The sequence below is a fragment of the Rhodohalobacter mucosus genome, from assembly GCF_003150675.1.
Taxonomy (GTDB): domain Bacteria; phylum Bacteroidota; class Rhodothermia; order Balneolales; family Balneolaceae; genus Rhodohalobacter; species Rhodohalobacter mucosus.
Genome location: NZ_QGGB01000003.1, coordinates 1 through 57,671 on the forward strand (window position 1 = coordinate 1; position 57,671 = coordinate 57,671).

48 protein-coding genes and 1 tRNA gene (1 of these 49 running past the window's edge) are annotated in these 57,671 nt (G+C 48.0%); 30 read left to right on the top strand and 19 right to left on the bottom strand.

Annotated elements, in window-relative coordinates:
- The first annotated feature begins 148 nt into the window (after positions 1-148).
- The gene (locus tag DDZ15_RS03155) at positions 149-1,009 is read left to right on the top strand and encodes a hypothetical protein (protein ID WP_109644811.1); all 861 of its coding nucleotides are present in this window, start codon (positions 149-151) and stop codon (positions 1,007-1,009) included.
- 176 nt (positions 1,010-1,185) lie between these two features.
- Here the strand turns inward: DDZ15_RS03155 and DDZ15_RS03160 are convergent, their stop codons facing one another.
- Positions 1,186-1,692, bottom strand: a complete 507-nt coding sequence (locus tag DDZ15_RS03160; RefSeq protein ID WP_109644813.1) for a hypothetical protein — start codon at positions 1,690-1,692, stop codon at positions 1,186-1,188.
- A gap of 403 nt (positions 1,693-2,095) precedes the next feature.
- Between DDZ15_RS03160 and DDZ15_RS03170 the strand changes: the two genes are divergently transcribed.
- A complete protein-coding gene (locus DDZ15_RS03170) occupies positions 2,096-3,226 on the top strand; it encodes a TlpA family protein disulfide reductase (protein WP_146198501.1) in 1,131 nt (376 codons plus the stop codon).
- A 600-nt stretch (positions 3,227-3,826) separates the two neighbouring features.
- On the opposite strand, the gene DDZ15_RS03175 is transcribed toward DDZ15_RS03170, so the two are convergent.
- Positions 3,827-6,175 carry an amino acid permease gene (locus DDZ15_RS03175; protein ID WP_109644819.1) on the bottom strand — a complete coding sequence of 783 codons (2,349 nt, stop codon included), beginning with the start codon at positions 6,173-6,175 and terminating at the stop codon, positions 3,827-3,829.
- 251 nt (positions 6,176-6,426) lie between these two features.
- On the opposite strand from DDZ15_RS03175, the gene DDZ15_RS03180 reads away from it, so the two are divergent.
- The 6 genes from DDZ15_RS03180 (at position 6,427) to DDZ15_RS03205 (ending at position 14,042) form a co-directional block, all read left to right on the top strand.
- Positions 6,427-7,269: a maleylpyruvate isomerase N-terminal domain-containing protein gene (locus DDZ15_RS03180; protein WP_109644821.1), complete on the top strand. Its 843-nt coding sequence runs from the start codon at positions 6,427-6,429 to the stop codon at positions 7,267-7,269.
- Positions 7,270-7,400: 131 nt separating this feature from the next.
- The gene (locus DDZ15_RS03185; RefSeq protein ID WP_109644823.1) at positions 7,401-8,612 is read left to right on the top strand and encodes a serine hydrolase domain-containing protein; all 1,212 of its coding nucleotides are present in this window, start codon (positions 7,401-7,403) and stop codon (positions 8,610-8,612) included.
- A gap of 158 nt (positions 8,613-8,770) precedes the next feature.
- Positions 8,771-9,514 carry a DUF6090 family protein gene (locus tag DDZ15_RS03190; RefSeq protein ID WP_109644825.1) on the top strand — a complete coding sequence of 248 codons (744 nt, stop codon included), beginning with the start codon at positions 8,771-8,773 and terminating at the stop codon, positions 9,512-9,514.
- Between the two features lie 343 nt (positions 9,515-9,857).
- The gene (gene tnpA, locus DDZ15_RS03195) at positions 9,858-10,319 is read left to right on the top strand and encodes an IS200/IS605 family transposase (RefSeq protein WP_109644827.1); all 462 of its coding nucleotides are present in this window, start codon (positions 9,858-9,860) and stop codon (positions 10,317-10,319) included.
- Positions 10,320-10,704: 385 nt separating this feature from the next.
- Entirely contained in the window at positions 10,705-12,189 is a 1,485-nt protein-coding gene (locus DDZ15_RS03200) for a YfcC family protein (protein ID WP_109644829.1), read from the top strand.
- An 854-nt stretch (positions 12,190-13,043) separates the two neighbouring features.
- Complete coding sequence (locus DDZ15_RS03205; RefSeq protein WP_109644831.1) at positions 13,044-14,042, top strand: potassium channel beta subunit family protein; 999 nt, start codon at positions 13,044-13,046, stop codon at positions 14,040-14,042.
- 1,272 nt (positions 14,043-15,314) lie between these two features.
- On the opposite strand, the gene ppgK is transcribed toward DDZ15_RS03205, so the two are convergent.
- Complete coding sequence (gene ppgK, locus DDZ15_RS03210) at positions 15,315-16,058, bottom strand: polyphosphate--glucose phosphotransferase (RefSeq protein ID WP_109644833.1); 744 nt, start codon at positions 16,056-16,058, stop codon at positions 15,315-15,317.
- Between the two features lie 203 nt (positions 16,059-16,261).
- Here ppgK and DDZ15_RS03215 point away from each other — a divergent pair, with 203 nt between their 5' ends.
- The 5 genes from DDZ15_RS03215 (at position 16,262) to DDZ15_RS03235 (ending at position 20,353) form a co-directional block, all read left to right on the top strand.
- Complete coding sequence (locus tag DDZ15_RS03215) at positions 16,262-16,939, top strand: DUF6090 family protein (RefSeq protein ID WP_199222865.1); 678 nt, start codon at positions 16,262-16,264, stop codon at positions 16,937-16,939.
- Positions 16,940-17,097: 158 nt separating this feature from the next.
- On the top strand, positions 17,098-18,075 hold the full coding sequence (locus DDZ15_RS03220; protein ID WP_242978890.1) for a SusF/SusE family outer membrane protein: 978 nt from the start codon (positions 17,098-17,100) through the stop codon (positions 18,073-18,075).
- Positions 18,076-18,113: 38 nt separating this feature from the next.
- On the top strand, positions 18,114-18,827 hold the full coding sequence (locus DDZ15_RS03225; protein WP_146198502.1) for a DUF6090 family protein: 714 nt from the start codon (positions 18,114-18,116) through the stop codon (positions 18,825-18,827).
- 39 nt (positions 18,828-18,866) lie between these two features.
- Positions 18,867-19,568, top strand: a complete 702-nt coding sequence (locus DDZ15_RS03230) for a DUF6090 family protein (RefSeq protein WP_109644841.1) — start codon at positions 18,867-18,869, stop codon at positions 19,566-19,568.
- 41 nt (positions 19,569-19,609) lie between these two features.
- On the top strand, positions 19,610-20,353 hold the full coding sequence (locus DDZ15_RS03235; RefSeq protein WP_109644843.1) for a DUF6090 family protein: 744 nt from the start codon (positions 19,610-19,612) through the stop codon (positions 20,351-20,353).
- A 312-nt stretch (positions 20,354-20,665) separates the two neighbouring features.
- On the opposite strand, the gene DDZ15_RS03240 is transcribed toward DDZ15_RS03235, so the two are convergent.
- Positions 20,666-22,222, bottom strand: a complete 1,557-nt coding sequence (locus DDZ15_RS03240; protein ID WP_109644844.1) for a sugar porter family MFS transporter — start codon at positions 22,220-22,222, stop codon at positions 20,666-20,668.
- A gap of 174 nt (positions 22,223-22,396) precedes the next feature.
- Between DDZ15_RS03240 and DDZ15_RS03245 the strand changes: the two genes are divergently transcribed.
- On the top strand, positions 22,397-23,140 hold the full coding sequence (locus DDZ15_RS03245; protein ID WP_109644846.1) for a DUF6090 family protein: 744 nt from the start codon (positions 22,397-22,399) through the stop codon (positions 23,138-23,140).
- Positions 23,141-23,205: 65 nt separating this feature from the next.
- Here DDZ15_RS03245 and DDZ15_RS03250 read toward each other — a convergent pair whose 3' ends face one another.
- The gene (locus DDZ15_RS03250) at positions 23,206-23,721 is read right to left on the bottom strand and encodes a DUF427 domain-containing protein (protein WP_109644848.1); all 516 of its coding nucleotides are present in this window, start codon (positions 23,719-23,721) and stop codon (positions 23,206-23,208) included.
- 167 nt (positions 23,722-23,888) lie between these two features.
- Between DDZ15_RS03250 and DDZ15_RS03255 the strand changes: the two genes are divergently transcribed.
- The 6 genes from DDZ15_RS03255 (at position 23,889) to DDZ15_RS03280 (ending at position 31,398) form a co-directional block, all read left to right on the top strand.
- Positions 23,889-24,818 carry an ATP-grasp domain-containing protein gene (locus DDZ15_RS03255; protein ID WP_109644850.1) on the top strand — a complete coding sequence of 310 codons (930 nt, stop codon included), beginning with the start codon at positions 23,889-23,891 and terminating at the stop codon, positions 24,816-24,818.
- 1,064 nt (positions 24,819-25,882) lie between these two features.
- Entirely contained in the window at positions 25,883-26,590 is a 708-nt protein-coding gene (locus tag DDZ15_RS03260; protein ID WP_109644852.1) for a PIG-L deacetylase family protein, read from the top strand.
- A gap of 1,188 nt (positions 26,591-27,778) precedes the next feature.
- Positions 27,779-28,450 (top strand): DUF748 domain-containing protein, encoded by a 672-nt coding sequence (locus DDZ15_RS03265; RefSeq protein WP_109644854.1) that lies wholly within the window; start codon positions 27,779-27,781, stop codon positions 28,448-28,450.
- A gap of 63 nt (positions 28,451-28,513) precedes the next feature.
- Complete coding sequence (locus DDZ15_RS03270; protein ID WP_109644856.1) at positions 28,514-29,029, top strand: hypothetical protein; 516 nt, start codon at positions 28,514-28,516, stop codon at positions 29,027-29,029.
- A 190-nt stretch (positions 29,030-29,219) separates the two neighbouring features.
- Positions 29,220-30,668 carry a PAS domain-containing sensor histidine kinase gene (locus DDZ15_RS03275; RefSeq protein ID WP_109644858.1) on the top strand — a complete coding sequence of 483 codons (1,449 nt, stop codon included), beginning with the start codon at positions 29,220-29,222 and terminating at the stop codon, positions 30,666-30,668.
- 64 nt (positions 30,669-30,732) lie between these two features.
- A complete protein-coding gene (locus tag DDZ15_RS03280; protein WP_109644860.1) occupies positions 30,733-31,398 on the top strand; it encodes a response regulator in 666 nt (221 codons plus the stop codon).
- Positions 31,399-32,080: 682 nt separating this feature from the next.
- Here DDZ15_RS03280 and era read toward each other — a convergent pair.
- Together era and DDZ15_RS03295 are read right to left on the bottom strand one after the other, a co-directional pair.
- Entirely contained in the window at positions 32,081-32,965 is an 885-nt protein-coding gene (gene era, locus DDZ15_RS03285; RefSeq protein WP_109644862.1) for a GTPase Era, read from the bottom strand.
- Between the two features lie 250 nt (positions 32,966-33,215).
- Positions 33,216-33,941, bottom strand: coding sequence for a pyridoxine 5'-phosphate synthase (locus DDZ15_RS03295; RefSeq protein WP_109644866.1), 726 nt, complete (start codon positions 33,939-33,941; stop codon positions 33,216-33,218).
- 117 nt (positions 33,942-34,058) lie between these two features.
- Here DDZ15_RS03295 and DDZ15_RS03300 point away from each other — a divergent pair, with 117 nt between their 5' ends.
- The gene (locus DDZ15_RS03300; protein ID WP_109644868.1) at positions 34,059-34,580 is read left to right on the top strand and encodes a C40 family peptidase; all 522 of its coding nucleotides are present in this window, start codon (positions 34,059-34,061) and stop codon (positions 34,578-34,580) included.
- A gap of 29 nt (positions 34,581-34,609) precedes the next feature.
- Here the strand turns inward: DDZ15_RS03300 and DDZ15_RS03305 are convergent, their stop codons facing one another.
- Entirely contained in the window at positions 34,610-35,020 is a 411-nt protein-coding gene (locus DDZ15_RS03305) for a TonB-dependent receptor plug domain-containing protein (RefSeq protein ID WP_109644870.1), read from the bottom strand.
- A 476-nt stretch (positions 35,021-35,496) separates the two neighbouring features.
- On the opposite strand from DDZ15_RS03305, the gene DDZ15_RS03310 reads away from it, so the two are divergent.
- Entirely contained in the window at positions 35,497-36,075 is a 579-nt protein-coding gene (locus tag DDZ15_RS03310; RefSeq protein ID WP_109644872.1) for a hypothetical protein, read from the top strand.
- Between the two features lie 330 nt (positions 36,076-36,405).
- Here DDZ15_RS03310 and icd read toward each other — a convergent pair whose 3' ends face one another.
- Positions 36,406-37,653, bottom strand: a complete 1,248-nt coding sequence (gene icd / locus DDZ15_RS03315; RefSeq protein ID WP_109644874.1) for an NADP-dependent isocitrate dehydrogenase — start codon at positions 37,651-37,653, stop codon at positions 36,406-36,408.
- 371 nt (positions 37,654-38,024) lie between these two features.
- Between icd and DDZ15_RS03320 the strand changes: the two genes are divergently transcribed.
- From DDZ15_RS03320 to mutL, 3 genes are all read left to right on the top strand, one after another.
- Complete coding sequence (locus tag DDZ15_RS03320; protein ID WP_109644876.1) at positions 38,025-38,741, top strand: transposase; 717 nt, start codon at positions 38,025-38,027, stop codon at positions 38,739-38,741.
- A gap of 336 nt (positions 38,742-39,077) precedes the next feature.
- Positions 39,078-39,293, top strand: a complete 216-nt coding sequence (locus DDZ15_RS03325; RefSeq protein ID WP_109644878.1) for a hypothetical protein — start codon at positions 39,078-39,080, stop codon at positions 39,291-39,293.
- A 98-nt stretch (positions 39,294-39,391) separates the two neighbouring features.
- Positions 39,392-41,245 (top strand): DNA mismatch repair endonuclease MutL, encoded by a 1,854-nt coding sequence (mutL, locus tag DDZ15_RS03330; protein WP_242978861.1) that lies wholly within the window; start codon positions 39,392-39,394, stop codon positions 41,243-41,245.
- Between the two features lie 84 nt (positions 41,246-41,329).
- Here the strand turns inward: mutL and lexA are convergent, their stop codons facing one another.
- Positions 41,330-41,986, bottom strand: coding sequence for a transcriptional repressor LexA (lexA, locus tag DDZ15_RS03335; RefSeq protein ID WP_109644882.1), 657 nt, complete (start codon positions 41,984-41,986; stop codon positions 41,330-41,332).
- 154 nt (positions 41,987-42,140) lie between these two features.
- Here lexA and DDZ15_RS16795 point away from each other — a divergent pair, with 154 nt between their 5' ends.
- A complete protein-coding gene (locus DDZ15_RS16795) occupies positions 42,141-44,015 on the top strand; it encodes a peptidylprolyl isomerase (RefSeq protein ID WP_199222867.1) in 1,875 nt (624 codons plus the stop codon).
- 205 nt (positions 44,016-44,220) lie between these two features.
- On the opposite strand, the gene DDZ15_RS03345 is transcribed toward DDZ15_RS16795, so the two are convergent.
- From DDZ15_RS03345 to mreB, 5 genes are all read right to left on the bottom strand, one after another.
- Positions 44,221-45,180, bottom strand: coding sequence for a glycoside hydrolase family 130 protein (locus DDZ15_RS03345; RefSeq protein ID WP_109644884.1), 960 nt, complete (start codon positions 45,178-45,180; stop codon positions 44,221-44,223).
- Between the two features lie 230 nt (positions 45,181-45,410).
- Complete coding sequence (locus tag DDZ15_RS03355) at positions 45,411-46,577, bottom strand: 6-bladed beta-propeller (protein ID WP_158278613.1); 1,167 nt, start codon at positions 46,575-46,577, stop codon at positions 45,411-45,413.
- Positions 46,578-46,582: 5 nt separating this feature from the next.
- The gene (locus DDZ15_RS03360) at positions 46,583-48,001 is read right to left on the bottom strand and encodes a M56 family metallopeptidase (RefSeq protein WP_109644890.1); all 1,419 of its coding nucleotides are present in this window, start codon (positions 47,999-48,001) and stop codon (positions 46,583-46,585) included.
- The gene (locus DDZ15_RS03365; protein WP_109644892.1) at positions 47,998-48,369 is read right to left on the bottom strand and encodes a BlaI/MecI/CopY family transcriptional regulator; all 372 of its coding nucleotides are present in this window, start codon (positions 48,367-48,369) and stop codon (positions 47,998-48,000) included. Before DDZ15_RS03365 ends, DDZ15_RS03360 begins: the two co-directional genes overlap by 4 nt.
- A 400-nt stretch (positions 48,370-48,769) precedes the next feature.
- A complete protein-coding gene (gene mreB / locus DDZ15_RS03370) occupies positions 48,770-49,861 on the bottom strand; it encodes a rod shape-determining protein (protein ID WP_109644894.1) in 1,092 nt (363 codons plus the stop codon).
- A 343-nt stretch (positions 49,862-50,204) separates the two neighbouring features.
- Here mreB and DDZ15_RS03375 point away from each other — a divergent pair, with 343 nt between their 5' ends.
- Positions 50,205-50,924, top strand: coding sequence for an SGNH/GDSL hydrolase family protein (locus DDZ15_RS03375; RefSeq protein ID WP_109644896.1), 720 nt, complete (start codon positions 50,205-50,207; stop codon positions 50,922-50,924).
- A gap of 40 nt (positions 50,925-50,964) precedes the next feature.
- Here DDZ15_RS03375 and DDZ15_RS03380 read toward each other — a convergent pair whose 3' ends face one another.
- Together DDZ15_RS03380 and DDZ15_RS03385 are read right to left on the bottom strand one after the other, a co-directional pair.
- Positions 50,965-51,531 (bottom strand): hypothetical protein, encoded by a 567-nt coding sequence (locus DDZ15_RS03380; RefSeq protein ID WP_109644898.1) that lies wholly within the window; start codon positions 51,529-51,531, stop codon positions 50,965-50,967.
- A 277-nt stretch (positions 51,532-51,808) separates the two neighbouring features.
- Positions 51,809-52,084: a hypothetical protein gene (locus tag DDZ15_RS03385; protein ID WP_109644900.1), complete on the bottom strand. Its 276-nt coding sequence runs from the start codon at positions 52,082-52,084 to the stop codon at positions 51,809-51,811.
- A 308-nt stretch (positions 52,085-52,392) separates the two neighbouring features.
- On the opposite strand from DDZ15_RS03385, the gene DDZ15_RS03390 reads away from it, so the two are divergent.
- Positions 52,393-53,145, top strand: a complete 753-nt coding sequence (locus DDZ15_RS03390; protein WP_146198504.1) for a DUF6090 family protein — start codon at positions 52,393-52,395, stop codon at positions 53,143-53,145.
- 135 nt (positions 53,146-53,280) lie between these two features.
- Positions 53,281-54,072: a DUF6090 family protein gene (locus DDZ15_RS03395; RefSeq protein ID WP_146198505.1), complete on the top strand. Its 792-nt coding sequence runs from the start codon at positions 53,281-53,283 to the stop codon at positions 54,070-54,072.
- A gap of 189 nt (positions 54,073-54,261) precedes the next feature.
- Here the strand turns inward: DDZ15_RS03395 and DDZ15_RS03400 are convergent, their stop codons facing one another.
- On the bottom strand, positions 54,262-55,059 hold the full coding sequence (locus DDZ15_RS03400; RefSeq protein WP_146198506.1) for a competence protein CoiA: 798 nt from the start codon (positions 55,057-55,059) through the stop codon (positions 54,262-54,264).
- An 856-nt stretch (positions 55,060-55,915) separates the two neighbouring features.
- Positions 55,916-56,003 (bottom strand) — tRNA-Leu (locus tag DDZ15_RS03405).
- A gap of 266 nt (positions 56,004-56,269) precedes the next feature.
- On the opposite strand from DDZ15_RS03405, the gene DDZ15_RS03410 reads away from it, so the two are divergent.
- Positions 56,270-57,671: the 5' portion of a PAS domain S-box protein gene (locus DDZ15_RS03410; RefSeq protein WP_109644908.1), read on the top strand. 881 nt of this gene lie beyond the right edge of the window; only the first 1,402 of its 2,283 coding nucleotides appear in the window; it begins with the start codon at positions 56,270-56,272; the stop codon falls past the right edge of the window.

Sequence of the window (57,671 nt, forward strand, 5' to 3'; positions counted from 1 at the left end):
TCAAATATATCGTACTAAACTTCCAGGTTGACATTTGATTTATAACAAAGCAATTCCTGCTGACGGGTTCACGTTTGTTGCTCAACTTTAAAGCTGATTGCCCCGCAGCAGATTTGCCAAACCGTTAGGTTACCTTCAATAGCATTTTATGACATTTGTTGAAATTATAGCCAGTCACAATTCTTGGGATGCTGAAAGAGAGAAGCTGAATGAAGTTATTGAGTTATTAAATGCTAACGGTTTAAGTGTTAAAGCTGGATCAAGGTTATATAGATATCAACGAATACTAAAGGCGCTAGAAGACGAAAATATTGAGGACTTACCGAAAGGTTTTACGCTAAAAAAGTTTCATCAAATAGCTTCGGAAATTCATCAACTTCATACTGGTGTTGTTGAATTAAGCAATTCAAAAAATTTTGCTGAGTGGTCTGATAAATTAAGCTTCATAATTTCAGGAAAAGAATTGCCTGAAAGTGATTCAGACTACACTGCTAGAAATTATCAATTTGAATTATACATTGCAGGATTGATAAAAAAATCAGGTTTGGAACCACTTCATAGAGAGCCAGATATTCAGATCAATCAAGATGGAAAGAATTTTGGTATTGCAATCAAAAGGTCAAATTCATTCAATAAATTAGATGAAATTTTAAAAAAGGGCCGTAAACAGATAGTCAAGACGGGAGTGCCAGGTATTATCTTTGTAGACGTGACTAGAATATCTAATCCTGAAAATTATATTGCATATGCGAATTCTGTAAATGACGTAACAAAAGACCTGATTAGATTCCTAGACTTATTCTATGAAAAAAATTATTCCTCAATGAGAAACATTATATCACACAATCTGGTATTTGGAATCGCATTATATGCCTCATGCTTATGTAATATTAACGGAGCTTTAGGGCATTCTTCTAGAATTACTATCAAGAGTCTTTGTTCTGAAACAAGTCCTTATATAATTGATTTATCTTACTTTGCTAATTCGTTGAGAAATGTATTACAATAGCCAAAGGTAACCTAACAAAGCGTTTTAATCGGACGCGGACGGGGTTCGATGAAACTTGTTTCTGTGGAATTAATTACGCTACTTCAAAAGAAATCATAATCCCCGCGCCGTTTAAACGCTGGGTCGTTAGCCATATTTCTATGATTCAAGCCCCGAAACAACTGCTTTTTATACTTCTATCCCTTATTTGTCTTCCTGCTTTTGGTCAGTCCGGCTCTTTTACCGGTAAAATTGTCTACGAATACTAGTTTCTGAATCCGGCTACCGGTGAGGACATCACCAGCAGCCTGGAACAATTCTTTGGCAGGGAACAGCACTATTATATTAACGAACAAAACTATAAAGCCTACGACGAAAAGGGGCAGCTGAGCCAGCTTTACAACAGCGGAACCAATACCTATTATTTTTTCAATTCCGTAAACGGTCAGTTCATCGAACTGGATGCAGGTACAAACAGCTCCGGGCCCGTCTCGGTTGAGCATTTTGAAGAAACCGGGCAAATTCTCGGCCGTGAATGTAGAAAGCTGGTTGTTAAAACCGATACGGAAGAGACCATTTACTGGTATAGTCCTGAGATTTCCGTGAATCCTGAACATTTCAGTAAACATAATGTTGGCAACTGGAACAGATACCTGAAAGAGAGCCAGGGTGCACTCCCCCTTAAGTATACGGTGAAGACGCAAAATTATACCTTGATTTCTACAGCTGTTGAGATTGCAGCATTAAACCTGTCGAAAAACGATTTCGATATGGTTACTGAAACCGGGGAAGAGTAACAGACAACTTTTACTAAAGGGTACAAGCCAACAAAAAGCTGACAGCTGACAGCTGAAGGCTGAAAGCTGATAGCTGATAGCTCCATTAAGTCCCCAGCCCACATCAACGGAAAATGTTATCGATCTGTGAACTTTTTGAACGGGATGTTTACAAACTTTATCGGTTGATCGGTTCATATCACATATATTGTTCTGTTCGCATTACCGGAACTTCGGGAAGCGCTTAAACCGGTTTTTATTTCTGAGGAAATGCTGCCGCTCTGCGGGATGTTCCAAAGAACAGAATTCCATTAACCTGAAAAAATCTGCCGTGACTCCAAAAACACTGTCCGCCTTTGCTGCCGTCTGCATCCTTCTCTGCATCTCCTGCACAACGCAGCAGAATAACACCGGGTTTATGCTGGACGGAAAGCTGCATAACGCCGATCCAAACAGTATCTACCTGTACCAGGCAAAAGGCCTTAACGCAAATGAATATGACGTGGTGGATACGCTGTCCGTACAGGACGACAGCACTTTTTCCGCATCCTACAGCCTGGAGCCTCACTTTTATGAGCTCCGAATCAATGATTCGCTGGAGGTGAACTTTGTAGCCGATGCGGGTCAGCAGATCTCGATTCAGTTTACCCCAGAAGGCGAGGTTGAAATTACCGGTTCACCGGATACGGATCTGTTTGAAGAGTATGAAGCATTCCGGATGGATGTATTGAGAACGACCGTCTACCCGATCCGCGACCGGCTCGACAGCCTGATCGACGCCGGCAACCCGGATGACGCGCAGCGCATCGAAGAGCTCGGCGGCCGCGTACTGGTTGCCGAAAAAGCCTACCGCGATACGCTGGTCTATGCGGTGGAGGACCTGGGAACGTCGATCGCCATCTATCCGACCATGGTGCGCTGGAACGGCGATGAGGATATGGCCTTCTACAACAACCTGGCAGAGGAATTTTCTGAGGAGCATCGCGGGCTTGAGGTTGCGGAGTTGGTCTCGGAGAAGGTGCGGATCCTGGAGCAGGTTTCCATCGGGGGAGAGGTTCAGGAGATCGTGGCCCCGGATCCGTCAGGCGAGGAACGGTCGCTCTACGACAACATGGGAACGGTTACGCTGATCGACTTCTTCGGCAGTTGGTGCGGTCCGTGCAGGTCGGAGAGTGCCCATCTGGGCAGGATGTATGACAAATACAATGACGACGGATTCGAGATATTCGGTTTCGGCATCGAATTCACCCGCGAGAGCTGGCTCCGTGCCCTGGAGCAGGACAACCGCACGTGGACCAACGTCTCCACAGTGGACGGCTATACGAGCGACGTTGCCAGGGAGTACGCGATCACCGCGCTGCCCAAGAACTTTTTGGTGGATGAGGACGGCGTGATTGTAGCGAAGGATGTTCACGGAGATGAGCTGGAACGGAAGATTTTGGAGATTTTGGATAAGGAATGAGGTTGAGGGGTGAGGTTGAGGTTAAGGTTGAGGGGTGAGGTTTAAGGTTGAAGGTTGAAAGTTGAAGGTTCAGGCAGAGGTTGAAGGGCCAGTCTGAGGTTAGTCTCAATGGAGATGGGATTGTGTACGGGGATTGGGTGGGATACCACGTGTGCCAATCGACTTATCAAAGATTAAAAGGCCCAATCTAATCGTTTACATACAGAAAACTGCGCTGAAGCCATGTCCCGGAGGGACATTTGGTCGGTAGCCCGGAAACGGGCGCCGTGGCCACCTCCGGCCGGGATTTGTGAAAAATATCTGGGCCGGTTCCGGAGGTGTTGCTGGGATCAGGTTGAGGGATGAGGTTGAGGTTGATGCAGAGGGTTAAAGGTTGAAAGTTGAAGGTTAAAGGTTAAGACGGGCAACATGCAACCTTCAACGTGTAACATGTAACCGCCACCCGGCAACTCGTAACCATCAACCTGTAACCGCCGTCCGGCAACAGGTTCCGATTCCTTGGCAGCAACATGCAACCTTCAACCTGTAACCTGTAACTGCCTTCCGCCAACCTTATTCAGGCATCAACACCCGACTGCCAACTCCCGACTCCCTAAGGGATCAATTCAACGAATCCGGCGAGCTGCTCAGGCCAAGCTGTTCTTTCATTCGCTTTAATCCTTCACTGGCTTTCTGTTTCCAGTCTTCGGTGACGTAGCGGCGGACCATCAATACGGATGAAGGAGCACTGTCGGCGACAATATCGGTCACGGTTCCAAACAGAACCTGGCGGATGCTCCATTCATGCGATGCGCCGATAATGGTCAGATCGTAGGACTCCTCGTTATACTCTTCAAGAATGCCGTTCGTGATGTCCGGGGCGACACGCACTTTGATCCGGACACGGTCGGGAGAATCGGTCAGGGTCAGCACAAATTTTCGCAGCCTCTCTTCTTCATCCTCAAGATCCGTGCCCTCCTTCACCAGGCGAAGCAGGGTAAGCGTGGAATTCATATTACGGGAGATTCGCAGCCCGATCTCCAGTCCCAGCTGCGCATGATAGCCGCCGCCCCACGGAAGCAGAATGGAATCGATCTTTTCAAAACCGCGGTCTTTAAACACACCCACATCCGCCTTGGTATCGCTGATGATCTTTTGCACCGGCGACTTGTGAATTCGACCAATATTAAATTCACCCTTCCAGCCCATTAATATCATATCGGCCTTGCGCTGCTCCGTTTCGTAAATGAGTCCGTTAAAGACGTTGTACGCCGCTTCGGAGACAGCCTCGAAGGTGGTTTTGTCCAGGATCTCTTCCTTGCCCGATGCGGCATCCGGCTCTTTCCGCTCGTACTTTTTGAAGGTCTCCCTGATTTTGCCCTCTACTTTATCCCGCTCACTGAGTTTCTTGCGAATCGTGGAGAGGGGCGTCTGATAGGGAACCTTCACGATGCTGAGTCCCGTTACCTTGCCGCCCTCCGTCTCACCCGTGGCGATAAACTTGCTTACCCGCAGCAAAACTCCCTCTGTTTTGGGATTGGCAAGCGCCGTTAGAATATGGCGCGGCTCTTTGGCATTCAGCTCCCGTACGCCGGGCGTCCACTCTTCGGTCACTTCAGCCTCGTGGCGTTCAATCGGCTGTGTAAAGATTTTCAGACCGGACTGCTCCCAGTTCTTTTTCAGTTCGGGCAGCGAATGCTCAAACTCAACTTTGGACCGTCCCCAGGCCGCGTACCAGATCAGGCTTCCCGTGATGAGAACAACCACCGCAATCTGTGCAAAGGTACCCGAGTAGATGATGATGCCGAGACATCCCAGAGCCGCGAGGATCTGCAGTCCGGGCGTGCCGGGTGATCGATAGGTAGGTTTGTACCAGTCGGGGTTGGATGCGCGCAATATCACGCAGCCGATGTTGAGCGCTGCATAGCTGTAGAGCTGAAGCACGCTGGCAACCTTGGCAAGGTCTTCCAGGCTGTCGAGCAGCAGAAAGGTCAGCGCCAGGATCCCCGTAAAGATAATGGCACGGTACGGCGTGAGACGCGTTTCATGGATTTTGCTCAGCCAGTTGGGCACCATCCGATCGCGCGCCATGGCCAGGTTGATGCGGGACGAGGCCAGAATACTTGCATTGGCGGAAGAGACGGTGGCCAGCAGTCCGGCAAAAATGAGGACAACCACACCCGGATTTCCAAGCATGGTTCGCGCTGCTGCGGTAAGCGGGTCGCGGACGGAACCGATGGTATCCTGCGTAAACATCCCGCCGATAACCAGCAGAATGACCACGTAAAGAATCGTCACAAGCGCAACCGAACCGATCAGGGCGCGCGGCAGGTTCTTGGACGGCTCCTTGATCTCCTCTGCGACGGCCGCAATTTTCACAAACCCGAGAAAGGAGACAAAAACCAGTGCGGTGGTTCCCATGATAGGGGAGGTGCCGAAAGGAAAAAACGGGCTGAAATTATTCGTATCGATATTGAAGACGCCCAGGAAACTGAACGAACTCAGAATCACCAGAAGAGTAAGAACCACGACCACCTGGGTCCGGCCGGACTCCTTGGCACCGATCACGTTCAGCACAGTCAGAAGAACACCCCCGATAAAAGCGCCCCAAAAGGCGGTGACCGGCAGAAACTGGCTCAGATACTCACCCATCCCGTACAGGTAAAAGGCAATGGCGAATGTGAGGCTGAGCCAGATTCCCACGCCCGAGATGGCTCCCAGGGCGGGGCCGAGGGATCGGGAAACAAAATAGTAGTCGCCGCCCGATGTCGGCATGCCGGTAGCCAGCTCCGCCGCGCTGGAAGCGGTGATCATACAAACGATGCCGGAGAGGATGTAGGCGAAGATGGCCGCAGGCCCCGACATCTCCAGGGCAACCCCCGCAAGCAGAAAAATACCCGCACCGATCATGGTCCCTGCGCCAATGGTCAGCGCGTCCCAAAAACCCAGTTCTCTTTTAAGTTCGCTCATTCAGAATCAGTTTATTTGATGAGGGTCAATCTACAGAACCTTTCTGACTTCTCAAGTTTAAATACAGTTTTGCAGATTTGGGATGGGAAAAACCGGGGAGAACGTCCATTTCCGGGTAAAGAAATCAATCCTCAGAGCAGTCTGCTCTTTTTGCCTTTTTAACCTGCCGTTCGTTAATTAACGGTTGCGAATTCCCTTTTGCACAACCGATTCGCAATCTCTTCACCCGATCACCCTGAATCCGGAACTGATTGAAACCGCTGTTGCACATCGACGCCATTCCGATCTTTGAGAAAACGCAGCAGGAACTGATTTCCCTGCTGGAATCACTGTCGCCCGAAGAGTGGGAGTCGCCAACCTCCAGTGCGGATTGGCGCGTAAAGGATATTGCGGCCCATCTGCTGGACGGCGATCTGAGGCGGCTCTCCATTCACAGGGACGGGCACCGGCTGCCGGAACCGTCGGCGCCTCCCGACACCCATGAATCCCTCGTGGAGTATCTGGACGGACTGAATGCGGACTGGATCAGGGCTTCAAAAAGATTAAGCACCGCATTGATTATTGAGCTGACAGCGTTCACCACTCCGAAAGTGGTAGCACATTTCAGGCAACTGGATCCGGAGGGCACGGCTCTTTTTCCCGTGGGATGGGCCGGCGAAACCGAGTCGCAGAATTGGTTTGACATCGCCCGGGAGTACACCGAAAAGTGGCACCATCAGCAGCAGATCCGGGAAGCGGTTGGGCGTCCGCTGCTGACAGACACGTTGTGGCTTTCGCCGCTTATCGACACGTTAATCCGCGGCGTCCCGGCGGTGTATAACCGCTATGCCGCCGATTCAGGTCATGAATCCATGGAGATCGTGATATCCGGCAGCATACATAAGCGCTGGATGTTGTCAGTAAGCGCTTCGGGATGGGATTTATATAACCCGGAAGAAGAGAAGGCAGAGACCACGATTGAAATGAGTGATGATACGGCCTGGCGCCTGTTTACAAAGCGATTGCATGAGGACGAGGCACTCAAGCGAATGCGCATATACGGAAACCGGGATCTGGGTAAGCTCATCGCAAAGACCGTCTCGTTTATGAAGTGACGGCCGGACGAAGATGTAAGCATACCTGACTTTTTCTTTAATGGATTTATCTATATTGCCGGCAGTGCAGTCATGCTCAGTGCAGCTCCAGGGTATAAGATCAAACCATCATAAAACAAGATCCTCCTCGCATGAAGAACATAAAAAGTCTGCTCCTGCCATTTTTATTTCTCTTTCTATTCCTGTCCGCTCTGGTTGGATGCACCGCTGGGAACCAGGAAACAGATTCACAAGAACTATCGGAATACTTTGATGCCAGCACGCTTCCTGCAGCCGTGATGGGCAGCGTGTCCGCCACGGAAGACACGGAATGGCATACGTTCGGTCCGTCTGTTTGGGACGAAGAAGAAGCAGTGACAGAAGACCATATTTTCAGAATTTTCTCCATGACCAAAGCGATTACCTCCGTTGCCGCCATGCAGCTCGTGGAGCAGGGTCTGATCGGCCTGGATGAGCCGCTGAATGAGCTGATGCCCGAATTGGCGTCGATTCCCATTCTTACGGAAAGCGGGGAGCTGGTTCAAAGCGATGCCCCGGTCACACTCAGGCAGCTGCTGACCCATACCGCCGGTTTCGGCTACGATTTTACGTCCGAGCGACTGGCCGCGTTCAATCCGGATGACTGGGAGTATGCAGATAAACCCAGGTTGTTTGAACCCGGTGCGCGATGGCACTACGGCACCAGTACGGACTGGGCCGGAAAGGTTGTGGAAAAAGTGAGCGGGCAGGATCTGGAGACCTACTTCAGGGAGAACATCACCGGTCCGCTGGGGATGGACCGTACCTGGTTCAATGTGCCGGACAGCCTGAAGGAGAACATTGTCTCCTGGGGAACGCGCGACTCCACCGGATTCAGCGAGTACGACCGCATTCCCCAGCAGCCTGCAGCGGAGTACAGCGGAGGCGGTGGACTCTACGGTTCACCGGCCGACTATCTGACGTTTCTGACCTGTCTGCTGAATGACGGACAGTATGAAAACGGACAAATTCTGCAGCCCGAAACGGTGGCCATGCTTTTTGAAAATCAGCTGCCGGAGGGAATGACTATGGATCACAATCTGCCGGAAGAGGGCTTGCCACCGGTTGTGGGCGCCTTTCCGGACGAAACGGACACCTTCGGCCTGGCCTGGGCAATCGAGGCCAGTGAAGATGAAGACGTGAGGTCGAAGGGAGCCGCCTATTGGGCGGGAATAGCAAATTCCTACTACACCATCGACAGAGTAAACGGAATTGCGGTTGTCTATTTCACGCAGTTCCTGCCGTTTAATGACAAGGAGAGCCATGATTTTTACCGGTTGTATGAGGAGCAGGTTTTTTCAGGAATGGGCATAGGTAATGAGTAATCGAGGCTGCAAAATTTTTAGGATGATGGTCGCTAGTCAATGGTCAATAGACGGTCCAGGTCAAATGACCAATATGGCAGACATCCATAATTTCCAAAACCTGCCATTGCCAATTAATCAAAAAACTCAACACTTAACACTCATCACTCACAACTAAGATGATTACACTCTTTCGGCGGGTACGGGAAAAACTGATAGGTGAAGGAAATGTTCGGAGATATCTCCTCTATGCCATAGGGGAGATCATGCTGGTGGTGATCGGTATTCTGATTGCGCTTCAGATCAATACCTGGCAGGAAACCCAAAAGCTGCGTGCGCTGGAGCTGGAAACCCTCACCGGGATAGAACAAGCCCTTAAAAAAGACATCAGCGTTCTGGACGCCAATCTTATCAAGCTGAATGAGAAAACAGGGTATGCAAGAGAGCTCATCAATCATATTGAACAAAAAAGACCCTATAATGAACGCCTCGATAGTTTGATGATGGATGTCTATTACCACAGAGGTTATAAAACATTCAATACGGCCGCCTTTGAACTTCTGAAAGAACGCGGTTTTGGGATCATTAAAAACGCCGGTCTCAGGAATACGATCACCAGCCACTACACCACCGATCTGTCAGATATCAATAATATTTTAAACAGACTGGAGAGCCTGAATTTGCTTAGGGGGCAAGATGTGTATGATAATTTTAAAGTGTATGGTGATGAGGAAGGAAACGGCTTTATCGGCCCGTATGATTACGATGAACTCTTAGAAAATCCCCGAATATTTGGACCGTTCTATCATTTTGAATTGATCATTAAAGCCTATCAAAACAATCTTGATGATTATAAAATAAAATCTGAACAGGTTTTAAACGCCGTGACAGCCGAATTGCTGGAAAGAGGTGAGCAGCGCTGATGAGCGATCTTCGATAGACGATTGGCGATAGACGATGGACGATGGACGATGGACGTTTTAAAAAATGACACACCAAAACTCTGCCATAGGCATGTCTTCGGCGAAAACTCAAAACTAAACACTCAACACTATTATAATGCTCAGATTCTTCTCACACATGCGAAAATGGCTAATGGGCCAAAATGATAATCACGCAAACACTAATTATGAGCTGACAATGATTATTTACAGTGCTTGTAATATTCTTGATTGCTGTCCCGTCAGGGACAATATATGGGTAGAATTTGGTTGCACCACCTCAGAACCTTCGTGCCGTAGGTACGATACATGATAGGATCAATCTATGGCTAATACCTACACACAGATTCATATTCACGTCATATGTGCCGTTAAAAACCGCCAAAGCATGATTCATTCATCGTGGGAAGATCAGTTGTATAAATACATAACGGGGATTGTTCAAAATCAGGGTCACAAACTAATGCAAGTAAATGGCATGCCTGATCATGTGCATCTTCTTATAGGGTACCGGCCCATTCAATCACTTTCTGATTTAATGAAAAATGTAAAGCAGGACTCTTCCAGGTGGATCAATCATACCAGACTGGCAGAAGGTCGGTTTGCATGGCAGGAGGGGTACGGCGCTTTTTCGCATTCAAAATCACAGGTTCGGAAGGTAATATCCTATATTCAGAATCAGAAGGAGCACCACAAAAAGAAATCATTTCGGGAAGAATATCTTGAGTTCTTGAAAAAATGGGATGTTGAATTCGACGAGCGATATATTTTTAAACCTGTCACCTAAGCATATTGCGTATCAGCCGGTTGGCGGACACGGCCTATGGCACGCTGATTTTGTTGTGTTGGGCGATCGTTTTCTACCCATGTCCAGTCCCTGACGGGACTGATTTCTTAATGAAAATCAGAAAAATCTAAATTTGTATTCATTCAGGTTCCGTTTTTCGCACCACACCCAAAAATCGCTTATAGAACAGTGGTCAGATAAATGCAGATGGACGATGGATCCCGAATTCTCGGGACTGCGCTCCGAGCCGAAGGCGATTCCCACGAAGTGAACTGCACGCAGCTGGTGATGGGCGATAAAATAAACTGACTTACCAAAACTAAACACTAAGCACTCAAAACTAAAAACTATCATAATCCCCCTCACTCATGAAAAACTGCCGTAGATGAAAAATATCACCGCCTATTCCATCATGATGATCATTGCGGCTCTCACTGCGGTGATGACCTGGCTGATTCCGGCCGGCAACTACGACAGCCTTACATATAACGCTGCGTCGGATATGTTTACCCAATCGGGTATGGAGCTGTCTCAGTCGCTTCCCGCAACTCAGGAAACGCTCGACAGCCTCAACGTGAAGATCCCGCTGGAGAGCTTCACAAGCGGTGCAATTTACCGTCCGGTGAGCATTCCCGGCACCTATAACGTGGTTGAGTCGAGGCCACAGGGCTTTTTTGCATTGATCATGTCGCCGATCAAAGGGATGATCGATGCGGCGGATATTATTTTCCTTGTACTATTTATCGGCGGACTGATCGGGGTGATGAATATGACGGGAGCATTTGACGCATTTATCTCCTGGCTGGCCGGTGTACTGAAAGGGAGGGAATACGTTCTGATAATTCTTACCACTGCACTTATTGCAGCAGGCGGAACCACGTTCGGTTTTGCCGAGGAGACCATTGCCCTCTACCTGATTCTGGTTCCGGTTTTTATGGCTGCAGGATATGATGCCATGGTGGGCCTGGCATCCATTTACCTGGGCTCTGTGATAGGAGGCATGAGCTCTACCATCAATCCGTTTTCTGTGATCATCGCCTCCGATTCGGCCGGTATACTCTGGACAACCGGCTTAAGCGGACGTATTGTGATGCTCGTTATCTGCATCACCCTTACCATCCTGTTTATCCTCTATTATGCAAACAAGGTGAAAAAAACCCCTTCTTCATCGATCCTGTTCGATCAGAAGGAGAAGCTTGAGGAGTATTTCGGCATGCATGCGCGGGAACAGGTTCCCCCGATGACTGTTCAGCGCCTTCTGATTCTGATTGTCTTTATGTCGTGCTTTGGTGTAATGATTGCAGGGGTGACCCTGCTCGACTGGTGGTTTGTCGAAATCACGGCCACGTTTCTGACTGGCGCCATTCTCATAGGGTTCATTGCGCGAATCCCGGAGAGGGAGTTCGTGAGCGCTTTTGTCCGCGGCGCATCAGAGCTCCTGGGCGTTGCTTTTATCATCGGCCTTGCGCGCGGCATCTCCATTCTGATGAGCGACGGTATGATCAGCGATACCGTTCTGAACCATGCCGGTTCCGTCACCGCAGGCATGAGTGAAGAGTTGTTCGTGAACTCCATGTACCTGATCTATAACGGGCTCTTTTTTCTGGTTCCGTCCACCTCCGGAATGGCTGTACTCACGATGCCGGTTTTTGCCCCGCTGGCCGATACGGCGGGCTTTGGCCGCGAGATCATTGTAAACACCTACCTCTATGGTCAGCTCAGTTTTCTGGTCATTCCCACCGGACTCCTGCTTCCATCACTGGCCATCTGCAAAATCGGTTACGACCGCTACCTGAAGTTTGTATGGCCGCTGCTGGTTATTCTTTTGATTGTGACGATGGTTGTGCTGACGGTTCAGGTGAATTTGTGAGATCGTATCCTTGAGGAGTTAGGAGTTAGGAGTGAGGAGGCAGAAGGCAAAAGGGAGAAGTGAAAAGCTATTGTTCATGCCTGGTGAATCTTTACATTTTATCGGTTGCTCGGTTGCTCGGTTGCTCGGTTGCTCGGTTGCTCGGTTGCTCGGTTGCTCTGTTGCTCTGTTGTTCTGTTTCTCTGTTCGTCGGTTTATCTTAGGTTGCTCGGTTGTTTTGTTCATCCGTTCTACCGTTCGCTCCCCTGCACTGTCAGTGCGGTTCGGCGCCCAATGCCGGAGGCGTTAAACCTCAATAGCCCCGTGCGGAAGCGCGGGGTCTGGATGCAGAAGAAAAAAAGCTCCCGAGCCTCGATTTCAATCAGCGTGATAAATGGAACCGAGGGAGTTGTGGAGCTTTCATTCAAATGGCAGGGCGAGAGGCCCCATGGATACAGGATCCTGGTTTGCAATTCGACCTTTTTCCTCCCCGACAAACCGTATCGGGGACCAAGCGATCCTTTAGCTGAAGGAAAACGCGCGGAGACATCCCACAATAATGCACATCACGAAGTTCTATCAACGCTTCCCCCAGGAACTACGTATGGGGATGTCTCCACTCCACCGTCGGCTGACGGTTCCGGTCGACATGACATGGTCAGTACTGGGAGATAGGGGCGGTGCATTAAGATTGAATCATAGATGCACTCTGTCAGCACCGCCAGTCGCCAGTTTTCCCGAGAATTCGGGATCGCCTGTCACTCATCGCCAATCACTCATCGTCCATCACCCATCTTGCATCACAGGGAATGGATATCGTTCAGACTGCCTTATATTAAAACAGACTTTAATTTTTAAATAACGGGAAGCGCGCTATGGAATACAGATTTTTGGGACGATCGGGCTTAAAGGTATCCGCACTCTCTTTTGGGTCGTGGGTGACCTTCGGGGAACAGGTGGACACGGAACTGGCAACCAATCAGATGAAGACCGCTTACGATGCGGGCGTTAACTTCTTTGACAATGCGGAGGCATATGAAAGCGGCAAGTCGGAGGAGATCATGGGAGAGGTGATCCAAAAAACAGGATGGAAACGGTCGGACCTTGTACTCTCCACCAAAATCTTCTGGGGAGGTGACGGACCGAATGACAAGGGGCTCTCATTCAAGCACATTAAGGAGGGGACGGAAGCTTCGCTCAAGCGAATGCAGACGGATTATGTAGACCTGCTGTTCTGCCATCGACCCGATCTCTACACACCCATTGAAGAGACGGTGTGGGCCATGGATCAGATGATCCGCGAAGGAAAAGCTCTCTACTGGGGCACCAGTGAGTGGAGTGCGGAGCAGATCCGTAAAGCGTACGATTTTGCCAGGCAGGAGCATCTGCGTCCGCCGCTGATGGAACAGCCGCAGTACAACATGTTTCACCGCGACCGCGTGGAAAGGGAATATGCAAACCTCTATAAGGATGTCGGTCTGGGCACCACGATCTGGAGCCCGCTGGCCAGCGGACTTCTTACGGGAAAATACAACGACGGCATTCCCGAAGGATCGCGGCTGGACCTGGAAAAGTATAGCTGGCTGAAGGAGATCATGCTTGAGAGCGATGAAGGAGAATCCAGGCTGGACAAGGTGAAAAAGCTGGTACCCGTAGCAGATGATCTTGGCATTACAATGGCGCAAATGGCGCTGGCATGGTGTCTGAAGAATGAGAACGTAAGCACGGTGATCACAGGTGCGTCGAACGTAAAACAGGTGGAGCAGAACATGAGCGCCATGGACGTGGTGGACAAGCTGGATGACAAGGCGATGGAGAGGATTGAAGAGATCCTGGGCAACAAACCCGATCAGGAGCAGGATTGGAGGAGCTGATTGGCTACCGGCGATGAGTGATGGACGATGGACGAAGTACGAAGTACGATAGACGATGAGCGATGGACGAAGTGTCCTGAAAGCAAGGCCACCACATAAAACAAAAACCTGCAGCTTGTTGCCTGAGGCTTTCTATCGTGAGTGTCCTGATTTCCAAATATGGAAAAAATACTTCCATTGCCGCAATCCTGGAGAGGGTACCAAACGCCGGAGGCGTTAAACCTGAATAGCCCCGGGTGAAACCCGGGGTAGAATGGAGCGATCCTTCTGAACCCCGAGGCGCAATCTTTATCAACGCCCGAATCTATGTCGAGGGGTACGGGGAAAGTGTTTGATGGACGATGGACGATAGACGATGAGTGATGGACGAAGTGTCCTGAATGCAATGATACCGGATAGGATAAAACCTGTAGCCAGGAATCTGAAGGTTAATTGAAGAATCGACGCGGTGCGAGGATGGGAGATTTCCCGGCAGGTGGCGGGTTCAAAAAATTTGCTCGGCTTCGGCATCTTCGTTTCACCTCGTTGCCTGCGCTCGGGATAACAGTGCGAAAATATAAACAGCGGCGACGCATGAAATCCTGAAAAGATCATTCGTTAATACCGCGACCTCCGGGACAGAACATTGCACGAACCAAACGCCGGAGGCGTTAAACCTGAATAGCCCCGGGTGAAACCCGGGGTAGAATGGAGCGATCCTTCTGAACCCCGAGGCGCAATCTTTATCAACGCCCGAATCTATGTCGAGGGGTGCCGGGAAGGTGTTTGATGGACGATGGACGATAGACGATTTGTGATGGACGAAGTGTCCTGAAAGCAAGGCCGCCAAATAAAACAAAAACCTGCAGCTTGTTGCCTGAGGCTTTCTATAGTGAGTGTCCTGATTTCCAAATATGGAAAAAATACTTCCATTGCCGCAATCCTGGAGAGGGTACCAAACGCCGGAGGCGTTAAACCTGAATAGCCCCGGGTGAAACCCGGGGTAGAATGGAGCGATCCTTCTGAACCCCGAGGCGCAATCCTGTTCATCACCCGAATCTATGTCGAGGGGTGCCGGGAAGGTGTTTGATGGACGAAGGACGATAGACGATGAGTGATGGACGATGAGTGATGGACGATAACCAATGAGTGATATGTGACGTAGCTGAGAAATCTATATCTGCGAAAATCTGTGTGTACTCAGCGCAAATCAGCCCCAAAGGAATGCATGCAGCGCGAGAAAATAAACGGAGGTGCAATCTAAAGCAGAGGAATCCGGAAAAACTATCCATATCAGAACATCTGACCCTTCGACACCGCTAGCGCTGCGCCGATGATTCCGGCGTGATTTCGGCTTTTGGCGGGCACAATCTCCGTCTGCAGGTCCAGATGGCGCTCAATTTTTTTGAATTTTTTGCTTACGCCGCCGCCCATAATAATGAGGTCGGGCCAGAAAAGCAGTTCAACCAGCTGCAGGTACTCGTTCACCCGGCGTCCCCACTTTTTCCAGCTCAGGTCTTCCTTTTTACGTACAGAGTTGGCGGCGTAATCTTCGGCCGGACCCCCGTACATCGGGATGTGTCCCAGCTCCGTGTTGGGAACCAGCTGCTGATTGTGAAAAACCGCGGTTCCGATGCCCGTTCCGAATGCGGCCATAAAGACGGTTCCATACCGGCCTTTGCCCGCACCGAACTCCAGCTCCGCAAACCCCGCGGCGTCAACGTCGTTAAGCAGATGGGTGCGGCAGCCGGTCTCTTTCTCAATCCGGGCAGAGGCGTTTACCCCGATCCAGGATTTGTCAATGTTGGAGGCCGTTTTTACAATCTCGTTTTTCACCGCAGCCGGGAAACCGCAGCCAACGGGGCCCTTCCACTCAAAATGCCGGATAATGGCTTCAATGGTTTCAATAACGGCCTCCGGGGTGGCCGGCTTCGGGGTGGGGATACGGTACCGGTCGGTAACCAGCTTTCCTTTTTTTGTATCGACAATCGCTCCCTTTATCCCGGACCCGCCTACATCAATTCCTAAAATATTCATACGGAATGATAGGAAACCTCGCCGTGAAAGTGAAACATGCTGTTTTGCAATGAGCGACACAAAATGATGAATTGTGAGTTTTCAAATGCTTTAAAAATGTCAACAAATTTGTAGATACCGTTTTTAAAAACTAAAATGGCCTCTTAAAACAGATAGCCGTAGAAATTATGCTTAGGTTTTTCCGAATCATACGTAAGCAACTCATGGAACAGAATAACATTCGTACGTACCTGCTGTATGCAATAGGTGAAATTGCCCTTGTCATGATCGGTATCCTGCTTGCCCTGCAGGTGAATAACTGGAATGAAGAAAGAAAAGCCAGGACATTTGAAAATGAAATCCTCTCCCTGATTGATCAAAATCTGCAGAACGACTCGGTCCAATTGTCTCGTGAACTATCCAAGGCAAAGCAGGCGATAGAATTGACAGACCGTCTGATCGAAGAGGTGGATCAGGAAAACTACAGCGATAGCCTGAATTACTGGATGGGCAAGATCATTTCATTTGAACGGTTCAAATCACAGACCAGCGCTTTTGAGGTGCTAAAGGCGAGGGGGATAGAAACCGTAACCAATAAAGAGCTGCAGCTCACCCTGATATCCTATTACGATGAAAACATCTTTGGTGTATATCAAAGCCTTACGGACGTAGAAAAATCATTTAATCAGGATTGGGTGCCCGTAATAAAAGAGAAATTTTCTGACTTTAAATGGCGTGACTATCACCAGCCCACAGACCCCGAAAATTTCTTTGAAGATCCTTCTACAATCGTGCTTTTCAGAATCTATCAGGATAATCGGGAGGCCGGTTTGGATAAGCTGGAAGATGCTCTTGTGAAAAATGCTGAAATCAGGGAATTGATAAAAAACCGGCTCCAATAATCATTAATCCTGAATAAGCGATACGATACTTTCAGGAAAAAAGATCGAATCACTAAAGAACAGTCATGCTCCGCTTCTTCCGTCACATACGAAAACAGCTTATGGAACAGAATAAAGTCCGAACGTACATTTTCTACGCCATCGGCGAAATTTTGCTGGTGGTGATTGGAATCCTGATTGCGCTCCAGGTGAACAACTGGAATGAGCAGAGTAAACTGGATACCAAGTTTAAATCTACCATCGAGAAGGTTTACAATGATTTACTACTTGAAGAGGCAATCATAAAATACAGGCTGGACTACTTTGGTGAACAGATATCAATGATGGATACCTTATTGAGTTCCCCGGATTATTACAGGAGAGAAGAGTTGCCCGGACGATTACTGTTTGTTGACTTACCAAGGACTCCCTCGGGACTAGCTCCCCAAAATGCAGAGTTCAACATGAGTTTACTTGATTATTCAGAGTTAAATGTTGAACAGTCAAAATTGGCAAATAAGATCTTTAATTATGGATTAACAGCTTCTAACCAGTTTAATGTTGATCCGGGGATTCTGGAAACACCTATCGAGGATTTGATGATCTCATACAACATTCCAACACCGCCTTTATCCCCTGCACTGAATGATTATCAATCAGATGTTTACAGGGCCCATTTTACAAATTCACACTTTGATCGGGCTTACCAACTACTAAACTCAAATGAGTTAAAAACTACATTGACTACACAAAGGGTGATGAGAATAGGAGCACTCGTCGGGTTGACGAATGCAAGGGATGAAAATATTTCATTGAGAAATGCAATTCGCGACTATTTTCCGGATGTGAGCTTTATACACCAGGATATCGGCATTGTTGGAAGTGCATTACCTGCAGGCTGGGAACCGGCAAATAAACTTTCCCTTACAGCTGACCCGGATGATGGATTCATATTTCAAGGAATATTTTCATTTGAGGATGGTGAAATTAAGTTTGTGGCAAATGATACGTGGGTTGCAAACTGGGGTGCTACTCCCGCAGGTGACAGGTCCCTGGCTGCAAACGGACAGAATATCTCTGTAGGAGAGGGTACTTACAGAGTGGTTGTGAATTTTGATACAAACAGGTATTCAATCACTCCATTTGAGGATGAATAGTTATGCTCCGTTTCTTCCGCCACATTCGAAAACAGCTTATGGAACAGAATAAAGTTCGAACGTACATTTTTTACGCTATCGGCGAAATTTTGCTGGTGGTAATCGGAATTCTTATCGCCCTGCAGGTAAACAACTGGAATGAAGAACGTAAACTGGCAAATGAGGAGCAGATTATATTAAATGCCCTCTATGAAGAGATCAGCAGCAACCAGCAGATTTTCAAGGGTGCAATTACCCGGGCAGAGAATGTCCAAAAGTCGATCTATTCCATTCTGAGTTACACAGGCCCCGGCACTCCGGAGCTTACCAAAGAAAGATCCGACAGCCTGATTCAAACTCTCGACGCTGTGATTACGGCAGAGGTGAATCAGGGGATTCTGAATGATTTGATGGTGACCGGACGCATTCACCTCATACAAAATGATTCGCTCAAACATCAGCTAACGTCCTGGGTACCTCTTTATCAGGATGAAGTGCTGGAGCCGGAAACCAGCATTCTGCACTCCGTGCAAAATATCATCATCCCGTTTTTGGTGGAACATTACTCTATGGCAACCGAAGGATTCAATCGTCACTCAGGTTATGAAACCAGATTCAGTCATGATTACAGGAAGATTTATCAGCTCATTGAATTCGAAAATATTGTCCTGTTCAAGGAGATCGACTATTACGTTCTCATCAATAGCTATAAAACCATGATTGCCTATAACGAAGGTTTGCTTGAGCACATCCGTCTTGAAAGAAAACGCTAGATCATGCTCCGCTTCTTCCGTCACATACGAAAACAGCTTATGGAACAGAATAAAGTCCGAACGTACATTTTTTACGCCATTGGCGAAATTTTACTGGTGGTAATCGGAATCCTGATCGCCCTTCAGGTGAATAACTGGAATGTTGAACGCCAAAATACGGTCAATGAAGAGTTTTATCTGGAAAAGATAGAAGCCTCACTCCGGTCTGATTCTCTCAGGCTCATTCAGACCATTGATCTTGGAAATACGATGCTGGCTATGATCGACTCGGCAGAGATCATGATGGATGCCCCTGAAGCCTATGAAGCCGTGAATTTTAGAGCTAAGCTGCTTGCATTGGCCTGGCAGAATGAATTCAGAGCATCCCGGTCGGTTTTTGACAATCTCAATGCTACCGGAGAAATTAAATTACTTAAAGATCAATCGTTTGTGGATGATTTATACATCTACTACAATACCGGTACAGACATTGGGATGAAAGAATATGCCCGCAGGGAGATCACTCCGTATCTGATGCGGTTTGATGAGATCAGGTATGAAGACTTCGGAAATTTATCCATCCCCATACCTGAACTAAATAATTACAGACTGGAAGGCAGACCTATAGAGGACTATAGAAATGACGCGTACATTAATAATGCACTAAAGCTCAAAAGGGTGCAGATTATTAATCAGAATGCTGCATTTTACCGTTTGCTTGATCTTATAAACGGTGCCATGAAAAAATTAAACGACAGATAATAGCATTGCTTCGCTTTTTCCGACATATCCGAAAATCGCTCATGGAACAGAAAAAAGTCCGTACCTATATGTTGTATGCAGTGGGTGAAATTTTGCTGGTTGTGATTGGTATCCTGATTGCTCTGCAGGTGAACAACTGGAATGAGGAGCGCCTGCGGCTGGCCGATGAGCGGGAAGTACTCCAGAATGTTAAGACGGACTTTCAGGATGCTATTCAGGAGCTTAGTTATCTGAACAGCCTTCGAAAGTCGATGAATGAGATCATTGACGATTTTGTAAAAGACGGACCTTTTCCTGACGAGAGGTTTTCAGAATCGGAGCTGGACAGTATGTTTGCTATCCTGCAGTATGCGCCAACATTCAACAATCAATCCGGGTCACTGGATGTGCTTCTGAACTCCGGCCGAATCAACCTAGTGCGGGATGATTCGCTTCGCGCCATGCTGCTGAACTGGCCGGGACTGGTGCAGGATATGGTGGAGGGAGAGATAAGCCAGGTAGAGTTTCAAACGGATAGTTACATCCCCAAAGTTTTAGAATACTTGTCTCTCAATCGTATCTATAAACATTTTAAGATGACTTTACTGGGAGATGTGCCGATGGATAGATTTGATCGGAAGACCCGGACGGAACCGGATTATTCCGGTCTGTTTCGGGATCCGGAATTTGAGAACATTTTGATAAATCGTGAATTTTTTCTCCAAATAGCCCTCGAAGAAACCGAAACGGTGATTCAAACGGCCAACCGGATTATTGCACGCATTGATCAGCACACCGGGAGTTAAGCCTATGCGGTCAATAGAAAGTTTTGAAAAAATAATACGTACCTTGCAAAAGAATCGACGTGCGACAGGTTTTTAATATGACTTAACCGTTTGAATGTCAGCAGGTTAAAAAATTATTCATATTCCCGGAAAACACAGCCAATGGATACCTTCGACATCGTCACGGTGATTGCCATCATCCTCTTTGCACGGCTTGGTATGAGACTGCTCTTCAAATATTTTGAGGCCGCCAAAAAAGAAGAAAAACCCGATGAAAAATGACCCGGTGTCGGTCAGTGACTGATTAAATCACCGGTTCGCCAGCTTACCAACTCATTTCGCAAGGTAGATTTCGAGCTCCTCCAGTGATTTACCCTTCGTTTCCGGAACCACAAAGATGATAAACAGAAGTCCTGCAGCAGCAAACACGCCATAGATCAAAAAGGTGAGCGAACTGCCGAAATTGGCCAGCTCCCAGGGAAACACCAGTTGTACGCCGAAGCTGATTGCCGAATTGATTACCCCAACGAACGAAATGGCCAGCCCGCGTATATAGTTGGGAAAAATCTCTGAAAAGAGTACCCACATAATGGGTCCGAGTGAAATGGCAAACGATGCCACAAATCCCAGGATACAGATCAGAATAAGCGTTGCGTTGATGTCGGCAGCGGTTGTGATGAGCTGGGATTCGTATGTCTGCGCAACGTCTTCGCCCAGCGTCTCGGAGAGTGCGCGTTTATAGTCCAGGTCGTTGTCGTACACGGTACCGACCATGGCACTCAGCTGCTGCTGGTTGATCTCGGCGGGCAGCTCGGTAACCGTGTCCGGCTGCAGGGTATAGGTGGCGTTATTGAATTCATAGGAGAGTAAAAACATGCAGAGCGCAATTCCACTCACGCCGAATATGAGCAGTGGTTTCCGGCCCACTTTATCGATGAACAGGATGGCAAGTACGGTAAACACCAGGTTGGTCAAACCCACCAGGATGGCCTGCACGAACGAGGCGTCCGTACCGATTCCCGTCTGTTCAAAAATCATGGGTGCATAAAAGAAGACCGCATTGATGCCGGTGATCTGCTGCAGAATCCCAATCACCACGCCTACAAGCAGCACAAGCTTCAGGGCCGGCTTAAAAAGGTCAGTTAACGTTCTCTTTTTGAGATCTTTTTCCGCTTCAAAACTTTTTTTCACGGCAGAGAACACTTCCTGCGCCGTCTCTTTCGGGTTGATCTTGCTCAGAATGGAGAGAGCATAATCGTACTCCTCTTTCATAATGAGCCAGCGCGGACTGTTGGGCACAAAGAAGAGACCGATAAAGTAGAGCACGGCCGGTATGGTTTCAAGGCCCAGCATCCAGCGCCAGTTGTAGGTATCAAACTGCAGAGCCTGTGCCCAGGCCATATCCGACTGGCCCAGCTGAAGGACCATATAGTTGGTAAAAAAAGCAACCGAGATGCCCAGTACGATATTAAGCTGGTTGATGGAGACCAGGCTGCCGCGAATCTTCGGGGGTGCCATCTCCGCGATATACATGGGGGCGATAATCAGGGAAGCGCCCACGCCCAGGCCGCCGATCATGCGTGCGATCACCAGTACGATAAAGGAAGGCGCCAGTGCCGAACCGATTGCCGAAATGGTGTAAAGAATGGCTGCAATGCTCAAGACACGTTTCCGTCCGATTTTGTCACTTAGGGGACCTGCTACCAGCATAGAGAGTGTAGCCGTAAGCGTCAGGGAGGCAACGGCCCACCCAAGCTCAATTTTGGACAGGTCAAATTCGATCTCGATAAACCTGTTGACACCTGAAATAACGGATGCATCGAAGCCCATCAGGAATCCGCCCAGGGCTACCACCATCGACACCACAAAGATATATTTGTTTTTTCCCATGATATCTGATTTTAGTCTGTCTCGTATGAATCACATCAGCACGCAATGTAGATGAAAATAATGAGGTGTCGTAAAGAAATTTTCCAAACAGATTCATCATAATGGTGCCATAATGAATTGCATCTGAAACAATAAACTGCTTAATTTTTACAATTTCCAAACAGATCAAGCCGGATGATTACACTTTTCAGGCGCCTCAGGCAAAAATTTATTGGTGAGGGGAATACAGGTCGTTACATCTTGTATGCAATAGGAGAGATTCTTTTGGTTGTGACCGGCATACTGATTGCACTTCAGGTAAATAACTGGAATGAAGAGCGCCGTGAGCGAAGCACTGAGTTGCTTTACCTGCAGAGTTTTAAAGAGGATCTTGATCAGAATATGGCCGAGCTGGACCGTGTAATCGAAAAAACTTCCCGGGTAGCTGTGTATAATGATTCTTTATTAACATTTCTTGTCTCTGCAGAATCGGCATCCCTCGACCAGGAGCTTTTTTTGAGGCTGCTCGGTGAAAGTGCGGGATACACCATTTTCCAGAGCAAAGAGGGTACGATTCAAAGTATTATCGGGTCGGGAGCTCTCGAAGTAATCCGGGATCCTTTTATCAGGATGAAAATAGCGGTATGGGAAGGGGATTTAAAAAACATAAGGGCCTGGGAGTCGGACAGTAAACGAAGTTTTGATGAGTATACCGGCTATCTGAAAATGAATCTCCCACGACATCTAATGTTGTTTGACGAGTCTGTAATTGATGATAATGTACTGACTAAACTTCAAAGCGATACCTTTTTTCTGAATACACTGATGGAGCGTAGTTTTATATCATCATCATTGAATGATCTCTATAAGGAAAAGCGAGAGGAATTGGGCATGCTTTCCGAGCTTGTGGACAGGGAGATACAAAGTCTGATGGATTAACTTCGCCCATTTACGTTGCGGGGATCAGCCATTTTTTGAAACAGGCACATGAGGGGAAAAACCGGTTACCACCCACCGGTTCCGGATTCACCTTTCATGGGGCCGACAATTTCGGATGTGACCCACCCCCCGTAAAATTGCCCGGGTTGAGGCTGTACTCTCTCACCGTCAACAAAACAGCGTACTTTCCCGGGATAGAATGAGTAGTATCCGTCAATCAACTTAAACCGGCTGCTCGGGTTATGATAAGACCACGCGACTTTCCGCAAATTTTGTCCATCAAGGGTGATGTTCCAGTATGTGGCGGAACCTTTCCATTCGCAGAAGGAACTGCCGGACGCTTTCTCGAGAAGATCCTCGTTTACATCGGCGGGGGGTATGTAAAACGTTGGCGGACTGGCCGTCTCCAGCACGCGAACAGCGCGGTTTGTTTTTGCGATAACGCTGTCGCCTGCTTCCACGATAATGGTACGGGAGTCCGGATCGGTTATCGGGGGCCGCGGATAGTCCCAGACCGATTCCTCACCTTCCTCAGGTTCGATGGCAAATGGCGGGCGCTCGTTACCGGTGTATTTCCACATAGCTGGCGGATGGTTGTGTTTGAGTAAAAGTAGTCGCTGTTGATTTCACTTATAAAACCAATAGGGGATCTGCTCAGTTCACTTTCGTGCCTGTCCATGATCAATTAAATGGATATATTCACCAGAACGCTGACCAATCTGCACCCGAAACCCCACAAGGATACCCCATGACTACTCAAGACAGTGATATTGCCTTGCTCACCAGCAGCGCGTACAAAGTTTCTCATGCAGCGGAGGGAGACTGGTATCTGGCGAACATCCTGAAAGAGGATCAGCTGCTTCAAGAGGCCCTGAAGGAGAGGGGCATTACGTCTGTAAGGGTGGATTGGGCCGACCCGGAGGTGGATTGGGAGTCGTTCAAGTGTGTGGTGTTCCGGACGACATGGGACTATTTTGAGCGCTTCAGGGAATTTACACTCTGGCTGAACCGTGTGGAGAAATTGACCCGCCTCTGCAATGATATCTCCCTGATACGATGGAACATGGATAAGCACTACCTGAAGGATCTCGAAAACAGAGGCATACCCGTCGTGGACTCGCTCATGATTGAGAAAGAGAGCACTCTCGACCTGAGAAGCCTCCTGGAGGAGTCGGGCTGGACGGAAGGGGTCATCAAGCCGTGCGTATCCGGTGCAGCCCGGCATACGTACAGGGTGAACCGGGAGAGTGCGGCGGAGATAGAAAAATTTATTCGTCCACTGCTAAGCGGTGAATCCTTTATTCTGCAGCCTTTCCTCCCCGAGATCATGACTACCGGCGAGGATACGCTGATGGTGATCGGGGGAGAGGTGACTCACGCAGTGAGAAAAGTGGCCAAAGAGGGGGATTTCCGGGTTCAGGACGATCACGGAGGTACGGTGCACGAATACAAACCCCTGCAGGAACAGGTGCAATTGGCCGTAAAGGCGATGGATGCCTGCAATCCCGAGCCGGTGTACGGCCGTGTGGATATGGTCCGCAATCTGGAGGGAGAGTGGGTGGTGATGGAGCTGGAGCTGATCGAACCGGAGCTATGGATGAGAACGCACCCGGAAGCGGCGGAAGTCTTTGCGGAGGCACTATCGAAATTCATGGAGGGGGCACCGCAGAGCCGCTAAGGCCGCTGAGTTTTTTGGTGAGGGTTACGGGAGCAATTTCAGGTAATGATCCATTCAATTCGTTGGGGGCTTTTTCATAACTGAAGGTTTAGGTGTGGCTCATATTTTCAAACCGAATGGAAGTTCCAAAATAAATATGGCAGCCTTAAGTGTTTCGCTTCGCGGGGAAAAGATGAACCGTGGCTACACCCAACAAGGCATTGCCCATTAAAAAACCCTACCTCCGCGTTTCTGCGGTCTATCTGCGTTAATCCGCTAGAACTCTAATAAGCCATATTTTTCCAGCGCCACAGGCATCCCTTCAGGGCAGGTTTTGCTGATGTATCGCAGAAATTATTTTAGTCGTATCCGGCTAAGGAGAAGATTTTCCTCCTTCCGTACCTCCGTACCTCCGTGCCACCGTGCCACCGTGGCTCCGTGGCTCCGTGGCTACCCCCAACCAGCCTCTGACCACTTAAAAACCCTTCCTCCGCGCCTCTGCGGTAGACACCTCATTATTAATGTGGATAACTTTGTGGAAAACGTGTGGGAAAGTTGTGGAAAAATTGTTGATTTTTTCCTTGACCCGCATACGGATTTTGTGCTTATTACAAGTGAGTACAGCAGTCACGAACACTACGGTGCGAGCGGCTGAGAGCTGAAAATTTCCGCAGCTTGTTTGTCTGACGAATCCTTCAAAAGATGACTCAGGGAAATGTACTCCGGTACTTTTTTTATGCCTGCCTGTTTTTATCACCGCAGAGCCGCTGAGGACACGGAGGAATTATTTATTCCCTACTTAAATGTTTCTTAGTTAGCGGTTTTTGCTTTTTCAGTAGCATAAACTCTGCGTAGTCTCTGCGGAACTCTGCGAGAAAGTACAGGGCAGAACCAATTCTCATGCCACAGTCGTCCCTAAACGGAAAGATGAACCGCTGATCCCCAAGAGAAAACCCTAAAATGTGCGGATATATTCTGTTTTAGTCTATTTAAGAGAGCTTCTTGTGTAGATGGGTTTTAGGCCGTAAGATTGTGATGGTTTTTGATTCCTGAAATTACAACGATTTGATTGATAAATGCCTCAAATGAAGATCCTTTACATATTCCCGCACCCGGATGATGAATCCTTTGGTCCGGCGCCCGCCATGCATGCCCAGCTGCGTCAGGGTCATGAGGTGCACCTGCTTACGCTTACCAAAGGTGAAGCCACCAAACAGAGATTCCGGCTGGGCGTGGATAAGGCAGAAATGGGGGAGGTCCGCTTCAGGGAGATGCAGTGCGTGGAAAAAACGCTGGGCCTGAGCAGTATGACGGTTCTGAATCTGCCTGACGGTGAACTGAAGCGCATGAATCCAATTGAAATCGAAAAAGTGATAGAGGAGCAGATCCACAGGCTGCGTCCCGATATTCTGGTGACCTACGCCGTTCACGGCATCAGCGGATTTCATGACCACCTGGTAACCCACGCTGTGGTAAAGCGGGTATTCTGTAAGCTCCGGGAAGAGCAGGGCGCAGGTTATCCCAAACGCCTTGCCCTCTTCACCAGAATGGGGGAGGTGGTGAAGGACGGAAAATTCAGGCTGGAAGCTTCATCGGAGGAGGAGATCGCTTTTATTGAAATGTGCAGCGAGGAGGACATGGAAAAATTCAGGCAGGCTCTCGATTGCTACGAAACCTACCAGGAAATCATTGAGGCGAGCAAGGTGAAAGAGGTAACCACCAAAGAGGTGCCTTTTGAAATCTTCGGCGAGGACATAGACGGCCGGCTGTCATCAATTTCGGAAGGGTTGTAATAAAATTCACCGCAGAGGCGCTAAGGCCGCTGAGTTTTTTGGTGAGGGTTACGGAAGCAATTTCAGGTAATGATCCATTCAAATCGTTGGTGGCTTTTTCATAACTGAAGGTTTAGGTGTGGCTCATCTTTTCAAACCGAAGGGAAGTTCCAAAATAAATATGGCAGCCTTAAGTGTTTTGCTTCGCGGTGAAAAGATGAACCGCGGCTACACCCAACAAGGCTTTACCCATTAAAAAACCCTCCCTCCGCGCCTTCCGCGCCTCTGCGTTCCACCTTCCCCGCAGTTATTACTTAGCGTCGTTTCTTTGCGAGAACTAGTTTGGTCATAGTTATTTCTCGCGCCATAGGCACCTCTTAAGGGCAGTCTTTGCTGATGTATCGCAGAAGTTATTTTAGTCGTATTTGGCTAAGGAGAAGATTTTCCTCCTTCCGTGCGTCCGTGGCTCCGTGGCTCCGTGGCTCCGTGGCTACCCCCAACCAGTCTCTGACCACTTAAAAACCCTCCCTCCGCGCCTCTGCGGTGAAAACCCCTTTTCCAATGTGGATAACTCTGTGGAAAACGTGTGGGAAAGTTGTGGAAAAATTGTTGATTTTTTTCTTGACCCGCACCCGGATTTTGTGCTTATTACAAATGAGTACAGCAGTCACGAACACTACGGTGCTAGCGGCTGAGAGCTGAAAATTTCCGCAGCTTGTTTGTCTGACGAATCCTTCAAAAGATGACTCAGGGAAATGTACTCCGGTACTTTTTTTATGCCTGCCTGTTTTTATCACCGCAGAGTAGCCACAGAAGCACAGAGGAAAAAAATATCAGCCTTACTTCATAGTTTAGTAATTGAGAAGATGGGCGTTTATTCCTGCAAGTCGCTCTGCGCAACTCTGCGATTCAGATGCGGAACTCTGCGAGAAAGCACAGGGCAGAACCAATTCTCATGCCACAGTCGTCCCTAAACGGACAGATAAACCGCAGTGTTTCGCTGAAATAAACCAGGAAGGTGCAGACAATTAAATACTGAGTGAAAATATGACGCTGTCCGTACCTCGGTTGCAAATGTACAAATCATTGCACTTCAATTCGTTGCCTATCCCATCCTGCCACCCAATTCAGAGTTTGACAGGAAGTTTTGTATCATATAAAAATACCATTTAGTATTTCAATTAACGTTGAACAGGTAAGAGGTCTATTATGGGCAAGACATTAAAATGGGGACTGGCCGGAATCCTGATCCTTCTGATTGCCGCAGCCATTACGCTGATCATGAGCGTAAACCTGATTGTAAAATCGGGCATTGAGGAGGTGGGCAGCGAAATGACCGGTACAGCCGTAACCGTCGAGCGCGTATCCATTTCTCCCTTTTCGGGCAGCGGACAAATCAGCGGTTTTCGCGTGGCCAATCCGGACGGCTTTTCGCAGCCCGATGCTATGGTGATCGACGACTTCTCCATTGAGCTTGACCTGTTTTCACTGTTCTCGGACGAAATTGTGATTCATGAAGTTTTGATTAACGGGCCCTCGGTTTATGTGGAGCAAAAAGTTCCCGAAAACAATATCAATGAGATCATGAGCCACATGAGGGATGTTCCGTCCGGTGAAGCTTCGGATGCATCCATCGTGATTGAACGATTTGTGATGACCGGCGGATCAGTAGAGCTTTATACGGAGATTGCAGGTGAGCAGACAGCCCGGGTCGAAATCAACGATATCGAACTCAACGATCTCGGCAGAGGAGGAGGGAGTCAGGCAGCGGAGGATGTGATCCGGGAGATTGCTGAGCGTGTGGCCGGTGAGTCACTCCGCGGCGCAGCGCGAAGCGGCGGAGAGCAGATACGGGATGCCATCCGGGACATTTTCAACTGATCAATGAGACATGGCGATAACCTTAAGCCGGTTATCCTTTTTTTCAATCAAGATCATCTATCCATGATTTTCAGATTAAAACTCTCTGTCATCCTTTTTTTCACGTCCGTACTTTTTCTGGCCCTTTCATGCACCTCGCAATCCGGGGAGCAAAACAAACAAGCGCCCGCTGCAGGCGAACAAATTGATGAGGGTGAATCTGAGATTGCGCTGATCTATCGCATGAGCTTTATCAACCTCTATTCGCAGAAACTGTGGTTTGCAGGTATGCAGGAGAATTGGGAACTGGCCGACATCTACAGTCATGAGATTGAAGAGATAACAGACGGCATTATTCGGCAGAATATTATAGACGATGGCATTAACGTGAGTGAGCTGATGGAATCTATGATAGCTCCTCAAATTGAGCTTATGGAGCAAGCGATCGATAACAGAGACTCCGGGCAGTTCGAGAACCGCTTCAATACCCTGATCCAGACCTGCAATCAATGTCATACCGCGTCGAATTACGGTGCGGTTCGTATAACGGTTCCGCAGACAAATCCGTTTAACCAGGATTTTACTCCGGCTGATAAGTAGGTCGTGGTTTTGCCAGAGTATCCCGGAATAATTGCCACTCTGAGCGGGATGGGGGATATCCCTAATCAGGAATTAAGGTATCCGACTATAACTAGAGGATATTATTTTTTGTACATTTTGATAATGGAATAAGCCGGAATAAAAGAGCGGCTCTGAAGAGTATCAACTGTGTGTTAGAGGTTCTGAATTAATGAAAGAGAAGAAAATACCGTCTTATCAGTTCAGTATACTGGAGAGCATTCTTCATGGTGTAGTTGTAACTGATCTGAAGGGCTGTGTTCAATTCTGGAATCAGTCTGCTGAAAACATTCTGGGATACAAAAAAAAGGACGTATTGAACCGGCCTGCCTCGATGTTTAAAACAAATGGAGACGAAAGTCTGCCAGAAATACTGAAAGAGTGCCGCCGAACGGGGATGATGGATAAGAGATGGAAAGCTGTTCACAAAAACGGCAAACGGGTCTGGCTGGATGTTAGGCTTAAACTGATGCAAGCCGATTCTTATCCCAATACCGACAGAGAGGATGAATCATCAGAACAGGAATTCTGTGTGATTTCGATGGTAGATATTGGAGAACTCAAAAACACACAGAAACGTCTTCATGATAACCTGGCACTGACCGATGCCATCTTTCGCACCAGCGAAGATGCAATGATTGTAATGAACAAGAAGGGAGAAATTCTCATTATAAACGATGCCGTAATCAACTTATTCGGGTACAAGGTAAATGAGCTGATAGGAAAAAATGTAAACAAGCTTATGCCGTATCCGCACAATGTACATCATGATGAATTCATGCTAAGCTACCTGTTGTCGGGTAAGGCTGATATGATTGGAAAACGCCGTGAACTGCAGGCCGTCAGAAAAGATGGAACGGTATTTCCGATTGAGCTTGCATTGAGCGAAGTGAAAAATGAGGGTGAACATCTTTTTACGGGAATCATTAAGGATATTAGCCGAAGGCGAATCCTCGAAAAGAAGATTCTGAACATCGGTGAGGATGAAAGAAAAAAAATCGGAAGAGAACTGCATGACGGATTGGGGCAAATGCTCACAGGCATCAGAATGCTCTCGGAGGGTTTGGCTAGAAAACTTTCAGCAAATGCGCTTCCCGGTGCCGACGAGGTTGAGGAGATTTCAGGGATGATTCAGGAGGCGGATCAATATGCAAGGGTTTTATCGAGGGGTATGGTTGAAGTTGATATGGAGTCAAATGGCCTTACGGTAGCCCTTGAAAATCTTGCCAAACGGTCATCTCACCTCACTGGTGCCCGGGTGGAGCTGACAGATACCGGACCTACGGAGATAGAACATCATTCCATGGCTCTGCATCTCTACCGTATTGCACAAGAGGCAGTCAACAATGCGATTAAACATGGAAATGCAAGCATGGTGAAGATACGGCTCTCATCCAATCCTCAGCACACTTCTCTTATAGTCGAAGATAACGGTAAAGGATTTGACAGGGAGCCGGAGGTAACTGAATTTGGCTCTGACGGACCATGCAGCCATGGGGCCGGGCTTCATATCATGAAGCACAGGGCGAACGTGATGGGTGGGATTTTGGGAATTGACCGTACGGAAGAAGGAATCACCAGGGTTCGCTGCGTGGTGCCGAATAATCTGGAGTATTTCTAAAACCGCAGAAGAGTGTGATGGCAACAGAAACAGCAACCGGCAGTAGCACAGAAAGGAGAAGATCATGGCACAGTCATTAAAAACAAAGATCGTTATCGTGGATGATCACCCGATCATGAGAAAAGGATTGGCCAGTACCCTGGAGACAGAACCCGGTTATGATGTGGTGAGGCAGTATGAGAAGGCGGAGGAAGTTCTAAGCGAACTCGATGAAGTGAAGCCCGAATTGATTGTGGTGGACGTATCCCTGCCGGGGATGAATGGGATCGAACTTGTAAAGAATGTGATTTTCCGTAACCCCGACCAGAAAATGCTGATGGTATCGCGCCATGAAGAGTCGCTATACGCAGAACGTGCACTCCGTGCAGGTGCCAAAGGCTATGTAATGAAATTCGAACCGAGCGATGTACTAATGAAAGCCGTTCGTAAGGTGCTGAACGGAGGAATTTACGTAAGCGAGGAGATCAGCGAAAAGTTGCTTCTAAATGCAATGTCGGGACGGAAACCGGTGCTGGAGTCACCCGTCGACATACTGAGTGATCGTGAACTGGAAGTGTTTGAACTGATCGGACGCGGCAGAAGCAGCAATGAAATAGCTGACCAGCTGCATCTGGCGGTGAAAACCATTGAAACATACCGGTCGCGCATCAAGGAGAAAATGTCGTATAAAAATTCAACCGAGCTGGTGTTTAATGCGGTGAAATGGGTTGAAAGCGGGGAGCAGGTGTAGGGGAATGCAGCCGGCAATATGAAGGCGGAGAATGAAAGGCAAAAAAAAACCTTCTCCCCGGGGAGTCTATGGCAAAATACAGGTTTACGTGTGGGTATCCCTGCACTCATCAGGACAACATAAACCGTAGTTCACGTCATCCGGTGCCATCAGCTCCTGTTCCCGGGAAAAAGGCTCCGGTATCAACATGCTCATCATTAGATCGTCCGGCATGGCCGGACAATTCAGGCGTTTTTACCGCCTTCATATAGATCGTTATGCAGAACAAGCTGACCTAAAGGTACGCTGCAAACCGTAGCCGCAACGTCACTCTTTAATCAATATAACCCGTGGTAAAAGTAAATCAAGATGTGCAAATTATGTAAGGCCAAGAAACGGTTGAAGTGAGACATAGGAATCTATTGAAGGACAGAGAGATTTGGCTCTGTGAGGGTTGAATTTTTTTTTGAGATTTTAGTCTTGAGTCTTGAAGATTGAGAAGGCAGAAGGCAGAAGGGAGACTTCAGACGTTAAAAGTGAGAAGTGAAAAGTGAAAGGGGAGTCTTGAGAAGCTGCTCCCGAGGAATCGGAACCGGACAGCGGTTACATGTTACATATTGCAGGTTACAAGTTGCCCGTCTTAACCTTCAACATTCAACCTGTAACCTTCAACCTTCTTTCTCAACCTCAACCTTAACTCTCCCTAGTACCCCAGATTCCTCACCCAGTTCTCTTTTTCGCGCCATTTTTCGCGCACTTTAACGTGGAGATCGAGGAAGATCTGCTTTCCGATAAACTCCTCAATTGATTCGCGCGATCGAATGCCCAGCCGCTTGATGGCTTCGCCTCCCTTGCCGATCAGCATGCCCTTTTGTGACTTACGGTTTACAATAATGTTGGCACTGATGCGGTCCAGATCCTCTCCGGCTTCATAACTCACCACCTCAACCGTACAGGAGTAAGGAATCTCCTCATGAAACAGCAGGAATAGCTGCTCACGAATAAGCTCGGAGACAAAGAAACGGACCGGGTGCTCACTCAGATCCTCTTTGGGATAGAAAGGAGGTCCCGGCATCAGGAGTCCGCGAATCGCCTGAATGAGATCGTCTACCCCTTCACCGGTTACCGCAGATACGTAATGGATCGAGCGGATACGCAGGCGGTCTTCAAGATGTGCCGCTTTCTGTTCAGCCTCTTTCCGGTTGATCAGGTCGATCTTGTTCACCACCAGCAGAATAGGCTTGTTGATGGACCGAAGCAGCTCAATCACCTCATCGGTTGGGTGACGGTCATTTGGGTCATAAATGAGAAGAATGACGTCTGCATCAGCACGTGCACGCTCCACGGTTTTCATCATCGCTTTCTGAAGCTCGTAGGAGGGGGTGATGACCCCGGGGGTATCCAAAAACACTATTTGCGTGTCGTCGTCAGAGTAGATCCCCACCACCTGGTGCCTTGTGGTCTGCGCCTTGTGCGTTGCAATGGAGATCTTATGCCCCAGAATGCGGTTCATCAGGGTTGATTTGCCCGCATTGGGTTTGCCGATAATGGCTGCGTAGCCCGATTTGTGAGGTGTTTCTTCAGTCAATTTGAGAATCTTTGTTTTCGGGATTAATTGCTTTTACCGGTAATGAAACAATGCAGGTGTCAGTGGTTTGTTGCCGGTTGCCGGTTGTGGGTGGATTGTAGTCTATAGCCAATCGTACATGGTTAATTCCAGGTTTCATGTTATTGATGGCAGTTCCACCAACCAACAACCAACAATCGACAATCAACAATCAACTATCAACAACTGTCAATCAACAAACTATCAACCAACAACTATCAACCACCATCTATCAAATACCGCCCTTCATCAATCCCACATACTCTTTCACAGTCCGGTCCAAACCCCAAAACAGGGCTTTTGAGACCAGCGCGTGACCAATGCTGATGTCGTGCAGGTGGGGGACGTTTTCAATGAGTTCAGGCAGATTGGCCAGGTTCAGTCCATGGCCTGCGTTGACCATCATCCCGTGTTTGTGAATCAATTTCGCTGCGTCATGCAGACGCCTGAGTTCGCTTTTTCCGGAAGCAGCATCCGGCGCGTTTGCGAATGTTCCTGTATGAAGCTCCACCGCATCGGCGCCCAGTTCGGCGGCCAGTTCAATATCCTCCTGGTTCGGGTCCAGAAAGAGGCTGATTTCAATACCGGTATCCCGGAATGCCGGAAACGCCCTGTTCTTAAAATCGTCGTATACATGCCTCATGTTTAACCCGCCCTCCGTTGTCAGCTCTTCTCTGCCTTCGGGCACAAGCGTACACAGATCGGGTTTCACTTCCCTGCAAATCCGGATCATCTCTTCTGAAGCGGCCATCTCAAAATCGAGGACACCCTTGACAGACTTTTTCAGCCTATGTACATCCTCATCGCGAATATGCCGGCGATCGCCGCGCAGGTGGAAAACAATACCGGCTGCCCCTGCATCTTCACAAACCCGCGCACCTTCAATGGGGTCCGGATAACCCTCGCCGCGTGCATTGCGCAGGGTTGCAATATGATCGATATTTACAAGTAATCTCATGTTTTAGTAGATTGGTACCAACAAAGTCATCTAAGTGTCGAAAGATACAAACTCCATTTGCAAATAGAGAATTCAGTGTTCGGATCCTATTTATACAGATTACATGCTGTTTTACTTTTGCTTGCACTCTTTTTTGCCTCATGCGGCACGGTTAAACGTGGCAGTATTCCGGGCAGTGCGGCATCAGCGGCACCCTCGCCGATAACTGTTGAAAGCTCTGAGGACAATCCCTCAGCACCTGCTGCTATTTCCGCTGCAGGACCAGGCATAAGCAGGGTGGTGCAACAGCTTCACAGTGCACACAATGAGTGGAAGGGTACGCCATACCTGCTGGGCGGGACGGGGATGAACGGTATTGACTGTTCTGCATTTACACAGGTTGTATACAGTGAATTTTTCGGAACCAGCCTTCCCCGTAATACCCGCCGGCAGCTTAGTGAAGGCCAGGGGGTACGGAGGAACAATATACGGCCGGGCGATCTTATCTTTTTTCGAACGGGCAGGCGCACATTGCATGTAGGCATCGCCATGCAAAATGGCGACTTTCTGCACGCATCGGTCTCAGGCGGCGTGATGATCTCAAATCTATCGGAAAACTACTGGGCCGGAAGATTTCTGGGGGTGCGAAGAGTTTTGTAGCGGCTGGGTCCTATTCTGTTCTGTTCGGACTATTTTGTTTTGATAACAATAGCTCCTGATGAGCCGCGAAGTCCATAAAGCTGTGCCGACTCAATGGCACGCATCACCCGTATGCTTTGTATGTCTTCAACATTAACCATGCTGTCAAGAGCATTGAAATCGCGCCCAATCGGTACATTGTTTACTACAAACAACACCCTCGTCTCCGCATTGAAAGAGTACTGTCCCCGCAGATAGACATTCAGCTCGCCGCCACGGCTCTCGACATAAATACCCGGCAGCATGCGGATCTGTTTCAGTAGCGAAATGGATGGATCGACGCTGCTGCTCTCAGAAGTTTCAGTTTGTGAGCTGTCTCCGCTATCTGTTGTCCGTTCGGTTGTCGCGCAAGCGGAAAGTAGTATAAACAGGGGAATGAGCAGATTAGATGCTGATTTCATCAGACCCGTGGTTGGTGAGTGGTAAATCTATACATGTAATATAGCAGAATTCTGAAGAGTTGCCATTTGATAAGTACAACACAACGGATCTTTAAAGAAAGTGAAGGGATTACTCTCTGAATCTATACCAGCAGGAAAGGTAATACTGGTAAATTATACGTCACTGCGCCCATCGCGTTTCATAGGTAAAAAAAAGCCCGCCGGCTTTCAAACCGGCGGGCAATCTCTCTTGTTCTCTGTCTGTGTGTTCTCAGTTCTCAATCAAACTAACGATGACACGGGGTAAGTGTGTCTGTGTGTGTTGTTCTTTGATCATAATACAAAGAAAACAGTATTCGGTTCACCGCATGGCCATGTGGTTTGTCAATAATGAAATTTACAGATTTAAATAGCGCAAATATTGAATTAATAATTCTTTAAGATTGTTGTGATAGATGAATTGGAGAAATAAATAAATCAAAAACACAGATTCTGATATGTCTGCAGAAAAACTAAAAGATTACACAGCCGACTTACTGACGCTCGAGACACACTTGTATAATGCCGTAAATAAACAGCGTACCAGCGACCAGGCCGGCGACGCGGATGCGATGGAGCTGCTTAATAGTATCGATCGTATTCTGAGGAGCCAGATTGACGCACTTGAAAACCAGATTGATCGATTGGGCGGCGGCCGAAAATCGGATCTCAAAGAGCTGCTTGGTTCTTTCGCGGGTCTTGCAGCAGGATTGATTGACTCCGTGCGTAAAGATCCCGTATCAAAAATGCTCAGAGACGATTATACGGCTCTCTCTATGCTGGCTACCGGTTATACTATGCTCCACACACACGCATTGGGCATGGATGATCAGGAACTGGCAGAACTTTCCGTTAACCATCTCGGTGAAATTACCCCTGTGATAACGGAACTGAGCAGGGTTATTCCAATGGTAGTAGCCCGTGAATCAACGGGTCTTGATAAATCAACCGCGGAAGAGATCGGGCGCAAAGCAATGGAAGAGACTCAGAAAATGTGGCGCGCCGGACAGATCGATAAAGAGCCGGTTGTGCTGTAAAACAGTCCCGGCACTGTAAAGTGCTGACACCGGTTTACGCAGAAACCCTTCCTGATTCGGGAAGGGTTTTTTTATGCAGAATAGAAAATAAAAAGCCCGCCGGCTCTCAAACCGGCGGGCAATCTCTCTTGTTCTCTGTCTGTGTGTTCTCAGTCTCAATAACCAATCGGCAGGGGGTAAGTCTGCCAGTGGGGTGTTGTGTTGATCTTGAATCAATTTAATCAGATTCATAAACCTGCACACTACATACCCATGCGGGATTACAAAAAAAAAGCCTTCCACCGATTTACCCGGTGAAAGGCTTTGTACATGGTTTCACTCTGCTGTGTATCACATGTTGCTTACGATCTCTTCTCCGAATTCAGAGGTCTTGAGCAGGGTGGCACCCTCCATAAGTCGTTCGAAGTCGTAGGTGACCTTCTTGTTGCTGATGGCTGTTTCCAGACCTTTTTCGATAAGGTCGGCCGCTTCACCCCAGCCCAGATACCGCAGCATCATTACGGCAGAGAGGATCAGTGAACCCGGATTCACTTTATCCTGCCCGGTGTACTTGGGAGCTGTACCGTGTGTAGCTTCAAACACCGCAATACCCGTGTCGTAATTGATGTTGGCACCCGGTGCGATCCCGATACCCCCTACACAGGCTGCCAGGGCGTCAGAGATATAGTCGCCGTTCAGATTCATGGTGGCGATCACGTCGTACTCGTCGGGACGTGTAAGAATTTGCTGCAGAAAAGCATCCGCAATCACGTCCTTGACTACGATGCCGTTTGGCAATTTACACCAGGGACCGCCGTCAATCTCTTCTGCGCCAAACTCCTCTTTGGCCAGCTCATAGCCCCAGTTCTTGAAGCTTCCCTCTGTAAATTTCATGATATTGCCCTTGTGAACCAGCGTCACGCTGTCGCGTTTCTGTTCTACAGCGTAATTGATAGCTGCGCGAACCAGGCGTTTTGTCCCCTCAATGGAGATCGGCTTGATACCCAGTGAAGATGTCTCAGGGAAGCGGATATTGGTGGTTCCCATCTCGTTGATGAGAAAATCCCTTACCTTTCTGTTTTCATCTGTGCCGGTTTGATACTCGATACCGGCATAGATGTCTTCTGTATTTTCACGAAAGATTACCATATCGGTCAGTTCAGGCTGCTTAACCGGGCTTGGTGTTCCCTTATAGTATTTCACAGGACGCACACATGCGAAGAGGTCCAGTTTTTGTCGGATTGCAACATTCAGAGAACGAATGCCGCCGCCTACCGGCGTGGTTAGGGGGCCTTTAATTCCAACCAGGTACTCCTGAAAAGCCTTCAGCGTATCTTCAGGGAGCCAATCGTCATTTCCGTACACCTCAAGTGCCTTTTCTCCGGCATATACCTCAAACCAATTAATTTCCTTCTCCCCGCCATAGGCCTTTTTAACGGCACTGTTTACCACATGCTTCATTGCGGGCGTGATATCAATACCGATTCCGTCTCCTTCAATGAACGGAATAATAGGGTCGTTGCCTACCTTCAGGGTGCCGTCTTCATTCTTCGTTACAACGGTTCCCTTTGAAGGTTTTTCTAACTTGTCATAGCTCATTCGTAGTCATGATTTTGGTTAACATTTTTTGCTTCTGAATAATAACGAAAAAAACGATCTCCATCGAGCATTACCCTCACTACTCACCCGATGAATGCCCTGCCCCGGAACCGGTCTAAGGTGGACCATTGAGGTTTGCACTGCGGGGATTGAACCAATACAGGCGCCTTGAACAGAAATCCGGGCACTGCGACTCACCCGATGACGTGAAGTCATGGGGTGAGGTGACCTTCATCGGATGACTTCCCGTCATCCGATGAATGCCCTTCCCCGGAACCGGTCAGAAGCGAACCATTGAGTTTTGAGTTGATTTTTTGAGCTATTCTCAATTTAATTAGGAAGGGTTAGTTTTAACAAAGAGAGAAAGCACGATGAAATTTTATCCGGGAGAACTATATCACATCTTTAATCGGGGAAACATCCGACAGAAAGTTTTCTTTGAGAGCAGGAATTACATCTTTTTTCTTGAAAAGATGAAAACTCACCTGACTCCATATTGCCATATTCTGGCTTGGTGTTTAATGCCAAATCATTTTCATTGGCTGATTAAAGTGAAAGATAATCATGAAATTGAACGGAATGATTTATCACATCTTGCTAAATCAGATGATCAAACGAATAATCTTCACAGCAAATGCAGTAATAAGCAACTTGCAACACATCACACATCTACTAAAGTAATTGCACAGGATGGATTTCAGTTGCTCGATGTCAGTCAATTGAATCAAAACATTGGCATTATGCTGAGATCCTACACCAGGGCAATTAACAATGCTCAAAAAAGCAAAGGTTCACTTTTTCAACAAGGCACGAAATCCAAAAATGTAAATCCGGGAATCGAATTCAGAGAGAATTATGCCCTTATCTGCTTTCTGTACATTTTGCAAAATCCTGTCAGGGCCAAGTTATCTGCAGATTTTTCAGGGTGGCCATATTCCGCATATCTTGATTATTCAGGGCAAAGAAATGGAACTCTCTGTAACAAAGAACTCGCAACTGAGTTGTTTAATCTTCCCACTGACTGGAATGAGTTCAAGGAGTTCGTCAGTCAATCTTTGCCTGAAAATTTTCAGGATCATATTTTTTGAGTAAGCGGTATTGATTCCTCAAAGTGACCTTGAAAACAAATCCAGGCACTGCGACTCACCCGATGACGTGAAGTCATGGGGTGAGGGGATCTTCATCGGATGACTTCCCGTCATCCGATGAATGCCCTGTCCCGAAACCGGTCTAAGGTGGACCATTGAGGTTTGCACTGCGGGGATTGAACCAATACAGGCGCCTTGAACAGAAATCCAGGCACTGTGACTCACCCGATGACGTGAAGTCATGGGGTGAGGGAGATTCGTTTTTTCGCAGCCTATCCTGTATCTTCAAAACAATTCAGTCATCACATTCGTTAGGGTTTTAAAACGGAGTAATTTATGATCAGACCGATGATGGGGCGTCGCCGGCAGCCCAAGAAATTTGACCCTCCGCTGAGGTATTACAATCCTGAAGAGGAGGAGAAACGCCGTAAGAGAATCAGAATCAAAACACGCAGTGCAAGCACCCGGAACCGGCAGAAAAGCCAGAATATGAGGATTGTTATGTACGCAGCCGGACTTGCAATGGTTATCTACATTATGTCAATTCTTTGACTAAATTGGCGAACTTGAGGAACCTGTTTTTTTGCATAAGCAGTCCGGGTTCTTTTCAGCACACCTGAACTTTTTAATCCAGCAGTTACCAGAATACGTTGAAACAAATCGGAGAATCGGGGCAGTCTATTATCCGCACTATGCCCCCGGAACTATCCAACAAAATAGCGGCAGGGGAAGTGATACAGCGTCCCGCATCCGTTGCCAAAGAGCTTCTCGATAATGCTGTGGACGCAGGCGCAGACCGGATCAGGTTGATCGTTCAACAGGCAGGGCGAACTCTTGTGCAGGTTATTGATAACGGCTGCGGTATGTCTGAAAGCGATGCGAGACTTTGTTTTGAGCGACATGCCACATCCAAGATCGAATCCATTGAGGACCTTTTCAGAATCAGAACCATGGGTTTCAGGGGTGAAGCTATGGCATCGATTGCTTCCATCTCACAGATTGAGATGAAAACCAAGCGCTATGAGGACGATGCGGGCACACTGATTGAAATATTCGGTGGAGAAGAAACCCGTTTTGAACCGGCGGCTACGGATAACGGCACCTCAATTGCTGTTCGCAACCTGTTCTACAATGTGCCCGCCCGCCGGCAGTTTTTAAAGACGGATGCAACGGAGCTGAAGCATATCATACGCACCTTTCAGAATATGGCCCTGGCCAATACGGGCATTGAGTTCGAGATGCATGCAGACGGTGACCAGCTCTACCAGCTGCCCCCGCAAACCCTTGAGCAGCGCGTTGCAGACCTGTTCGGCCGCCAATATCGCGCCAGCCTCATACCCTTTGAAGAGGAGACCAGCTATGTCAGGATTCACGGGCTGCTGGCCGATCCGAAACTGGCCAAGAAAAGCCGCGGCGAGCAGTTTTTCTTCGTCAATGGCAGGCCATTTCAGCATCGCTACCTGAGCTATGTTATTCTGAGTCTGTTCGATGCGTGGACCAAGCAGAATGAATATCCTTTTTATGCCATTTTCCTTGATATGGATCCCGGACAGGTGGATGTGAATGTTCACCCCGCCAAGATGGAAGTTAAATTTGACGATGAACGGAGCATTATACAGCTTGCAAGGTCGGTGGTGAAGAAAGCGCTGAACGAATATTTTGTGGTTCCGGATCCTGGAAGGTCGGGAAGTTTTGAGAGTGATTTTGACCTTACTTTTGACTCGCTGGGCTCCGGCAATGTGCAAAACCGGCCTGAGGGGCGCGACAGGGGTGAGAGAGAACCGATGCAATTCCCGTCAAGAATAAACTACAGGCAGGGAAACCGGCCGGCCGACGGTGATGAGAGCGCAGAATATCTGTATGGGGAGCCAGCTTCACCGGATGCAGAGAGCACCGGGGATTACCAATCCGATAGTGAGAAACAGAGCGCCAAAACCGAAAGTGAAAAAGGATTCTGGCAGCTGCATAACCGCTACATTCTAACCCAAACACGGACGGGACTCTGCGTAATCGACCAGCATGCGGCGCACAAACGCATCATCTACGAGAAAACGCTGAGCTCTACCGAAGAATCGCTGCCCGGTACGCAGCAGCTCCTGTTTGCACAAACCGTTGAGCTTAGCGCGACGGATTTTGCACTTCTTGAAGAGCTCCTTCCCATTATTCAGCGAATGGGCTTCAGTATTCAGCTTCTCAGCGGCAATACGGCAATAATCAATGGCGTACCCGCCGATATTGATATCGGTGATGAAAGGGCCGTTCTCCGGGATATGCTGCATCAGTACCGGGACCTTGACAATAAAGTGAAGCTGGAAGCGCGTGACAAGGTGGCCATTGCATTTGCCTCACGAACCGCCATTCCGCGGGGCAAACGACTTGCCGCGCAGGAGATGGAAATGCTGATTGATCAGCTTTTTGCCTGCAGCGAGCCCTATATGGATCCGCTTCAAAAGCCGACCCTGGTGTATATGTCGATGGATGAACTGAAGAACCGGTTTCGGTAGGCAATCAATCTCTGAGTGAAGTTTCACCCTTCGAAGGTGGGGCATCATAGAATGATTCCCGAATCTTAGGCTGGTTCGTCCAGATCAACTGGCTTTTCGGGTAACAGCGCGGTGAATGCCCGACCGGTTAACATGACCGATATATTTGCCAATTATCCGCACTTCCTCAAACACATCGGGTTCCACTACGATGGCATCATACTCTTCATTTGCAGGTTCAAGCCTGAGGCCGTTTTTGTCGTGATAAATTCTTTTTAAACTTGTTTCGCCATTGTAAAGCACCGCACCGATATCCCCGTCTTTCACATCGGAGTCCATCAGCAGCACAAAATCCCCGTCATAAATACCTGCATCTTTCATGCTCATACCCGAAACCCGCAGGGCAAACATATCATCAAGCCGGGGGAAGAGCGTTTCAAGGGTAATGCGCCCAAGATCAGCTTCAACGGCCTCCTGCAGATAACCGGCCGCAATGAGTCCGCGAACCGGAATGCCCGTGTCACGTTTGGCTCCCAGAAGCTCTTCATGGCTGGGATGAATGTCGTATTCTTCATCTTCACCGCGGATCAGGTATCCTTTTTTTAAGAGCGCCTGAATATTTTGTGTTACACTGTTGGGCGACTTATAATTGAACTCGTCGGCAATTTCACGATACGTGGGCCAGACGTCATGTTCATTTTTGTAGCTGACAATGTAGTCGAAGAATTCCTTCTGTTTACGGGTAAGCTGAGCGTGATCCATAGATAATTTGATTACTGTATAATATATGTGCAATAAACAAAGAACTTTTTCAAATATCAATGTTAGAATGAATTCAACACACAATTTCCCGGTGTGGGTATGTCTATTTGCTGTGATCATGCTCTTGCAGGGATGCGGGCCCCAATCCGGACCGATGGATCAAAACCCCGTTGTACGTACGGAGTATCCTGCGATGGCGGAAGCCATTGTGAATCGTGAGACAGTTCCGCTCTACGAGCTTACAACCCATCCCGATCCGGCCGCCGCTTCACTTGCACTGCGCGCACTGGCAAAGGCCGGGCCGGGGGATGAAGGTGCTTTTATGAGCCGGTTTATGGAGAACCCCGCAAGTATAGGCGGTGATATGTGGTATGCGCTCAGCTTCTGGCAGCACGATGATCAGATGATCAGCCGAATCAATCGTGCATTCCTAACAGGTGAGATCACCGATTCGCCGGTTTGTGAACTTTTTTACCGGCAGGGGGATGAGGGTAGTCTGGAGGTACTTTTTGAGCGGCCTGACCTGTTTCAAAGTAGCGGGCGCTGCGCCCTGGCACTCAGCACGCTGATGATCCGGTCCGGAGAGGATTATGAGCAGCGGGAACAGGTGATCCGGTCAGCGCTGACCACAGCAGAGCCGGAGGCCGCCAAAGCATTGCTTTATGGGTTTTACCGAGGCTCGTCGGGGGGATCCGTGATCAGCCCTGAGTCCGTTGTACCGATAACAGAGGCGTGGGCGGAGTACGGTGTGGGCAGCGACCCTGAAGTGGATAAATATATGGTGAGGATTCTGGGAGGTCCGGCACTGATGGTTCTTTTTGAAACTTCTGAGCCTGAAAAATATCATGACGATGTACAGCTTTGGGTGGAGGTCGCGAAAGTGGCTGCACGCAACTCTGCCGATGAGGGGATGAAGCGTGCAGTGGATGAAGTGATGAGGCATAAAAACGCGCATGTTCCTGTTCAGTTTATGGAATCCTTGCGTCTGAGCGGTGATGCAAACGACGACCTGATTGAGCGCATTGAGAATTCATTTGCAAAACACACCCGCAATGATGAGATATTTTTTGGGGCACTTCGTTTATTGCACGATCACGAACGAAATATCAGTCCATATAAAGAGAAAATGGAGTTTTATGCGGATAGAAACCCCTATCTGTCCGATCGTGCGCTTCCGCTGTTCAGATCAGTTGAATCAACAGATGAATACGGGGAGAGGCTTCTCATAGCGCTTGAACAGGGGGGAGTCGGTGCGATGCATGCTACACGGGATCTTCTGGGATTCTGGATGGAGAACCGGAGTGCTGAAAATGATGACGTATTCAGGGAGCGGATTCGCTATGAGCTTGAACGCGGCAACCGCAGCGTGATGTCTGCGATTCAGCCCATACTGCTGAATGATGAGCTCATTCCGGACTCTTTTGCAGAGCCCATAGAGCAGGCCCATCAGCGTGCCAGGCAGGACCAGGTTCGTGACAATGCCATGGTGCTGCGCCAGGTACTGGAAGACCGTTTCCCGGATACCCTGAACGAAGTTGATCCCCTGGAACCGGAACCGCTCCGGATACCGGACTGGCAGCGGCTCTATGAGATGGGAACCCAACCGCACTGGATTCTGGAGACCGAAAAGGGGACGATAGATGTGCGGATGGATCCGCTCTCCGCTCCGTTTACCGTTTCGTCTATCGACAGCCTTACCCGGACGGGGCTCTATGACGGCGTGGCTTTCCACCGGGTGGTTCGAAACTTTGTGATTCAGGGAGGCGATTACGACCGGCGCGACGGCTTTGGCGGACCGGATTACCGCATACCGTCGGAACCCTCATTCGACCACTATTTGCGCGGATCGGCGGGAATCGCGAGTTCCGGAACCGACACGGAAGGCAGCCAGTTTTTCTTTATGCATGAACGTGCACCGCACCTTGACGGCAACTATACCCGCTTCGGGGAAGTAGTCAGGGGAATGGACGTCGTAGACCGAATTCAGGTGGGAGATAAAATCATCCGGGCAAGGATTTCGATCCGGTAGAGGGTTGGTTAGCCACGGAGGCACGGAAGGGATTTATATGGTAGTCAATAGCTAAAGTATTGGCATCCTGATAGTTCATGATCATCCCCCATTGCCCCCTTCCCACAAAGTGATCCCTACCGGAAAAGGGGACACTCTTTTATTTATTCCTTACCAAAAAAAACTTTCCGTGCCTCAGTGGCTCAAAACATCTGCTATCTAAGCTTCACTCCAGGTCGGTAAATGCGACGCCAATGCCGGAGTCGCCCATGCCGTAATAGAGGTAACCGCGGCCATTCAGTTCTGCATAGCCCTCAATAAACACCACATTGGGTATCTGTCCGCCCACCTCCAGTTCATTTACAGGCTCCATAAACCAGGTATCGGATCTCCGGATCAGCCGGGAGGGGTCGTGCAGGTCAAAAAGCGCCTGACCCGTTCGATAGACCAGGTTTTCATCCGCTGAATTATAGAGAAGCAGAATACCGTGTTCGGTGATGATCGGAGTGGGGCCGGGTTCAATCAAACGGCTGTCGAAATGGTCATCCCGCGGAAACATTACCGGTTCCTCGATGGCTGTCCAGGTAACCAGATCTTCCGACCAGGCAATCCAGATATTGGTGTCGCCGAAATACATCCAGTAGCGTCCATTGATACGCTGAGGGACAATGGCACCCGCTTTTGTCCAGCCTCTGTCCGGAAATACAAGGCCGTGTTTGGTCCAGTTTCTTAAATCGGGAGACGCGGCCAGCGCCAGGTGCGCTGTTTCTCCGTCGTAGGCGGTATAGGTTAGATAGAAGGTGCTGTCAATCAGCGCCAGCCGCGGATCCTCCGCACCACCGGGCAGCTCCCAGGACTCCGAAGGTTCGAGTACCGGATCGGGCTCACGGGTGAAGTTCACGCCGTCGGTGCTCGTAGCCAGCCCGATCCGCGAGGTGCCGTTCCAGTCGCCAATGCCGGTGGAGTCTTCGGCGCGATAGAGCATGTAGATCGTTTCACCGTCCGACCAGGCGGCCGGGTTGAACAGGTCCTTGGCTTCCCAGGTGGATCCCTGAGGTGTGAGGATCGGGTTTGATTCATGCCGTTCGAATGGGCCGAGCTGCCAGCTTGTATCGGTTTTCCCGTAACATCCGCTCAGAAAAAAACAGGCGATGATGAGTGCAGCAGTTGTTGATGAAGTTCCCATGATTATGTCCCGCAATCAGTTCAGATTATTCAGGAAATGAAGGAGCAATTTGGGAAGAAGTCAAGAGAAAGGTTGCTTAACGTGAGTTTCCCGATGGCGCGCGTCAACCTCCTCGTCCCAGAGGGATCCCTACGGGGGAAGGGGGACTTATTCTGTTCAATTCCTTATATCGGATTGGCGTTAGTTATATCGTGGGCACGGAACAAAATCTTACCCGGATAAACGGTTTGTCAATACGGAAAAAGCAGCACTTCTCCGTCGGAGTTAACAATAAAGATTTCTTTCCTTTCGAAATGGATGTCAAAAATGGGTTTCAGTTTTTCATCTTCTGCAACCAGTTTATAGCGATTCAACAGAGCCCCGTTGGCTGAAAACCTGTGCAGATAGATATCCCGGTATTGAGTGATCAGCCAGAGTTCACCTTCGGGACTTACAGTTCCGGAATGATAGAAATTGAGCGTAATTCTGAATCTGCTGTCATTCTGCATTATCCTTTCCATAGACGAGAAAAATCCTGTTTTGATGGAATCAAGCTCAGAAATCCCGGTAATTTCTTTTTCCCATGCCATGATTCCGTCCGATTGATAGCGGGCAATTTTCGGCATGGATGAGAAGATCATGTAAATGAGGTCTTCGTCTTGTGCAGATGACACAGGAAATGCTTTTGGCAGGTAAAAGGAAGGGATGCGATTCTCCTGAATATCGCTCTTCACCTCTTCATTGCTCAGAATAAACGAACTGCCGTCCGGAATGTGTCCGATCCGGGCCAGAAACTCCCGGTCAGAGTTATACCGTCTATACAGTGAGGATATGCTGTCTCTGACGCCCATGGGTGAGAGCATCAGGTCACCGTTTGCAAGAATATGCGGTTTGTTGTCCAGGTCGGGAGTGATCACTGCTGATGGATTGACCGGTGCAGGAGGAGGTGCGGCAACGGATGGGAAATATCCCCATTCGCCATAGGATATGGCGGAGTGAAAGCGGCCGTCAAGGCTGTAGCGTTGAATCACAAACTGACCGGTATCGATCACGTGAATCATGTTGTTTGCGAGCCGTATATGACTTGGACGCACAATTTCACCCGGACCTCTGCCCGGTCCGGCGATGGAACGGATCAGGCGGGGTTCACCTGCATCAAGTACCTGTACCTGCATAACCGCGGTATCCAGCACGTATAGATTTCCCTCTGCATCAATCTGAATGGATACCGGCGCATAGAGGAGATTGTCATCAACCGATATGGCTTTGGTGAAACGGTCCAGAACCGTGATTTCCGGCAGGTTCTGATCTGAACTGTTTTCGGGACTGCAGCCCGCCGACAGAACTAACAGGATAAGTGCGAGGTAAAGACCTCTACCTTTTGTTGGGAGTGAACCGTGAATCAAGGAGAATTGCATAAGCATCAATTCCGGTTATTGATGCGTCTCTCCGGATCGGGAGGGAAAGGGGGCGGTGGCGGCAGCTGTTCGGCTCCCAATTCTGTCAGGTCTCCCTGTTTATTCCTGAGCCGCTCGTATAGATTTGAAACTTCCTGATACGCTTCCTGAAGCCTGGACAGGTTGGACTCTTTCGCTTCCAGGCTCATATAGGCCTCCGATTGCTGAATAAACCTGGCTTCCGCTATTTGCATGCTGATTCTTGCTTCCCTTAGGGTCCTTGCTTCCCTTACAAGGTCAGACTTGAGGGTATCCTCACTGCTATAATTCAGCCGGCGAAGATCTGTTCGACGAAGAATACGCTGTACGTCGGTAATGAGGCCGAACGGAGCATTGGGATGAACTTTGAAATGCACCACGTACTCTTCCGGATTGTCGTAGGTGCTTAGCATCTGTTCAAGATGTGAGAAATGGATCTCTTTGCCGTCAAGCATGATCACCTGCGAAGTGCCGATTTCGATCGAAAGGGTTTTCCGGTCCTGTGTTTGGGCGTCCGCCTGAATGCCAAAAAGAACCATAGCTGTAAAGAGAATGGTAACCCCTACCGTCTGTTTGAACAGGATGTCGCTTTGGGATCTGGGTCGGTTCATCATCTGAAACCGTTTTTTGGTGAGTGAATAATTAAAACTGCTTACCATACCGTTTCCGGAAGCCGGCTGGAGTGCCCGGAATAGGATGTGCTGGTAGCGCGACCTGTTGCCGGTTTTTTGCAGCACGGCGCGGTCTGCAATAAATTCGTGATTGAGCTGCATCGCTCTCTTGAGACGATAGAAGAGCGGGTTGAACCAGAACAGGATCCGGATGATTTCAACGGCCAGAATATCCCAGGAGTGGCGCTGGCGGATATGCGTCTGTTCGTGAATGATAATCTCCCGTCCGATTTTGCCGTCGAGGTATTCCCGTTCATTCACAAATATGCAGTTCAGAAAACTGAAGGGGCCCGTTTGCTTTTTAAGAAGCACGACTATGGAGTTGCCATACATGGCAGTCTTAAATCGACGCATGGATGAGAGCAGGAAGTGAATGCCTGCAAGGAATTTGATTAAGAGTACAGCCGTGATCAGGATGTATAAAGAGGCTGCAAGAATGATTATGGTTGGCTTTGACGGGATAGATGGATGGCCGATGGACGCTTTGTCTGAGACGGGAAGTACTGGCTGGACACTCTCCGAAAATCTCCCCGATGCGAGGTCAGCCGCTGCAACTCCCGGTAACCAGTTCTCTATGATGCCAAAAGGCATTAGCGGGGCCGCAACGGCCATGAACAGAGTCAGCAGGAGGTAGGCGCGGTTGAAATGGTGCATCCGTTCCCGCTCAAGAAACAGATGATAAAGACCCAGAAGGAGCAGAAGACACAGTGCTGATTTCACAAGATAGATAATCATGATTGCCTCCGTTTCAGTTCATCATGAATCATATCCTGCAGCTCTTCCAGTTCGGCATCGGAGAGCTTTGTCTCCCTCGTGAAAAATGAGGCAAACTGAGCGGGCGAGTCATTGAAAAATTTACGGATCAATCCGTTGATGTAGGTGGAGAAATAATCCTTTTTTTCCACAATCGGATAGTACTGGCGCGAGCGGCCCATCTGGTTGTAACCCACATACCCTTTCTCCTGCATGCGCTTGAGTAGGGTGGCAATCGTGGTACTGGCCGGCCTGGGCTCCGGATAGCATTCCAGAAGGTCCTTCATGAAAGCTGTTTCGAGCTTCCAGAGGTGGTTCATCAGTTCTTCTTCCGTTTTCGAGAGCTTCATTCTTCTACATGATTAGAGTTGTTTCTACGAATGTAGATTAATGAAACCAGAAAGGCAAGGGATTTTAATATTGAGCATTGAGTATTGAGTATTGAGCATTGAGTATTGAGGGTGATCTCAGAAGAATTTACAATACTAACCGTTTTTGCCTGTCGCTCCCGCGGAATCGGGACATGTTGCCTGCTTCGTGCAGTTCACTTTGGGGAATCGCCTGCGGCCCGGAGCGCAGTTTCGATACTTCGGGAAAGCCATCCGAACACACCCCTTGGCGTTATGAAGCGTGCTTCGCACGTTCATGCCGCCATATCCCCTCTCTAGAGGGGACTAGTAGTCTGCACCCAGCACCCAGCACCCAGCACCCAGCACCCTGCACCCAGCACCCTGCACCCTGAACCGTGCATCACATCAACACCGTCTCATATTTCTCGTGATGCTCCAGAATCATGCCGGTTCCTCGCACTACGGTGGTCAGCGGATCTTCTGCAACGTGCACGGGGAGGTCAATGGCGTCCGAAATCAGTTTGTCCATATTGCGGAGAAGCGCGCCGCCTCCGGTAAGCATGATGCCGCGGTCGAGGATGTCGGCCGACAACTCCGGCGGGGTGTTTTCAAGTGATTTGGTGATCGCATTCAGGCAGGAGTTGACGGTTTCTGAAATGGCTTCGCGAACATCGGCGGAGGTCACCGTGAGTGTTTTGGGCACCCCGCTTACCAGGTTGCGTCCCTTGGTGGTAAATTCACGCTCATCATCGCCGGGCATGGCAGACCCGATTTCGTGTTTGATCTCTTCGGCGGTCCGCTCTCCAATCAGAAGGTTGTACTTGCGCCGGATATGATTCACAATCTCCTCATTCATCTGCTCGCCGCCAAGGCGCACCGATTGCGAATAGACGGTTCCGCCCAGGGAGATGATGGCGATCTCGGTGGTTCCGCCCCCGATGTCGACCACCATATTGCCGTACGGCGCATTCACATCGAGTCCGATTCCCACGGCCGCCGCTATGGTTTCCTCAACCAGAAAAACCTCCTTTGCGCCGGCATTCTCCGCACTGTCTCTCACGGCCATGCGCTCTACGTCGGTGATTCCGTTGGGAACGGTGACAAACAGCTTGCGGACTGAAGAGAACCAGCGCTTTTTCATCACCTTCCGGATCATTTCACGCATCATCTTCTCGGCAATGTCGAAATCGGCTATCACGCCTCCTTTCAGCGGACGCACCGTGCGCAGATCCTTATGCGTTTTTTCATGCATCAGCCGCGCTTCCTGACCCACGGTTACGATTTGTCCCTTCGGATTCAGTGCGACGATCGTTGGTTCGTTCAGTACAATTCCCTGATCGCGGGCATGGATGAGCGTATTGACGGTTCCCAGGTCGATCGCCAGGTCTGTATTCAAAGAGCTGAAAAGTCCGGGTTTGCGGGGTTTTGCAGTTGGTGAAGAGCCGGAAGAAGTTTGAGATTCGGCTTTGGTTTGGGGGATTGATTCAGACATGATTAAGGATCAGAGATAATGAATTTTTCAAACTGAGAACATTGGGCGTATCTGTTACGCATCCATATCCCGTCTACACGGGCAGACCCGTACGGTGGATGAAATGGATAACAGAAATGCCGGTGTCAACAAATGATTTCAGAGCGTTTTTCTTTCAAAAAGCTAAAGTATCTTGTACAACATACGTACTCCATTGTTCCCGCTTATTGAATCTCTGTTTGGCCTGATAAGCATTAACTGCACGTGAGCAGTTTCATCCCGGATAAAGCACCGGGGTTGTATTTTAAATCATTAAGAATTATTTACCTCTCCTAAAATCATCCGGTTTAAGGATATCTGCACAATGATAACAACTTTGATCGATCTACTGCTTGCCCCCGTCTATTTTTATCAGGGAAAATTTGTCCGGGATCATATAGTAATGCTGCCCGAACCGGAAGGGGAACGGAAAGGAATCATTGGGAGCGGTAAGCAGATCAGCCTGCTGGTTGTCGGTGACTCTTCGGCAGCAGGTGTGGGGACGTCATCACAGGAAGAAGCCTTGCTGGGAAATATCCTCACAAATCTGGATGATATATTTGAAATCTCCTACTGTCTCTTAGCCAAAACAGGAGCACGGACAAGGCACGTGATCACCCGGCTGAAAAGACAGCCCGAAAAGAGCTATGAACTTGCCGTCACCGCGCTCGGTGTAAATGATGTGACCGCCGGACTTTCACAAAAAGAGTGGATTTCGGATCAGCGTGAGCTGTACGGTGTGCTAAGAGAGAAATTCCGAGTTGAGCACATTCTGGTGTCGGGACTTCCCCCGGTATCCGAATTCCCCGCTCTGCCGCAGCCGCTGCGATGGTTTCTGGGAAGGAGTGCCAGGACTTTTAACACAGCGCTCGAACACCTGTGTGAGGAGGAAGGCTGCCATTATATACCTCCGGATGATGTAAACGCGGATGTGAGCATGATGGCCTCTGATGGTTTTCATCCCGGCCCGGGAGTGTACAAGGCGTGGGGTAGGGAGATTGCACGGACAATCCGGTTGGTTCGGGATCAGTCAGCGCAGGGTTGATTCTTCAAATCGACAATCAAAGTTTTAAAATTCCGATATCCTACTCAGCTGCTGAAGATTCATTCACCGTAAACTCAACAAACTGCCCCTCGATATCCGCAAATTGTACATTCAGCAGGAAGTTACTGCATTCAGTTGGGTCAGGTGGACCGAGATATATCTGGCCGGACTTTTCATGAGAATAGGCACCGGTTCTGTCGAGGCTGATCTGAACTTCCAGCTCATACATTTCGGTCTGTGAGTTGTAGGGGAGGATAAACCAGTTTGGAAATTCTCCCCGGCTACCCTTGATGAAGGTGAGTGTATTATCCAGAAACAATTCATCGTCTCCCAGGGTAATCAGAGCAACATGATCGCCGGTTTCTTCGAAAAGATTGACTTGTGTTTGGCGATTATCGATGTAATCTGCAAAGAAATCGTTGGATGCCGGCAGGTCGATCGTTAGAGTCACCACATCGCCCTGCTGAAACGATGATTGAATGGGTGCAAGAGTAATGAGTTCAACAACATCTTCTTCCTGCCAATTTTTGAGGGTAACGCAATCATCCTCGCAAGAGGTCATAACCAGCATAGGAATCATAACCAGGCTGATAAAGAGTTCTTTCATGATGAATGATATTTATTGGGATCGATGGATATTTAAGAATTTAGCATAGTACGCATATATAAACCACAATATTGTACGTATTAAGACTCTCTACGGAAAAAACATACATCTGTCTAAAAACATAAGAATCTGATATTAACTAACCGTTACGATATGTTTCCGCTTGAAAATAGTACGCCGTATTAAAAAGCTCCAAAAACCCGCAAATTCCTCATAGCATTCAACTCCAAACTCCAAACTCCAAACTCCAAACTCCTAACTCAAAACCCATCTCACATCACAAGTCATTTCTCTCCTCAACCAGCCGCCAGGTAAAGGTGTGGGTGTCGAAAAGGAGCCGGCAGTAGATCCCGTCTTTGGTTTTTACATCGAAATGAAACTGGTCCCTGCCGCCGGACCGTATTTTATTCACAACCCGAATTTCAGATATTGTGTGAGTGGTACCGTTTTTTCTTTCAAACCGGTAGGGGATGATCTTGTGTGATGTATAGGGTGCATCAAACCCCTTGAACAGGTTCAGGACGTTGATCGGCTCGTAGTTTCGGGCGTTCATACTTTGAGGATTAGGTTTATTCAATGGAACCTATCCATAGGCAGTGACATCATGCGTCATCCGTGTTTTGGGTAGTTGTTTGTTGATGGTTGTCAGTGGTCAGTTGTCAGTAAAAAAGGAAGCCTTTGGTTAATAAGGGAGAAGGGCAGGTTTACCATAACAGATTTCAGAGGTCAGGTTAGGGTAGGAAATGAATGTTTGATGTTTATATTGATTACTGATTCTTGGTTAAGCTCTATAAAGTTCAACAACAAATAACACCTTAGAAGAATATGCTCCGCATCTTCAGCCGATTTCGGAAAGCACTTATGGAACAGAATAAAGTCCGCACATATACACTGTATGCGGTTGGGGAAGTAGCCCTGGTCATGATCGGGATACTGTTAGCCCTTCAAGTGAACAACTGGAATGAGGAACGGCTCGACAGGATAAAAGAACAGGAAATCCTTCATGATTTAAAAGTTGAGTTTGAAGCAAACCTGGTTGACCTGCAGCGAACCTTAAATGAACATCGAATCGTTTATGCGGAGCTCAAAGAACTTCAGCAAATATCTCTGTCGGGAAATTTTGATAACCCTGCCCTGGATAGTCTCACCTTTGGATTTATACGATGGTTCACCTTTACGGATCGTCCGGGTGCATCAAGCAATCTGATTAACTCCGGCAACCTGAATCTGATTTCAAATAAAGAGTTGAGGGATCTGATCACTCAATGGCCGGGAATTGCAGCTGATGTGAAGGATGACGAAGTCTTTATGGTTGACTATATCAGGGAAATACTCATGCCACTTCTCGCAGAGCTTTATCCTCTTTCCAATGTTGAGCAGGTCAATGATCGGTGGATCCGATCCTTTGAAGGTTACAGACTGGATCTTTATGAAACGGTGAAACCTTTAGAGCAGGTAAACTGGAACAGATTACTAGACAATAATACTTTTCAAAGTCATTTGGCTTTGAGAAAGCTACTCCAAACTCATTCAATGATAGAGGGTGAAAAAGCAGAGAGGGCTTGTTTGGAAATCCTTCGATTAATCAATGAAGAGCTGGGGCTATTGCTGTAACTAAGGAAACCGTTTACGAAGGAGTTGATGAAAATTCTGAAATACGCCTACTGTATGATTAATTTTAAACGGAATAACACCTCAGGATAAATTTTTCTTTAGTAATGAGAAATAAGATCCAAAAATCAGTGAATCATGCTACGCTTCTTCCGTCATCTTCGTCAAAACTTATTCTCCGGGAACATGAATGATCAGGCCAATCCACGTACTCAGTTCAACAAAACTTCCTACCGGGCATTCAGATATCTTTTATATGCCTTGGGTGAGATTGTACTGATTGTGGTGGGGATTCTTCTTGCACTTTACCTTGACAACATCAATTCTGAAAAGCAGGCGAGGGAGACTGAAATTGAAATGCTGGAAGAGCTCAGATCCAACCTGGTCAGCAATATTGACATACTGAATCGTACGCTGAGGACAGAGTCAGAATATCTCCACTACAATGAGATGATCCTGGACTATCTTGATGACCGAAAACCATATGATGAAACGCTCGACAGAGCATTTGCCGTCTATTTCTGGACCATCTCCACCAATCCGGTCACCGGTGGATATGAATTCCTGAAATCCAAAGGGATTGATTTGATTACCAATGACAGTTTGCGGAACGAAATCAGCTTCATTTTTGAAAATGAATTCTCCATTCTTAAAAATGAAAACGAAGTCTGGTCAAACAATTTGCAGCAAAACATCTCCTATCCGTACCATGTAAAACATTTCAGGAGATACTATGCCACAGATGAAAACAACAATGAAATTGAGCTGGCCAGACCATTCGACTATCAGAGTCTGCTTGATGACAACGAGTTTAAAAGTATCAATACTGAAATTATCTCCAACCGAAAATGGAATATCAACAGCCTTGAGGTTCTGATCCGGGAAATTGAGCATTTAATTGTGCAGATTGATGCGGAACTTGAGAGATGATTTGGGTAGTGGCAGGTTGTCAGTTGTCAGCTGTTGGTTTTTTAAAGTCTAATTTTCAATCTCAATGAAAACTGACCTCTGTGAATTCAAGTAATCCGTCTGTTGCATAATCCTACCCATTGGATTAATTATCCAATTTTACTGAAATATCTTTATTTGATAACAAGATGAAGAATGATAAAGATTTTATTAAAAACGTCTCTTTTTTCTAAATACTCCTCGTTTAGGATCAAGATAGTGAGTAGACTCTCTTCTTCGTGTGGTAGCTCTAACTAAAACTCGTGTTTTAATACTATGAATAATTTTAATCTCTTTCTTTTTAAACAACTTGCCTTCTTTAGTGTATTGAATAAATGCATCTCGTGGTAAAATTAAAATTTCAGCCCTTGAACTATCTTTGAATGGTAATAAACAGAATAGATAAGTTCTTGGATCATCGTTTATGTCTAAAGATTTCGTCCCTAAAAAATCAAAGATGACGGGTACAGAGCTATTGAGCCATGAAGAGTTAAAGTATTTATGAGGTGTTTCAATTGAGTAAATATGTTCGTTTTGGGTTTCTTGAAGCTTAGTTAGTCCTTTAAGAAAACGTGAATAGTCATTCTCGAGCCTTGTTCCATCAACAACCCAAATCATGTTTTGATAGAAGCTTTCTCTTTTACTGCGGTTTTTAGGACTGATATGTGAATGCTGAAATTCAATTACGAGATCATATTCTGTTTTTATATCTGCAACGTGCCACGTTCCTGTTCCATCATCTGGAAATTTGATTTCTTGCCAGCTTTCAGGATAGTTTTCTTTCCAAGCTCGGTGCCAGCGGGTTTCGCCTTCTTTTACTGATTTGCACTTGCTTTTTGGTTCGTGGGCCCAATGATGGATTCGAATGGGACCACATTTTGCGTAAACGCCTGAACCACAACATTGGCAGATTCCTTTAGCCCCTTTAGTAGCTTTTGTTTTCATCCCGTCTATAAGTGCAAATTTCATGATGTTTATAGTCTTTTGAAGAGTGAGCAATTACGATCACTTGGCAAACTAATAGTTGTATGTGACACCATGGTGTCACCCCTTCTCTAAAATACACTTATAGATTATTAATTCAACAATCCTCTTAATTCATCTTTGTTTAAAGTGTGGCCCTTTTCTTGGTGAAGCATAGAGTTACAGTTAGGGCATAGAAGAGTAAAATCATTTTGAATGTCAGGCTTATATACTTGCTCTCTTTTATAAATCCGTGTAAAGTGATATACATGAATAAAACTTCTACCCTGAACTTGGATAAGAGCTTGTACCTCGGGCCGGGCTTCCCGAAACTTTTTAAAGAGATTGTCAGCCTATAGCTTACCAATTCGGGACTGGCTCTCCGCTATCGCTTCGATCTAGCTTCTCGCCCGGCCACAAAAGATTGAGATCATTGAAATAAAAAAGCCCAGATACCTGATAGATATCCGGGCTTGTACCTCGGGCCGGGCTTCCCGAAGTCTCGGGACAGGCTTCTCGCCCGGCGATTTCTTGCAAAGATAGAAGCATAAAAAAGCCCAGATACCTGATAGATATCCGGGCCTGTACCTCGGGCCGGGCTTCCCGAAACTTTTTAAAGAGATTGCCAGCCTATAGCTTACCAATTCGGGACTGGCTCTCCGCTATCGCTTCGATCCAGCTTCTCGCCCGGCTGTATAAATCAGAAATTTGCACATAAAAAAAGCTCCTATCCAAAACTTGAATAGGAGCTTGTACCTCGGGCCGGGCTTCCCGAAGTCTCGGGACAGGCTTCTCGCCCGGCGATTTCTTGCAAAGATAGAAGCATAAAAAAGCCCAGATATCTGATAGATATCCGGGCCTGTACCTCGGGCCGGGCTCGAACCGGCACTGGCATTTAAATACCAATTGGATTTTAAGTCCAACGCGTCTACCAATTCCGCCACCGAGGCGTTTTTCAACTATGAAATATAAGGCCATGCCGGTCTTTATACCAACCCCTTTTTAGTGGTTTAAAGACAGATCATCCGGTCGGTTGAATCGTAACGGAAAACGTTTTTTCAACTCCTTGTTTATTTGCATACTGTAGGTTAGTACTTTACCGGTATCTCTTTTTTCGGTTATATGGCTCTGAAGTAAAAAAATGCAAGTAAATCGTCGCAGTGGATGGGATTTTATCCGGTTAAAAAACGCACAGGACAGCAATTTTCCGTGACCAATGAACAGCAGTTCGCACAATAAAGTAAATATCAGACACCTGCTTCTTTCCATTCTGACCGGCCTGGTCTTCGGGGTGTTTGTATGGTACGTCTGGCGGCTCGACTATGCCGAGGCTGAACAGGATCGCAGGGATATTGCAGTGGCACAATCGCGACTGATAACTGAACGTTTCATTCAGCGCGCTGATGATGAAATTGAACGGCTCAGGAATTTCAAGCGGCGGATTGAAACACACGATGACAATCCCGACCTGCTATGGGAGTTTGAAACCGATCTGATTCTTGCCCAGTCCCTTTCGGTTCCGTTTATACAGTGGATATCACCCGACCTTACTGTTTTACGGAGTTATGGCGATCCGGATTACCTTTCACTGGAACAGCTCGACCCTTCCGCAAACGATCAGCGAAGGGCAGGGCTGCGTCAGTCGCAGCAAGACTCCCTTTTGTCAGTGAGCGGAAGCTACAGCTTTAGAGGTGATGGGGATGAGAGTCAGGATGAAAAGTTTTTTATCATCGATATTCCGGTCTACAGAAACGAGACGTACATCGGCAGCCTCGCTGCAGGTCTCGACTTCGACATGCTTTTCGATGCAGTGATGCAGCAGCGCGAAACCTACTCCGTTAAACTGAGAGACGAAGATGGGAATCTTTTCTACAGCTATGGAGAGCATAGTCAGGAAGAACAAAACGGGGACCTTGCCCACAAGCAGCAGCTTGACCTTTACAACGGCAGGGGTGGGTTCTGGTATTCGACCATTGTGGCCGACCGTGAGGAGCTTCGTGCAGAAATCTTCGCAAACCTGAAGCTGAACCTGGTTCTTGGGTTCATGTTTTCTGCCTTGGTTGGGGCCGCTCTCTATTTTATACTCGGTTTTTACAGTGCAAAAAGATCCTACGGTATATCGAACAGGAAATTGCGCGCCGTTATCCGCTCATCGCCGCTTGCAATTTATACTGTGAATAAGAAAGGAATTGTCACAGATTTCTGGAACAGTGCCGCAGAGAATATGTTCGGATTCCGCACCCGGGAGGTGACAGATCAATATCTGCCTGATATCACAAAGGAGTCGGCTGTTGAGTTTCAGCAGATGATCCATTCGGTACTCGGGGGAGAAGATTTTTATATGGAGGAAAGTACCAGAACCCGAAAAGACGGTACCGAATTTGATGTACGCGTCTTTGCAACGCCTACAAAAAAATCGGGCGGCGATAAGGGAGAAGTGCTCGTGATGGTCGAGAATATCACACTGCAGAAAGAGACAGAACGCGAGCTTCAGAACGAAAAGCAGGTCAGCGATACCATACTGAAGGGGCAGCCGGGTCTGTTCTATCTCATTGATGAGAAACGTCACCTGGTGCGGTGGAATAAAAATGTAAATGATTTTTTCGGTCTGACCGATG

Excerpts from the sequence above, each read along its gene's own strand:
- DDZ15_RS03200 (WP_109644829.1), top strand. The coding sequence starts at position 10,705 with ATGAAAAATATCACCGCCTATTCCATCATGATGATCATTGCGGCTCTC.
- DDZ15_RS03320 (WP_109644876.1), top strand. The coding sequence starts at position 38,025 with ATGAAATTTTATCCGGGAGAACTATATCACATCTTTAATCGGGGAAAC.
- DDZ15_RS03255 (WP_109644850.1), top strand. The coding sequence starts at position 23,889 with ATGACTACTCAAGACAGTGATATTGCCTTGCTCACCAGCAGCGCGTAC.
- DDZ15_RS03385 (WP_109644900.1), bottom strand. The coding sequence starts at position 52,084 with ATGAACGCCCGAAACTACGAGCCGATCAACGTCCTGAACCTGTTCAAG.
- lexA (WP_109644882.1), bottom strand. The coding sequence starts at position 41,986 with ATGGATCACGCTCAGCTTACCCGTAAACAGAAGGAATTCTTCGACTAC.
- DDZ15_RS03185 (WP_109644823.1), top strand. The coding sequence starts at position 7,401 with ATGAAGAACATAAAAAGTCTGCTCCTGCCATTTTTATTTCTCTTTCTA.
- DDZ15_RS03245 (WP_109644846.1), top strand. The coding sequence starts at position 22,397 with ATGATTACACTTTTCAGGCGCCTCAGGCAAAAATTTATTGGTGAGGGG.
- DDZ15_RS03205 (WP_109644831.1), top strand. The coding sequence starts at position 13,044 with ATGGAATACAGATTTTTGGGACGATCGGGCTTAAAGGTATCCGCACTC.
- DDZ15_RS03400 (WP_146198506.1), bottom strand. The coding sequence starts at position 55,059 with ATGAAATTTGCACTTATAGACGGGATGAAAACAAAAGCTACTAAAGGG.
- DDZ15_RS03155 (WP_109644811.1), top strand. The coding sequence starts at position 149 with ATGACATTTGTTGAAATTATAGCCAGTCACAATTCTTGGGATGCTGAA.
- DDZ15_RS03190 (WP_109644825.1), top strand. The coding sequence starts at position 8,771 with ATGATTACACTCTTTCGGCGGGTACGGGAAAAACTGATAGGTGAAGGA.
- DDZ15_RS03265 (WP_109644854.1), top strand. The coding sequence starts at position 27,779 with ATGGGCAAGACATTAAAATGGGGACTGGCCGGAATCCTGATCCTTCTG.
- DDZ15_RS03225 (WP_146198502.1), top strand. The coding sequence starts at position 18,114 with ATGGAACAGAATAAAGTTCGAACGTACATTTTTTACGCTATCGGCGAA.
- DDZ15_RS03380 (WP_109644898.1), bottom strand. The coding sequence starts at position 51,531 with ATGAAAGAACTCTTTATCAGCCTGGTTATGATTCCTATGCTGGTTATG.
- mreB (WP_109644894.1), bottom strand. The coding sequence starts at position 49,861 with ATGTCTGAATCAATCCCCCAAACCAAAGCCGAATCTCAAACTTCTTCC.
- DDZ15_RS03175 (WP_109644819.1), bottom strand. The coding sequence starts at position 6,175 with ATGAGCGAACTTAAAAGAGAACTGGGTTTTTGGGACGCGCTGACCATT.
- DDZ15_RS03215 (WP_199222865.1), top strand. The coding sequence starts at position 16,262 with ATGGAACAGAATAACATTCGTACGTACCTGCTGTATGCAATAGGTGAA.
- DDZ15_RS03240 (WP_109644844.1), bottom strand. The coding sequence starts at position 22,222 with ATGGGAAAAAACAAATATATCTTTGTGGTGTCGATGGTGGTAGCCCTG.
- DDZ15_RS03230 (WP_109644841.1), top strand. The coding sequence starts at position 18,867 with ATGGAACAGAATAAAGTCCGAACGTACATTTTTTACGCCATTGGCGAA.
- DDZ15_RS03295 (WP_109644866.1), bottom strand. The coding sequence starts at position 33,941 with ATGAGATTACTTGTAAATATCGATCATATTGCAACCCTGCGCAATGCA.
- DDZ15_RS03270 (WP_109644856.1), top strand. The coding sequence starts at position 28,514 with ATGATTTTCAGATTAAAACTCTCTGTCATCCTTTTTTTCACGTCCGTA.
- DDZ15_RS03275 (WP_109644858.1), top strand. The coding sequence starts at position 29,220 with ATGAAAGAGAAGAAAATACCGTCTTATCAGTTCAGTATACTGGAGAGC.
- DDZ15_RS03250 (WP_109644848.1), bottom strand. The coding sequence starts at position 23,721 with ATGTGGAAATACACCGGTAACGAGCGCCCGCCATTTGCCATCGAACCT.
- DDZ15_RS03235 (WP_109644843.1), top strand. The coding sequence starts at position 19,610 with ATGGAACAGAAAAAAGTCCGTACCTATATGTTGTATGCAGTGGGTGAA.
- DDZ15_RS03375 (WP_109644896.1), top strand. The coding sequence starts at position 50,205 with ATGATAACAACTTTGATCGATCTACTGCTTGCCCCCGTCTATTTTTAT.
- DDZ15_RS03395 (WP_146198505.1), top strand. The coding sequence starts at position 53,281 with ATGCTACGCTTCTTCCGTCATCTTCGTCAAAACTTATTCTCCGGGAAC.
- DDZ15_RS03325 (WP_109644878.1), top strand. The coding sequence starts at position 39,078 with ATGATCAGACCGATGATGGGGCGTCGCCGGCAGCCCAAGAAATTTGAC.
- DDZ15_RS03260 (WP_109644852.1), top strand. The coding sequence starts at position 25,883 with ATGAAGATCCTTTACATATTCCCGCACCCGGATGATGAATCCTTTGGT.
- DDZ15_RS03390 (WP_146198504.1), top strand. The coding sequence starts at position 52,393 with ATGGAACAGAATAAAGTCCGCACATATACACTGTATGCGGTTGGGGAA.
- ppgK (WP_109644833.1), bottom strand. The coding sequence starts at position 16,058 with ATGAATATTTTAGGAATTGATGTAGGCGGGTCCGGGATAAAGGGAGCG.
- DDZ15_RS03280 (WP_109644860.1), top strand. The coding sequence starts at position 30,733 with ATGGCACAGTCATTAAAAACAAAGATCGTTATCGTGGATGATCACCCG.
- tnpA (WP_109644827.1), top strand. The coding sequence starts at position 9,858 with ATGGCTAATACCTACACACAGATTCATATTCACGTCATATGTGCCGTT.
- DDZ15_RS03365 (WP_109644892.1), bottom strand. The coding sequence starts at position 48,369 with ATGAAGCTCTCGAAAACGGAAGAAGAACTGATGAACCACCTCTGGAAG.
- DDZ15_RS03345 (WP_109644884.1), bottom strand. The coding sequence starts at position 45,180 with ATGGGAACTTCATCAACAACTGCTGCACTCATCATCGCCTGTTTTTTT.
- DDZ15_RS03355 (WP_158278613.1), bottom strand. The coding sequence starts at position 46,577 with ATGCAATTCTCCTTGATTCACGGTTCACTCCCAACAAAAGGTAGAGGT.
- DDZ15_RS03305 (WP_109644870.1), bottom strand. The coding sequence starts at position 35,020 with ATGAAATCAGCATCTAATCTGCTCATTCCCCTGTTTATACTACTTTCC.
- DDZ15_RS03310 (WP_109644872.1), top strand. The coding sequence starts at position 35,497 with ATGTCTGCAGAAAAACTAAAAGATTACACAGCCGACTTACTGACGCTC.
- DDZ15_RS16795 (WP_199222867.1), top strand. The coding sequence starts at position 42,141 with ATGGATCAAAACCCCGTTGTACGTACGGAGTATCCTGCGATGGCGGAA.
- icd (WP_109644874.1), bottom strand. The coding sequence starts at position 37,653 with ATGAGCTATGACAAGTTAGAAAAACCTTCAAAGGGAACCGTTGTAACG.
- DDZ15_RS03360 (WP_109644890.1), bottom strand. The coding sequence starts at position 48,001 with ATGATTATCTATCTTGTGAAATCAGCACTGTGTCTTCTGCTCCTTCTG.